Source organism: Ancylobacter sp. GW821-FHT10E12 (genome assembly GCF_058809335.1).
The window spans coordinates 113,704-155,008 of the sequence record NZ_JBXASN010000015.1; the positions used below are offsets into that span (position 1 = coordinate 113,704).

Here is a 41,305-nt window from a genome sequence, read left to right on the forward strand (position 1 = left end):
TCGTGTCCGGCGCCGACATGAAGTTCGGCGATTGGCTGGTCGGCGCAGCGTTGGGCTATTCCCAGTCCAGCGCCGATTTCGACGCGCTGGCAAGTTCAAGCGATGTCGACAGCGTGCTCCTGGCGCTCTATGCCGGCACCAGCTCCGGCCCGTGGAACCTGCGCCTCGGCGCCAGCTACGCCTTCAACCAGATCGATGCCGAGCGCATGATCGCCTATTCCGGCTATGCCGAACAGGCGAATGCGGACTATGACGGCGGCACCGCGCAGGTGTTTGCGGAAGTCGGCTATGGCTTCGCCCTTCAGGCACTCGCTCTCGAGCCTTTTGCCGGCCTCGCCTATGTCCATGTAGATGCCGACAGCTTCACCGAGACCGGTGCCTCTGCCGGCCTGACGGGCTCCGCGAGCTCAATGGGTGTCGGCTATTCCACGCTGGGCCTGCGCGTGGCGACGACCATGGAGCTTTCCGGTGGCATGGCACTGGAGCCTCACGCGTCGCTCGCCTGGCAATATGCCTTTGGCGACATCACGCCCGAGACGCAGATGTCCTTCCTCAGCGTGCCGGGTTCGAACTTCACGGTCGCCGGCGTGCCGCTCGCCGAGAACACCGCCCTGGTCGAGGTCGGCGCGGATCTGCGCATCAGCGAACAGGCGCGGTTTGGCCTGTCCTACATCGGCCAGTTCGCCGACACCGTCACCGTGAACGCCGTGCAGGCAAATATGACGTGGCGCTTCTAGTCGATTGGCTCTGGAGCTCGGGACCTTCGGTTCCGGGCCGTGAGAATATCGGCTTTCAGAATACCCGCTGCGTCGCAGACCCGGCCAAGGGACACGCCCTTGGGGCTTGGCTTCGGCCCCGACAATGCGGCCGGTATTGAACGCAGGTGCATGAAGAAGCCGCGTGATTGCTGGGATGCATCCTCCCTGCAAAGAGCGGCACGTTTTCGGCTATCGTCACGAGTTCGAAGCATGAACAGGTAACCCCGCGCGAAAGCGCCAGGAGCGGATTTCGCTGACCTAACCAGAATCGAACCTTCAGCGCGGCAATTGGATCATGTTCTCTCTGATCGCAAATGCAGTGCAATTAGGACACTACGTATTGCCTGAGAATTGACGCGCTAGAGTTCAATCGAGATACCGATGCGGCAGGGTTTTGCCGATGGCTGGAAACAGGTCGTGCGTCGAGACCCGCCATTGTTTCGCAAGCTCTTCGAGACTGATCTCGGCATCCCCCGAACGACCGAGGAGGACGACCTCGTCGCCGACCTGAGCGTCCGGCATGTCCGTCAAGTCGACCCGCAGCAGCTCCGAATGAGATGGACCAAGCAGGGGTACCCGCTTTCCCTTTATCAGTGCCACGGCATTCTCCGACATGTGGCGGGGATAGCCATCGCTCCAGCCGAAAGGGATGAGCCCCAGTCGCATATTGGGCCGTCGGCGGAGAAACGGTGCCGGAAAGACGTCGTCGGTCTCCGCGAGTGAGCGCACCATGACGAGACGGCTTTTCAATGCCACCAGCGCGGGCCGCCAGGTCGCCTGCCGCTCCGCGGCCGACTGAAACGGCATGCCAACGACAAGGCGCCCCGGATCCACCGCGTTCAAATCGGCTTCCGGATGGCCCAGCACGATCGCCGAGCTCGACGCCATACGGATCGGAATGGAGAGGCCGGCCGCCTCGATCGCCGCCATGGCCCGCCTGATCCCCTCGAGCTGGGCAAGGGTGTAGGGCTCGTCGTCGAAACCGTAGCTCGTCATCGGATGACCATAAACCCCGGCCAGATGCAGATGACGGCTTCCGGCAATGGCCCGTGCGATGGCCGCCGCCTCATGCGGAAAGGCGCCGGCCCTGAAGCCGCCGCCGTCGATCTTCAGGAAGACCGGCAGACGATGGCGAGCGGCGCGGTCCCAGAGCATGACATCCTCCAGAGTGGAGAGAGTCGGCATCAGCTCCGCCTGTTCCAGGACAGGCGCGCTGTCGGGCAGGCAGGTCGGATAGAGCAGGATCGGCCGTTCGATGCCCGCTGCGCGGCAGGCAAGCGCGCTGTCGATATTGCCAAAGGCGAAGCCGTCGACCCCCTCCGCCTCGGCTCGCCGCGCCACCTCCACGGCACCGCAGCCGCTGGCATCGCCCTTCAGGCATACATAGATCGCGACACCCGGGCCGACCAGGCGGCGCAGCTGGCGCAGATTGTGGGACACGGCGCCGAGATCGATCTCGCACCATGTCGGGCGCAGGAAAGCAGGCATGGATGTGAATTCCCGGATTGAAGAACGTGCGCTCACAGCCGGTTTCCGGCGCGGTAGCGCTGCATGAAGCTGCGCAGGCGTTCGTGATTGGGCGCCTCGAAGATGGCGTCGGGCGTGCCCTTCTCGAGGAGGGCGCCCTCCGCCATGAAGGCGACCGCTGTCGACACCTCGCGGGCGAAAGCCATTTCGTGCGTCACGATCATCATAGTGATGCCGTCGGCGGCGAGGGAGACGATGACGTCCAGCACCTCGCCGACAAGCTCCGGGTCGAGGGCGGACGTCACCTCGTCTAGCAGAAGCAGGCGCGGCTGCATCGTCAGCGCCCGGGCGATGGCCACCCGTTGCTGTTGCCCGCCGGAAAGCTCGGATGGATAGCGGTTGCGCTTGTCGGCAAGGCCAACGCGCTCCAGCAGCGCCAGGGCGCGTTCCCGGACAGGGCCTTCCGCCTCTCCGCGTACCCGGCGCGGAGCCACGGTGAGGTTTTCGAGTATGTCGAGATGCGGGAACAGATTGTAATGCTGGAACACCATGCCGACCTGCGCCCGCAAGGCCGCGACCTCCCGGTCCGCCTTGCGGCGGCGCCGGCCGTCGGGCATCAGCTCGATGCCCACGCTCTCGCCTGCAATGGTGATGAGGCCGCGCTCATAGGTCTCGAGGTAGTTGACGCAGCGCAGCAGCGTCGTCTTGCCCGATCCGCTGGGGCCGATGAGCGACAGAACATCCCCGGCGGCAACGGTAAGGTTCACCTCCTTGAGGACCTCGACCGAGCCGAACGATTTGCCGACACGGTCGATGACGACCAGCGGCGCAGGGGCTTCCCGGAGAACAGGTTCAGACATAGCGCATCTTCTTTTCGACATGGCGCCCGATCTGCGAAATCGAGAAGCAGATCACGAAATAGAACGCGGCGACCGCGAGATAGGCGGGCAGGATTTCCATGGTTCGCTCGCCGATCTCGCGGCCGGCGGCGACGAGTTCCCAGCCGCCAATGGCCGAGACCAGCGATGTGTTCTTCACCGCTACCAGTGCAACGTTCAGGAAGGGCGGGATGCTCAGGCGTCGCGCCTGCGGCAGGACCACGATGGTGAAAAGCTGGACCCGCCGCATGCCCAGAGCCCGGCCGGCATCCCACTGCGTCCTGGGAACGGCCGCCAGGGCCGCTCGGAACACCTCCGCGGCATAGGCGGCGAAATACAGGCCGCCGACCAGCACGACGACGATCCAGAGCGGCAGGTCGATTCCGAGATAAGGCAGGCTGAAATAGCTGCCGATCAGAAGAACGAGGAGCGGCACGCCCCGCACCGTCAGGCCGTAGGCCGCAACGAGCAGGCGCAGGGGCTTCCAGCCATAAAGCCGCAGCACCGCCAGTAGCATGCCCGCAACGGTGGCGACGGCGATCATCCCGAAAGACAGGCCGACCGTCACGAGCGCACCCTGCGCGAGATACGGCCCGGACGACATGAGCATGGCGGCGGTCATTGCGAGGCCCTCACCGGATAGCGCCATTCGGCGAGCTTCAGGAGACCGGCGACGGTGGCGCTGACGGCGAGGTAGATGATGGCGACGGTAGCGAAGGTCTCGTAGGGCGCCGCGCTGCGATCCAGCAGCAGCTTGCCCGCCTGGGTGAGCTCGGCGACCGCGATGGTCGAGGCGACGGAGGTGTCCTTGATGATGATGATGAACTGGTTGCCGAGCGGCGGCAGCACGCGGCGAAGCGCCTGCGGCAGGAGGATGACCCTGAGCGCCATGCCGGGCATCATGCCCAGCGCCAGCGCCGCTTCCCGCTGCCGCGGATGGATTGATTCCAGACCCGCACGGTAGATCTCGCCAATATAGGCGCTGTTCTGGAGCGACATCGCCAGCACGGCGGAGGCAAACGCCGTCATGTGCACCCCGAGCGTCGGCAGGCCGAAATACAGCACGAAGATCTGGACGAGGATGGGCGTGTTGCGCATGACCTCGACGAATGCGGTGCCGAGCCACCGCAGGAGCGCAAGGCGGCTCATTCTCAGGCCGGCGACCACGGCGCCGCCTGCCGTGGCGCCGAGCAGGGCGCCGATGGCGAGGGCGACGGTCATCGCCGCCCCGTCCATCAGCAATGGCGCGTTGTTCTTGATGAAAGCGAGGTCCATGGGCTGACGCTCTCGGGCCCGTCAGTTCTGGTTGAACGGCCGCTGAGGCGGCGGCTCCTTGCCGAACCAGGTCTTGTAGAGAGCGGCATATTCGCCGTAGCGCGAGCCGTTGACATATTCGCGCACGATGGTGTCGAGCGCGAGCCACAGCTGGAAGTCGCCGGGCTTCATGAAGATGGCGTTGTTGTTGATCGTCCCGAGGGAGCCGTCGAGCACGATGAAATCACCGCCGTTGTGGCCGACGAAGAAGTTGGCCGCCGCCGAATCCGCCTGCCAGGCGGTGGAGCGGCCACTCTTCAGCGCCAGTGCGGCTGCGCTGTCGGTGTCGAAGAAGATGGCCTTGGCCTTCGGGGCGTATTTCTTCGCGCGATCCACCATGGCCGCGCTGTTGGTGGAGCCGAGCACGACGTTCTCGCTGTCGAGATCCGCCAGCGCCTTGATCGGCGAGCCCTTGGGCACCACGACGAGCGTGCTGGAATCGATATAGGGGCGGGTGAAGGCGAGGCGCACCGCGCGGTCGGGATAGATGGTGGCGGTGGAAATGCCGAAATCCGCCTTGCCGGAGAGCACCGCCGGGAAACGGCCGTCGACGGTGGTGGTCATCAGCTCGATCTTGTCGGGATCGCCGACCAGCGCCTTGGCCATCAGCCGGGCGAACTCGACCTCGAAGCCGGTGAGCTTGCCATTCTCGTCGATGAAGCCGTTCGGACGGGCCGTCGAGGAGACGGCGACGATCACCTTATCGCGCTTGACGATGGTTTCGAGCCGCGATTCCTCAGCGGAGGCACCCGCGAAACCGAGACCCAATGCCAGGGCGAACAGGCCGCCGGCGAAAGAAGACATGCGGTGAAACATGAGTTTTCCCTCTGGTTATGCGAGAAGGAGACCATGTTGCAGCGCAAATGAAAAACGAATAATCCCGTCACTAAGCATCGCAATCTCCGATGCTCGACTGATGCGACCCACGAATGAGCGAGGGCACGATGCTGCGCGAAATCGAGACCTTCCTGGCAGCTGTCCGCTACGGCACCTTTACCGAGGCCGGCGAGCGCATCGGCCTGACGCAATCGGCCGTCAGCGAGCAAATCCGCCGGCTCGAGGACTTTGTCGGCTATCGTCTGTTCTTCCGGACAGGCCGATCCGCGACGTTGAACGCCGAAGGCCAGGATCTCGTGCCGCTGGCGGATCAGGTGGTGTCGCTCGTCGCCGAGATGCGACGTCGACATGCCGTGTCGGAAATCCGCACGACCTTGCGCGTGGGCACCATCGCCTCGCTCCACAGCGGTCTCATCGCGCGCACCATGCTGGCGTTCCATCGGATCTTTCCCAAGGTCACGCTGCGTTCCATGCGCGGCGAAGATGATCTCCTTGGCCAGGTCGAGCGCGAGGAACTGGATCTCGCCGTCATGATCCAGCCTTCGGGCGAACTGCCGGGCAATGTCGTGTGGCACCACCTTCTCGCGAAGCCGTTCGTGCTCATCGCGCCTGCGGCCGTTGATGTCGCTGACTGGCGCGAGGCGATGATCGGGCAGCCTCTGCTGCGTTATGACCGCTCGACCGTCAGCGGCCGCAAGATCGACGCCTTCCTGGAACGGACGGGCACTGTCGTCGCCGACAACATCTGGATCAACTATCTGGACACGATGATCGCGCTCGTCAGCGAGGGCATGGGCGTTGCGCTGATCCCCCATTCCGATCTGGGCGCGGCCTCGAACCGCATCCGCACCTTTCCTCTCGGCGAGGACACGTTCCATCGCCATATCGGCGCCTTCACCCGGCGCAGCGGCTTCTCGCGGGAGACCGACGCCTTCCTAGCCCTGTTGCGGGAGGAAGCGGACCGGGAGGTCGGCGCGCTGCGGTGACGTCGCTCAGGGCAGGGGTGCGGCAGGGGCGGCGAAGCAGCGCGCCAACTCGTCGGCGAGGAATTGCTGCCGCTCGTTCAGCTTGTAGCCGCGCCGCCAGAACACGACGTAATGATAGACCGCGCTCGGCTCGAACGGGCGCATGATCAGGCCGAAGCGCCCATATTCGCGGGCGATGACCTCGTTGGTGATCGAGATCCCGATGCCGGCGGCGACAAAGCCCGCATCGTGGCCCGTCGCGTCGAACTCCACCGCGATGTTCGGCTCGATGCCCATGTAGCGCAGGGCGTTGATGTTCATCTGATGCGCCGAGAACTGCGGGTCGATGTCGATGAGCGCCTCGTCGGCCAGATCCTCGGCGACCACCAGATCCTTCTGCTCGAAGCGGTGTCCGGGATAGAGCAGGCAGACATTGCGCGCGGTCGCGACCGGCCGCCACTCGAAGACGTTGCCGTCGAGCGGCAGGCGGGAGACGCCGAGATCGGCACGACCGTTGAGAACATGCTCCGCGGTCTGCTGGTAGCTGCCGGAATGCAGATGGACGGAGCAGCCGGGATGATGCGTGCGCAGGGTGCGCAGAGCGCGCGGCAGCAGGTCGAGACAGAAGATGCCGGGCGCTGCGAGCCCCACCGTGGCGGGCTCCTCACCCTTCAGCGCGGCGATCGACTTGCCGACCTTGTCGAGGCTGGCAAAGGCGACCTCGATGTCGCGTAGCAGCTCCCAGGCCTGATGTGTCGGCACCAGCCGGTTCTTCTCACGCAGGAAGAGCGGGAGGCCAAGCGCGGTTTCCAGCTGCTTGATCTGCTGGCTGACGGCCGGCTGGCTCACCTTCAGCAGCCGGGCGGCATAGCGGGCCGATCCGGTCCGCAGGACTTCCCGCAGGATCTGGAGCTGGCGCAGTTTGACGTCGGCGCTGGGCTGGTCAGGCACGGTGTCTACTTTCGCAAGGGCGGTTGGAAAGCATAATCCAGGCTTATCCAGAAAGGGCAAGAAAGCCGCGGCAACTACCCGAGGATGCAGCTCGATGCAGCATTCACGGGTAAGGCGCCGCGCCGGGCGAGGGATATAGGATAAGCCTGGCTTATCGAAATTATTCTCAGCTTATAAATTGACGCATCCCTAGGCAGGGTTGTTTTCTGACCACCGCCGGCCGCTCCCGTACCCAGGCCGGATGGAACATGTAGATGCCGATCGACACCAATTCCACTGGCGGGCATCCCGATAGGACGGGTGTCATTCCCGCATTGCGCGCCGAGAATGTGCACAAGACACTGGGCACCCATCCGGTCCTGCGTGGGGTCAGCCTCGCGGCCTACCCCCATGAAGTGGTTTCCGTGCTCGGCGCCAGCGGCTCGGGCAAGAGCACCTTGCTGCGTTGCCTCAACCTGCTCGAGGTGCCGGATCGCGGCGACATCTGGTTCCGGGACGAGAAGCTCCGCATTCATCCGCCTGCCGGGCGCAACGGTCCGCGCATCGGCGATGCACGCCAGGCGCGACGCGTACGCGCTTCGCTCGGCATGGTGTTCCAGAGCTTCAATCTCTGGCCGCACAAGACCGCCCTGGAGAACGTCATGGAAGGGCCGGTCCATGTGCGCGGCCTCACGCGACGGGCGGCTGTCGAGCGTGCGGAGCACTATCTGCGCAAGGTGGGGCTGATCGAGCGGTGCGGCCATTACCCGCGTCACCTGTCCGGCGGCCAGCAGCAAAGGGTCGCCATTGCCCGCGCGCTCGCCATGGAACCGGAGGCGCTGCTGTTCGACGAGCCGACCTCGGCACTTGATCCGGAGCTGACCGGCGAGGTGCTGCGCACGATCCGAAATCTCGCCGAGGAGGGGCGGACCATGATCCTCGTGACGCACGAACTGTCTTTCGCACGCGAGGTCTCCAGCCGCGTCGCCTTCATGCAGGGTGGGCGGATCGAAGAAGAGGGCCCGCCCGAGGAGGTGCTGTCACGTCCGGCTTCCCCGGGGCTGCGCCGCTTTCTCGATCCGGTCTGTTGACATGGCGTTCGTCATGGAAGGTTTTCAGGAACAGTTCCTGCGTGGGCTGGAAACGACGGTGTTGGTGGCAGCCGTCAGCGGCGCATTCGGCATGCTGGTGGGGCTCGCCGGAGCCGCGGCAAAACTGTCGCGCTTCCGGGCGTTGCGAGCGCTCGCGGATGCCTACACCACCATCGTGCGCGGCGTGCCGGAACTGCTGGTCATTCTTCTCGTCTATTTCGGCGGCACCGCCGCGCTAAGCGCGCTTCTTGGCTCCTATATCGAGGTCAGCGCGCTATGGGCCGGCATCTTCAGCCTGACGGTGGTGTTCGGCGCCTATGCCACAGAGGTCTTCCGCGGCGCGATCCAGGCCATTCCGCGCGGGCAGACTGAGGCTGCGCTGTCCATCGGGCTGGCGCCCTGGCAGGCGTGGCTGCTGGTGATCCTGCCCCAGATGGCGCGGATCGCGCTTCCCGCCCTCTGCAATCTCTGGATCTCGCTGCTCAAGGACACGTCGCTGGTCTCGATTGTCGGCCTCTCCGACATCATGCGCATCGCCTTTGTCGGCGCCGGGTCGATGCGCGATCCCCTGACCTTCTACCTCGCCGCCTCGGCACTCTACCTGATGCTCACCAGCGTCTCGCTACTGACGTTCCGCCTTGTCGAGCGCCGCATGCTCGCCCCGGTATATTGAGGGCTGCCCTATGGATATCGCACTCATCATAGAGAGCATCGTGACGCTGCTGGGTGGTGTCGTGCTGACGCTGGAGTTGACCGTCCTGTCGCTCGTCATCGGCTTCGCGGTGTCCGTGCCGCTGGCCTTCATGCGGGCCTCGCGCTCAAAATGGCTTTCGTTGCCGGTGCTCGCCTACACCTATGTCTTCCGTGGCACGCCGCTGCTGGTGCAGCTGTTTCTCATCTATTACGGGCTCAGCCAGCTCGCTTTCGTGCGCGAGAGCTTCCTGTGGCTGTTCTTCCGCGACCCGTTCTACTGCGCGCTGCTCGCCTTCTCGCTCAATAGTGCCGCCTACACGATCGAGGTGTTCCGGGGCGGCATCCAGGCCGTGCCGCCGGGCATGGTCGAAGCGGCCCAGGCGATCGGCCTGTCACCCACCAAGATCCGCCTGAGGATCGTGTTCCCGCTCGCCTTCCGTACGGTGCTGCCGTCCTACGCCAACGAGGTGGTCGGCATGATCAAGGCGAGCTCCCTCGCCAGTACGGTGACCCTGCTGGAGATCACCGGGCTGGCACGCAAGCTGGTATCGGAGACCTTTGCTCCCTACGAGGTCTTCATCGCGGCCGGGGCGATCTATCTCGGCCTGACCTTCCTCGCCTCACGGCTGTTTAACCTGATCGAACTTCATCTCTCCGGAGCGCCCCCCGACAAGGAACGCCGGCCGTGGCTCCTGAGGGTCCGGCAGGCGCTCTGAGAGACGAAGCCGTCACCGCGTCAATCCCCTCGACACGAACCGCTGTCACCGGCGGCCGGATTCGCATGTCCTTTCCAGAGGAGAAACTCATGAAAAATGTCATTCTTGCCCTTACCCTGGCCGCAACGATCGGGATGGCGCCGGCCCTGGCGCAGGATTCTCTCAAGGTCACCATCGCGACCGAGGGGTCCTCCCCGCCCTGGAACTCGACCGACGCGACCGGCAAGCTCATCGGCTTCGACGTCGACCTCGGCAATGAGCTGTGCCGCCGCATGGGCGCGACATGCACCTTCGTCGCGCAGGACTGGGACGGCATCATTCCCGCCCTCACGGTCGGCAAGTACGACGCCATCATGGCGGCGATGTCGATCACCGAGAGGCGCAAGAAGTCGATCGACTTCTCGTTGCCTTATGCGGTGGGCTTCAACCAGATCGTCATGCGCAAGGGCCTCGGCCTGCCGCCGACCGATGCCAAGGCGAAACTGAACCTCACCCACATCGATGTTCCAAAGCAGGCGACGCTCGACACGTTGCGCACCGCCCTCAGCGGACGGACGCTGGGCGTGCTGCGCTCGTCCAATTCCGAAGTCGTGATGAACGAGCTGTTCGGCAAGGTCGCGACCATCCGCAGCTATGACACCAACGAGAACATGACCATGGATCTGGCGGCCGGCCGGATCGACGGCACGCTGGCGGACTATTTCGTCCTCAAGACCTTCCTTGAAAGCAAGGATGGCGGCGTGGCCGAGTTCTACGGCCCCATGCTCAATGGCGGTACCTGGGGGCCGGGCGCGGGCATCGGCATTCGCAAGACGGACTCGCAGCTGAAAGCGGCCTTCGATAAGGCGATCGAGAGCGCCAATCAGGACGGCACCATCAAGGTCCTGACCGAGAAGTGGTTCGGCATGGACATGTCACCACCCAAGTGACCCTCCGGAAAGTCGCGGCGATGCGCCTTGCGCATTGTCGCGGCCCTCTCTGTCTTGATCTCTCGAAAGAACCTCAGCCATGTCCAAGCCGTTCACCCTTGCCGTGACAGGCCAGTCCCTCATCCATCACGATGTCCGTAACGTCGTCGAGCCTGGCTTCGCCCCCGTGGTCGAAACCCTCCGGCGTGCCGATGTCGCGTTCACCAATTTCGAGGGCTGCATCTCTGGCCGCCATGGTGGCTGGCCGCTCAAGGGCTTCTATTTCGGGTCGTCGGGGTCGGAGATGCTCGATGCCCTGAAAGCCATAGGCTTCAACACGCTGTCCCTGTCTAACAATCACGCCTTCGATCTTGGACCTTCCGGCATCCTGTCGACGCTGGAGGAGGTGCGCTCCCGCGATTTTCTCCACGCGGGCATCGGCATCGACCGGGCCGACGCGTTGCGCCCGGGCCTGGCGCAGCTTGGTGGTCGGCAGGTCGCGCTGGTTGCCATGGATGCCGGGCCCGGTCCAGATACAATGTATGCCGGCGATGCAGGGGAGGATCGCCCTTCGCGCCCCGGCGTCAACCGGCTCGACGTGAAGCGGATCTTCGAGGTCGAGACCTCCCGGTTCGAGGACCTGCAGGAGATTCAGCACCTCTTCGAGAGTTCGCCGCTCGAGCGGGCCAATTACGCGCAGCCCCATGATCGCCCACGCGTTGCCGCGAACGAAATCGACTTCTGGGGTACCATCTTCCGCGAGGCCGCCGCGCCATGCCGCCGCATCGTCGTGGATGAGCAGAGCGCCCAGGCCCAGCTCGACGCCATCCGCCATGCGGCGTCCGTGGGCGCCTTCGTCATCGCCTATCTGCATCAGCATCATTGGGAGCCCAACTGGCAGAACGTGCCATCCTGGGTCGCCGACTTCGCGCATCGCTGCGTCGATGCGGGGGCGGGCGCCTTCATCGGGCACGGTGCCCCCGTGCTCCAGGCCATCGAGATCTACAAGGGCGCGCCGCTGTTCTACGGTCTCGGCAACTTCCTGTTTCACCTGAAGGAGGGGCAGAGCGAGTGGAGCCCGCCCGAGGTATGGAAGAGCGTCGTTGCCACCTGCCACTTCGACGGCGAGGGGCGGCTTGGTTCCATCGATCTCCTCCCCGTCGTGCTCGGGGGCGAACGCCGTCTCGGGAGCGATGATTATCACAGCCGGTGGCTACCGATCGCGGCGCGCGGCGATCTTGGCCGCTCGATTCTCAACGATCTTCGGCTGAGGTCATCGCTTTATGGTACAATTATCGATGTCGAGAGCAGGCGGATCACAGCATCATCGTGCCCCATCCTGGCGTCTACGACATCACCCTCTACCAGTAGCGCTCGCATCGCCACATGAGGCGAATGCGTAAGAGTTATTCGCCATTGTGGCGTCGAGGCTTCCTCCGGGACATTCGCGAAAGCGGACACTGCTCCGGTGCCTGTAAGCGGACCTAACACGGCACTTGGGTTTCCCGAGATCCGCTGAAAGCGATCGTTTATTGCCGAGGGAAGGCCTGATGGTGCTCGGCGCTTTGTCTCGGCTCACGCCAGCACTCTAACGGCGCGCCTGCCCGGCATAGCCGAGGATCGCGCGCACTTCGGGTAGCATGTAGTAGGCGCCTGCGATCAGCTGCAGCAAAGCTTGCAGCGCGATCGGATCGTCCTTCTCGATCTCTCGGACAAAGTCCTCGGCATGGCGGTCGCGCGCCCGTGCGACGAGTACGCGTACCGTAGGCAGAAGGTCCGGTCGCGAGGCCAGCGCCCGATCGATGGGCGCATCGCACAAGGCGACCTCGGAGGCGGATGGCATATCTCCCGAACGCGGCACCAGGACATCGGCGAGCCGTGCCAGCACCCTTCGCTCGTCGGGCATCAGTACGTGCGACGTCGCCTTCATCGGGGCTGCCCCCGTGTGGCGATCAGGTATTCCACCGCGCGCAGGGCGAGGGCGGCGATCGTCGCCGCCGGATTGGCGCAGGATCCGGTGACAAGGATGCTGCCATCCACGATGTGCAGTCCCGGTACGTCGTGCGAGGCGCCGAAGCGGTCAACCACCGAGGTCGCCGGGTCGTCCCCCATCCGGCACGTCCCGAGCGGATGCCATCCATAGTTCGGCAGCAGCGGCACGGAGAGCGTGCGGCTTGCTCCCGACGCCTGCAGCGACTCCTCCGCCCGAGCAAGGTTGAAGGCAAGCATTGCCCGGGAATTTTCCGACAGCCTGTAGCGAAGGATCGGGATTGGATTCCCGTCGATATCGAGCTTCGCGGGATCGATATCGACCCGGTTTGCTTCCTCAGGCAGATCTTCACAGATGATGCCCCAGACACCGCTTCGGCCGAGCCAGGCGTCGACGTGCCGGTGCAGCGCTTCGCCCCACAGCGATTCGTTCGGCCAGGGGAACAGGGCGGCGCCGAGCGGTCCGCCGGAGGGACCGAGGTTCCACTTCGCTCCCCGGACGAAGCCGGCATCGGCGCGGGTCGCGGCGAATTCCAGCGAATAGACCGTCTGGCCCCAGTGCCCCTGCCAGCTTTCCAGGGGCTCGTCGAAAAGCCCTACGGCCCGGCTGAACGGGTGCAGCATCAGCCGTTTGCCAACCAGCCCGGAACTGTTGGCGAGACCGTTCGGGAACAGGGCAGAGCGGGAGGCCAGCAGCAGCCGGGCGGTTCCGATGGCGTTGCCGGCGAGTATGACCGTACGGGCGCGCGCCTTGCGCTCGACACCGTCCGCGCCCTTGAACACGGCGCCGTCCGCCCGTCCGTGCGCGTCGAGCGTCACGCGGGCGACGCGCACGCCGGTGACCAGCCGGGCGCCGCGCGCCTCGGCGACGGGCCAGTGGGTGATGTCGACGCTGGTCTTGGCCCCGACGGGGCAGCCCTGCCCGCACACGCCAAGCTGAACGCAGGGCTGGCGCCCCTGATAGGGTCGGCTGGTGATGGCATTCGAGCCGGGCCAGCAGTGCCAGCCAAGCTTCACATGTCCCTCCATGACCTTGCGGCCGATGGGAGACAGCGGCAGCGCTTCCATCGGATAGTCGGGCTGGGGTGGCATCGCCGGATCGCCGTTGCGGCCGGACACGCCGAAATCGACGTCGATCCGGTCGTAGAAGGGCGCAAGCTCCTCGTAGGAAAGCGGCCAGTCGTCGCCGACACCGTCGGTCGAATAGGTGCGAAAGTCGGATGGCATGAAGCGCATCCATTGCGCGCCGTAGAGCACGGTGCCGCCACCGACGCCATTGTACATCATCGGCTTGATGTCGGAGCGGCCGTCGTCGATGAGATAATCGCCGGGGCCGCGGCGAATATTCGGGCTCGCGCTCCACGGGCCGAAGGACGTCAATTCCCAGTCGTCCTGCTCGCCCCTGTAGGCGGCAGGATCGGGTCGTGGTCCCTGCTCAAGGCACAGGACGTCCACGCCGGCTTCCGCCAGTCGCCGGGCGACCACGCCTCCCGAGAGCCCGGCACCGACGATCAGCACCTCGGCGGTGAGAGCGTCGCGGTCGAGCGGATCAGCGTTCACGCCACTTCCTCATCGACGCCTTCATTGCCGATCATGCTCAGGAACCGGCGCGTGCGCTCCTTCCCGGGCTTGTCGAGCACGTCGGCGGGCACTCCTTCCTCGACGATGCTGCCTTCATCGAAGAATACCACGCGGTCAGCCACCTCGCGCGCGAAGCGGATCTCGTGGGTGACGATGATCATGGTCATGCCGGCCTCGGCGAGGGCGCGCATCACGTTCAACACCTCGCCGACCAGTTCGGGATCGAGCGCGGATGTCGGCTCGTCGAACAGCATGAGGCGTGGCTTGACCGCGAGCGCGCGAGCAATGGCGACACGTTGCTGCTGGCCGCCTGACAGATGCTGCGGCAGATGGTCGGCGTGACTGGACAGTCCGACCGCCGCAAGGAGCCGGCGCGCCAGCGCCTCCGCCTCGGCGCGCGGCACGCCATGGACCCGGACCGGCGCTTCCATGATGTTTTCGAGCGCCGTCAGATTGGCGAACAGGTTGAACGACTGGAACACCATGCTGACGCCGACCTCCGCGCGCGCCCTGGCGCGGCCGGAAGTTGGCCTGAGCCGGCCGTTCTCCTTCACATAGCCGACATAGCGGCCGCCGACGCGGATCTCGCCCTGGTCCATGGATTCGAGATGGTTGACGAGGCGCAAGAGCGTCGACTTGCCCGATCCGCTAGGCCCGATCACCGCGACGACCTCACCGGGCTTCACGTTGAAGCTGATGCCCTTGAGCACATCGCGCTCGCCATAGGCCTTCCAGACATTGGCGCATTGCAGGAACGGCTCGTCCGACGCCGCGGGGGACGCCACCGGAATGAGCTCGCGCACCGCCTCGACGCGCGAGGCTTTCGTCGCGCGGGCCGGCGTGGCGGCAGGGGCGGGACTGGCCGTTCTGCGCCCCAAGCCCAGCAATCCGCGCCCGCCGGCCTGCTGGCGCCGTTCCGGGTCGAGCGAGCGCTCGAGCAGCATCTGGGCGATGGAGATGATGCTGGTGAGCAGCAGATAGATGAGCCCGGCGCCGGCGAAGACGGTGAAGAACTTGAAATTCTCGCCGACGATCTGCTGGGCGCGGAAGGTCAGTTCGTTGACGAAGATGACGGAGGCCACCGACGTCATCTTCAGCATGCCGATCGTGTCGTTGGCGAGCGCCGGAAGGATGGCGCGCATGGCCTGCGGCAGCACGATGCGTCGCAAGGTCAGCATGGGACCCATGCCGAGCGAGGAAGCCGCCACCGCCTGCTGCGGGTTGACCGACAGGATGCCGCCGCGAATGATTTCCGCCGAGAAGGCGGCCTGATTGAGCGAGAAGCCGATGACGGCCGTGGTGAAGCTGTCGAATTTGAGCCCGATCAGTGGCAGCGCATCGAAGATGAACACCAGTTGCAGGAGCAGCGGCGTTCCGCGCATGACCCAGATATAGACCCAGGCAATACCGCTGATCAGACGGTATTCGCTTATGCGCATCAGGGCGAGAACGAGACCGAAGGCAAGCCCGATCACCATCGACACGACGGTGATCTGGAGGGCGAGAACAGCGCCAGCCCAAAGGAAATCGGATGTGAAATAGCTGAGGACTTCGGTCGCCCACTCCATCGGATCACTCCCAGGAGAAACATGAAAGCGCACCGCGAACCGGCGACCTCGGGGAGGCCGCCGGGCGATCGCGCGTAGGGATCCGCTCTGGCCGATCAGTTGGTCTTGAGTTCGGCCGGAAGTTCAAGGGCGGGATCGACGCCGTACTTCTTGAACACTTCCTGCTGGCCGCCGGAGGCCTGCACCGCCTTCAGTCCGTCAAGCAGCGCCTGCGCGAGCGCGGCGTTTCCCTTCTTCACCGCGGTGCCGATCTGGAAACCGCTGATGATGCCGTAGGCGCGCTCATAGACCGTCGGGTTGTCGGCAACCGTGCGGTCGACGAGCGCGAGGTCGGTCAACATGATGTCGGCCCGGTTGTTGGCGACGAGGCGGAAGCCCGCGGCGTGATCGGGATAGGTCATCACCGTCACGGTTTCCTTGCCACCGGCGACGCACTTGCCGCCGAGTTCCTTCATCTGCGCCTCTTCCACCGTGCCGAGGCCGACCGCGACGGTCTTGCCGCACAGATCGTCGTTCGACTTGATGTTCTTCGGGTTGCCCTTCTGGGTGATCGCGCCGGTGCCGGCCTTCATGTAGACGACGAAATCAGCCTGCTGTACCCGCTTGGCGTTGTAGTAGATGTAGAACATCAGATCCATCTGCCCGGCCACGACCGCGGGGAAGATGCCCGACCAGGCGGCCGGCCGGATCTCGTATTTCACGCCGATGCAGTCGAAGACCTTCTTGGCGAGATCGATGTCGGAACCGACGAGAGTGTTGGTCTTCGGATCGAGGAAGGCATAGGGCGGGGTCTGGCCGTCGGCACCCATCAGCAGGGTCTTGCCGGCGAGTTCCGGATATTTCTGGGCGACCTTTTCAGGTTCGCATTTCGGCGCGTCGGCAAGAACCGGCGCGCTGACCAGCGCGATCGATGCGGCGATGGCAAGGCTTAGCACAGACGAACGCATAGCTGTTCTCCATGAGAAATATCAACTGAAAGTTGTAATTATTGGGACGTTGTCTCGCCGTGACGCCGGTTCTCCGCCGGCCTGTAAGGCGATTCTCTCGCCTATTTCTCCGATCGGCCGGGCCGGGCCGAAGGGTGCATAAACCGCTCGACCGGGGCCGAAGCGCCGTTCGGATTGTAGGATACGGACAGTATGTGTGCGTCGTCCCTGCTCGTACAGACGTACACATGCTTCATACTGCTGTCGAAATAGGCGCTTTCACCCGGTCCGACGCGAAAAGGTGCGTATTGGTCCGTGTGAATTTCAATTTCACCCGCGATCACATAGACGAATTCTTCACCTTCATGCTGGTTCCAGTCCGCGAATTCGTCCGAGGAGCGCGCCGTTATCCACATCTCCAGCGGGATCATGTTCTTGCGGGAGATTTCGGTCGAATGGGCGAGATAGGCGTACTGCTCCGTCGAAAACGGCACGCCCTGGCCGCGGGCGGTCTGGGTCTTGCGGCCGCTGACCGTGGGCTTCAGCCCCGGTGTGACGAACTGCTCTATGGCGATGCCGAGCCCGTCGCAGAGCCGGATCACCACGTCGAAGGAGGGCGACACCTCGCCCCGCTCGATCTTCGAGAGGTTGGAGACAGAGACGCCGGTGCGCTGTGCAACCTCGGCCAGCGTCAGCTCGCCATCCTGCCGCACCAGTTTCAGCCGCTCGCCCACAGCGTTCGTGCCGACAGAGGTCCTCTGCAATTGCGGCTTTGTCATCGATCTGCTCACGCCTCTCGCCCGGTCACGTCATGCACGATGAGAAGATAATTTCACCAACAGGAAAAAATCAACTTGATTTCTCGCATGGGAAATAATTTTCATATCAGAGAGAAATCGCAGTTGCCCCAGCGAGGAGAGTTCGCGTGAAGATCAAGGCCGTGGAAGCCGTCCCGTTCGCATTGCCCATCCGGCGGCGCTTTCGTTGGAATGGCCTCGATCAGGAGCTCGGTGAATTCGTGCTCGTCCGCGTTGTTTCCGATACGGGAATCGTTGGCTATGGCGAGGCGACCCCGCTTGCCAGCTGGGGGGGCGAGCATGGCCGGCACGGCGGCGAGACCCTGTTCACCGTCCGCCACATGGTTGAAGCGGTGATTGGTCCTCATCTCATCGGCCGGGACCCGACGGCGATCGGCACCCTCATCCCGCTCATGGACGAGCTGGCGATCGGCCATACCTACGCGAAATGCGCGATTGAAATGGCGCTGCACGATCTGTGGGGCAAGGCGGTCGGCCTTCCCGTCCATCGCCTGCTCGGCGGCGTCGTGCGGCCGGGCGTCGTCGTCGCCCATATGGTCGGGCTCATGGACGTGGGAGAGGCGATCACCGAGGCGGAAGCCGCCAGCGCCGATGGCATCAAGGCTCTGCAGATCAAGGGCGGGCAGGATGCCGAGCGCGACATCGAACTCATGCACGAGTTGCGCCGCCGGCTGCCCGGCATGCGCCTGCGCCTTGATGCCAACCAGGGCTACAAGCCGCTCAAGGTAGCCTTCGACGTGTCGCGGCGCCTTGAGGGCGCGGGAATCGACTACATCGAGCAGCCTGTCGCCGGCCTGTCCGATATCGCTCGCGTGACGGCGGAGAGCCGCGTGAAGATCATTGCCGACGAGAGCTGCTGGTCGCCGCGCGATGCGCTCGATCTCGTCGCCGCGCGAGGCGCCGATGCGATCTCCATCTATCTCGCCAAGGCCGGTGGCCTGCGCCGCGCGGGTGATGTCGCCGCCATTGCGGAGGCGGCCGGTCTCCCCTGCGACGTCAACGGCTCCATCGAATCCGCCATCGGCAATGCCGCCAACCTGGCCTTTGCGCTGTCGGCGCGCGCGGTCTGCCTTCCCGCCGTCATCCCCATCTCGGCGCCGGCCGGTACCCACCCGTGCAAGATCGGCGGGCACTATTTCGAGGACGATGTCATATCCACGCCCTTCCCCTTTGCCGACGGCATGCTGCTGCCGCTGGAGGCCCCCGGCCTCGGCATCGAGGTGGACGAGGCCAAGGTTCGGAAGTACGCGCTGTGAACACGCCGATCGCATCGAGCGCCAATGGCACTTTCCGGCTCGCTGTCGACATTGGCGGCACCTTTACCGATGTGGTGCTGCTGGCGCCTGACGGCCGCCTCTCCACGACCAAGGTCCCCTCGACGCCGGCCGACTATGCGAGGGGTGTCATCGAGGGCTGTCGGCAGATTCTCATGCGGGAGAATGTGGCCGCCTCGGACGTCGCCGAGATGCTGCACGCCTCCACGGTCGCCACCAACGCCATACTGGAGGGCAAGGGCGCGCGTACCGCGCTCGTCACCACGGAAGGCTTTCGCGACGTGCTGGAGCTGCGGCGCATCCGCGTGCCACGGCTGTACGAGCCGCTCTACCGCAAGCCGCCACCCCTCGTGCCGCGCCGCCATCGCTTCGAGGTGGCCGAGCGCGTCGGCCCGCGCGGCGAGGTGCTGCGTGCGCTGGACGAGGCTGCCTTCCAGGGGATCGCCGGCCAGATCGAGGCGGCCGGGATCGAGGCGGTCGCCGTCTGCTTCCTGCATTCATACGCCAACCCGGACCATGAACGCCGCGCCGGCGAACTGTTGCGCGCGCTGCTGCCGGGTTGCTTCGTGACGCTCTCGGTCGATGTGCTGCCGGAGATCCGCGAGTACGAGCGCACCAGCACCACCGTCATCAACGCCTATGTCGCGCCGCCGGTCAGCCGCTATCTGACCTCGCTGCGCGCCGGACTGGACAAGGAAGGCATCACCGCGCCCCTCTTCATGATGCAGTCCTCCGGCGGCATTCTCGATCTCGAAACCGTGCTGCAACGCCCTGCACTCGTCGTGGAGAGCGGTCCGGCGGCCGGCGTCATCGGCGCCGGCTATGTCGGACGGCGCGCCGGCTTCGACAACATCATCGCCCTCGATGTCGGCGGCACGACCGCGAAGGCTTCGGTGGTCGAGCGAGGGCGCTACCTCACCACGGACGAATATGAAGTGGGCGGCGGCATCTCGCTGTCGAGCCGCCTCGTGAAGGGCGGTGGCTACGCGCTACGCCTGCCGGTCATCGACGTGTCGGAGGTTGGCACGGGCGGCGGCAGCATCGTCCGCCTCAACGCCGCCGGCAACATCAGCGTCGGCCCACAGAGTGCTGGAGCAAGACCGGGGCCCGTCGCCTATGGACAAGGCGGCGTCGAGCCAACGGTCACCGATGCCAATGTGGCACTTGGATATCTCAACCCGGTGGCCATTGCCGACGGCACGGTGGCGATCGACCTCGCCGCCGCGCGCGCCTCGATCGAGCGCGAGGTGGCCAGCCCGCTCGGCCGATCCGTCGAGGAGGCCTCCTACGGCGTTCTCGCCATCGCCAATGCGCTCATGGCCCGCTCGGTGCGTTCGGTCACCACGTCGCGGGGGCGCGACCCGCGCGACTTCGCCCTGCTTGCCTTTGGCGGCGGCGGTGGCCTGCATGCGGTGGGTCTCGCCGCTTCGCTCGGCATGCGCCGCGTGATCATTCCGCCCGCTGCCGGCGTGTTCAGTGCTTTCGGTCTTCTCTATTCGGAGGTCGAATTCGCGCAGTCCCAGGGGTTTCTCACCCAGCTCGATGCCGCCGATCCCGCAGCGCTGGAGAGCGCCTTCTCCGTGCTGGAGGCCAGTGTGCTGCGGCATCTCGGACGGCCGGCCGACACGGTCCGGCTGCGCCGGCGGCTCGACCTGCGCTATGCCGGCCAGGCGTTCGAACTCGCCGTCGATATGCCGGAGGGCGCTTTCGACGCCGCCATGCGCGACACCCTCGCCGCCGCGTTCGATGAGGAGCACGCGCGCACCTACGGCCATAGCCTGCCGCGCGCCTATCCGCGCGAGGTCGTGACGCTGCGCGTGATCGGAACGGTCATCACCGAGCGGCCGGAGAGCCATCTCGCGGCGCGTGCGGCGCAGGGTCCCGCCGCGACGCGCCCGGCCTATTTCGGCGACGGGGGCTGGCTGGACGCGCGCATCGTCGAGCGCCATGGCCTTGCAACGCCGCTTGACGGCCCGCTCATCGTCGAGGAGCCGGACGCGACCATCATTGTTCCGCCCGGTTGGACCGCGAGCCTCGACGACCGGCTCAACATACTGATCGACCAGACCGTGGAGTTGCCGGCATGAGTGACGCGACCGCGAAAATGGGGAGCGAGACCACCGATCCGCTCCTGCTGGAAGTCATCCGCAACGGCCTCGACACCGTCGCCGACGAGATGGCGCTGATCCTGATGCGCACCGCCTATTCGGCGATCATCCGCGATTCCATGGACTATTCGACGGCGGTCTGCGACGCCGAAGGCGAAATCGTCGGCCAGGGCCTGACCACGCCGATGCATCTGGGCAGCTTCCACGATGCGATGCGCCACCTGATTCGCGAATATGACGGCGATATCCGCGAGGGCGACATCTTCATCGGCAACGACCCCTATCTCGCCAGCGGCCAGCACCTGCCGGACATCTACATCATCAAGCCGTTCTTCCATAAGCAGCGGCTGGAGGGCTGGGCCACCACCATCGCCCACCATGTCGATGTCGGCGGGCTCGTGCCCGGGTCCAACTCCATAGGCGCGACCGAGATCTACCAGGAGGGCCTGCGCCTGCCCTTCCTCAAGCTGCGCGAGGACGGTGTCGACGATCCGAAGATCTGGCGCATCGTCGAGGCCAATGTGCGTGTTCCGCACCTCGTGCTCGGCGACCTGCGCGCGCAGGTCGCGGCAGCGGAAGCCGGCGTGCGTGGCCTCGAGGAACTGTACACGCGCTTCGGCGCCGACGGCACGCGGCAGGCGCTCGTCGATCTGCACGACCTCGCCGAGCGCATGGCGCGCCACCACATCGCCGCCATTCCCGATGGCGTTTATCGGTTCACCGATCACATAGACGGCCTCGGCGACCACCCCGAGCCCATCGTGCTCAACGTCGCCCTGACGGTGAGCGGCGACACCATCGTGGCCGACTGGGAGGGCACGGCGGCGCAGGTGAAGGGCGGCATCAACGCGCCGCTGTCGTTCACCAAGTCGAACGTCTATGCCGCGCTGCGTTCGGTGATGCCGCAGGAAATGCCGAACTGTCATGGCTACACCCGGCCGATCACCGTCCGCGCGCCGGAGGGGACGCTGGTGAACTGCACGTTGCCGGCGCCCTGCGGCGCGCGCGGCATCACGGGCTACCGTATCATCGACTGCATCTTCGGCGCCCTGGCGCCGGCCTTGCCCGACCGGGTGACCGCGGACGGTGCTGGCGGCTCGACCCTGCCGACCTTCGCCGGGCGGCATGAGGGGAGGCCGTTCGTGTTCTCCGAGTGCATCATGGGAACGTGGGGCGCCAGTCGCGACGAGGACGGGCAGGACGGCGTGCCGCATATGGGTTCCAATCAGTCCAACGTCCCCGTCGAGATGATCGAGGCCGACTACCCGCTCCGCATCGAATATTACGGGTTGGTGCCCGACACCGGCGGCATTGGCCGGCGGCGCGGCGGCCTTGCGCTACGCCGCGACTACCGCGTGCTCACCGACGACTGCTTTCTCGGCGTGCGCTCGGACAAGCGAACCTTCGCGCCGCATGGGCTGTTTGGCGGCGGGGAGGGAACGCCCTCGATGAACCTCGTCACCGATGGAAACGCGCGCACGGTGCTGCCGGTCCTGCCGACCGCGCCGCTGACGCTCCGCAAGGGCGCGCTGTTCAGCCACGTCATGGCGGGTGGCGGCGGATTTGGCGATCCGCTGGAGCGCGAACCGGAACGCGTGCGCGACGACGTCCTGGACGGCCGTCTTTCGCGCGAGGCGGCACTGCGCGACTATGCGGTTGTGCTCACGCCCGCGCACGCCATCGACTGGGACGCGACCCGCGCGGCCAGAGCGGAACGGGAGTGCGTGTCATAGCCACCATCCTCATAGCGGGCGGCGCGACCGGCATCGGACGCGCGAGCATGCGCGCCTTCCGAGCCCGGGGCGACGATGTGTTCCTGGTCGATATCAACCAGGCGGAGGCGGAGGCGGCCTGCCGCGAACCCGGCGCGGGCAGAGCGCGGGCGCTCGTGGGCGATCTCACGGACCCCGCTCTGCCCAAGGCTGCCGTCGCGGCCGCGCTGGAGGCTTTTGGCGCCCTCGACACGGTTTTCGTGAACGCCGGGCTGCTGCGTGCGGCCGCGCTCGCGGACTGGACGCTCGCCGACTGGCAGGCCAGCCTGGCGGTGAACCTTACCGCGCCGTTCCTGTTCGCGCAGGCGGCGGCGCCGGCGCTGAGGGGCTCGCCCAATCCGAGCCTTCTCTTCACGTCGTCGACCGGCGCGCTGCGCGGGCACGCCGGCATGCCCGCCTATCATGCGACCAAGGCCGGGCTCGTCGGGCTGTGCCGCAGCCTCGCCGACGAGCTCTCGCCCGAGGGCATCCGCGTGAACTGCCTGCTGCCGGGATGGGTGGATACGCCTTTCAACAGCCCGTTCTGGTCGCACCAGTCGGACCAGCGAGCGGCTGAGCGCCACCTCGTCGCGGGAATTCCGCTGCGCCGGCAGGGAACGGCGGAGGAGCTCGCCGCCACCGTGCTGTTTCTCGCCTCGCCCGCCGCCGCCTACATCACCGGTGCCTCGCTGGTGGTCGACGGTGGCTATACCGCCGTCTGAACCGCCGAGAGTTTTCCATGCGCATCGCCGACCCGTTCTCCTCGCAGCAGCGTCCGGTCCTGTTCGGCAATCGCGGGGCCGTCGCCGCGGCGCATCCGTTGGCGGTCACGGCTGCCACCGAGATGCTGACGGCCGGCGGTTCGGCCGTGGATGCCGCGATTGCGGCGCAGGCCGTGCTGTGCGTGCTGTCGCCCGACAATTGCGGCCTTGGCGGTGATCAGCTCTGCCTGGTGCGCACCGGCGTCGGCACGGTGACGGCGGTCAACGGCACGGGAGCCGCTCCTGCCGCGATGAACCGCGCCGATACGGATGGTGGAAACAGCGTCACCGTTCCCGGCATCGTTGGTGCTTGGGTGGAGATGAGCCGCCTGTGGGGACGGCTGCCGCTTGGCCGCATCCTGCTGCCGGCCATCCGGCTGGCACAGGACGGCCTGCTGGTAAGCGAGGATCTCGCGCGCACCTTCCGTCAGTATGAGGCACGGCTGTTACGAGGCGGTGCGCAGGACTGGGCCCTGCGTACGGCGCCGGCCGGGACGCGCCAGCCCCAGCCGGAACTGGCGCGCCTGCTCGTGGACATCGGCCAAAGCGGGCACGACGCATTCTACTCCGGTGCGATGGCCGAGGCGGTCTGCGGCGCCATCGCGCGGAATGCCGGCGCGATGAGCCTCGCGGATCTCGCCAGACATGCGAGCGCGGTCACCCCACCGATGACCACGGACTGGCGCGGCAGTCGGCTGCATGTCCAACCTCCCATCTCGCAAGGGGTCCTGCTTTCCATGGTGCTGGCCGCCGAGGAGAAACTCGACGCTCTGACGCCGGAGCTTCGCGACCATGCCGGCATCGAGCTGACCGCGAGCAGCTTCGCCTTCCGTGATCGCGCAGGCGAAGGCGCCGCATTGCTGCAGGAGCGCCTTGCCTTTGATGCCGAGAGGGCAAGCGGCCGGACCGGGCCGCGTGCCTATCTCCACACGGCGGGCGTGGCGGTTGCCGACCGCGACGGCCTCGTCGTGTCCTCGCTCATCAGCGTGTTCGACAGCTTCGGTTCGGCCGTGTTCGTGCCCGAGGGCGGCTTCACGCTGAACAACCGGGCGGCGGGCTTCACCGTCGCGCCGAATGACAGCGCCGGCGGCAAGCGTCCGATCCACACATTGGCCCCGGCGCTGCTGGAGACGGCCGACGGATGCCTCGCGCTCGCGACCCCCGGTGCCGATGGACAGGTGCAGACGCTGACCCAGGTCCTCACCCACGTCATTGTCGAGGATGACGACGTGGCGACCGCCATCGCCCGTCCCCGCTGGCGCAGCCAGGACGGCAAGCTTCTGGTGGAATGCGCGCATCCTCATCTTGAGCACCTTGCCAGCAAAGGCCACGACGTCGCCCTGACGCAGGACGGCGACCTCCGTTTCGGCGCGGTGGTCTGCGCCGGCATGCGGGATGGCCAGCCGTTCTGTTGCGCCGACTGGCGACGCGAGACCTGGGCCGGAGCAGCCTGAAGGATCGCGGCATGCTCGGCTCCCTCGATTTGTCGTAGCTGCGCCGATAGGAGAAGTTGGCTGGGCGTCAAGTCGCGGACGTTCGGCTTCGACCAATCGGGCGGGGCCGCCTATCATGCGGCCAAGCATGGCGTCACCGGTCTCACCAAAAAGTGCGGGTTCTGAATAGGCGCACCCCGCGCATGGGGGTGCGCTTCTCATCAGGCCGGTACGCCGTTGCCTCAGGAAAGCTTGAAGGGGAGCTGCCGCAACGGCTTGCCCGTCAATCGAGAGATGGCATTGGCGAAGGCCGGCGCCAAAGGCGGCAGGCCAGGCTCGCCCATGCCCGTGGGCGGCTCGGCGCTCGGCACGATATGAATGTCGAAGGCCGGAGCGCTCGATATCCGTGCCACGGTGAAGTCGCCGAAATTGCTTTGCTCGACCTCGCCGTCCTTCAGCGTGATCGCAGACCCGTCCAGACACATGGACAGACCCATGACCGCCGCGCCCTGGACCTGCGCCTCGATGGTGCGCGGATTGACCGGAAGGTTGCAATGGACGCCTGCGGTGACCTTGTGCAGGACCGGCTGACCATCCGTGACCGATGCCTCCACGACATAAGCCACTACGGAATCGAATGATTCATGGACGGCGACACCCCAGGCTCGCCCTTCGGGCAGGGAGGTCTTTCCGTAGCCACTCTTGTCAACGGCGAGCTGCAGGGCGTCGCGATGCCGGGGATGATCGTTGCCGAACATCTGCATGCGATAAGTGACGGGATCTTGCTGGGTGGCGCGCGCAATCTCGTCCAACAGGGTCTCCATCACATAGGCGGTGTGCGTGGAGCCGACGCTGCGCCACCAAAGAACTGGCACGTTGAGCTTCGGATGGTGAACCGTCAGGCGCATGGGAAGCGGATAGGGATCACGCATGCCTTCCGTGGCAGTGCCGTCGACGCCGTCCTTCACCTGGAATGGGCCGAACACGGTGCCCGTGGTGATCGATTGACCGACGATAACGTGGTCCCAGGCCAGCACCTTGCCCTTCTCGTCGAAACCGATCTGCGCGCGATGCAGGTGCATGGGCCGGTAATAGCCGCCGCGGATATCATCCTCGCGGCTCCACAATGTGCGAACCGGCGCATTGAGGCCGATTGCTCGCGCGGCTTTGGCTATCGTGCACGCCTCGACGACGGTGTCGCTGGTGCTTGAAAAGCGTCGGCCGAACCCGCCGCCAGCCATTTGGACGTTGAGAACGACTTGTTCCGGCTTAAGGCCAAGGGCGGTAGCTGCAGCATTGGCATCAAGGCCCGCGCATTGGCTACCGACCCAGATCTCGGCCCGATCGTCAGCCAGCTGCACCGTGCAGTTCAGCGGTTCCATCGCGGCATGGGCGAGATAAGGAAACACGAACTCGGCCTCGAGCTTCCTCGGTGCCGATGCGAGCGGCGCCATATCCGCGTCGAGCTTGCGCGGCCCCGGCTGCGTGGCCAGTTCGCGATACTGGGCAAGCTGGCGCTCGCTATCGACCTTCTCGATCGTGGCCGTGTCCCACTCGAGCGTCAGCGCGTCGCGTCCTTGCGTGGCCTGCCAATACCCATCCGCCACCACAGCGACGCCCTCGGCGCCACCATCGAGCGGAACCCGCAGGACCGCCCGCACGCCCTTGACGGCGCGAGCGGCATTGTCATCGATGGATGCCAGTCGGCCGCCGAACACGGGCGGCCGAGCCACGACGGCGGTCAGTTGACCCGGCAGGCGCATATCAATGCCAAAACTCTGCCGTCCGCTGCTCTTGGCAGGCGCATCCAGCCGCGGCGTGGCGCGCCCAATGATGCGGAAATCCTTGGGGTTCTTGATCTGCACGGTTTCGGGCACGGGCAGCGCCATGGCGGCATCGGCAAGCTCGCCATATCCTGCCTGCCGGCCATCAGGACCGATTACCTGTCCAGCCTCGGTCCGCAGGGTGGCGACGTCGACCTTCCAACGTTCCGCCGCCGCCCTCAGCAGCATCGCCCGGGCGCGGGCACCGAGCTCGCGATACTGGGTGAAGCTGTTCTTGATGGTGTGGGAGCCCCCGGTCAGGTGGATGCCGAATAGCGGGTCGGCGTACGCCATGTCGTTCGTGCCGTTGCGAGCCCGCACCAGGCTCCAGTCGGCATCAAGCTCCTCTGCCAGGATCATCGGCAGCGCCGTATTCACCCCCTGGCCAAACTCAAGCCGGTTAATGGTGACGGTGACCTCTCCATTGCTGGCAATCTGTACGAAAGCCGAGGGCTGCTGCGTCGGCTTCAGTCCGGCGGCGGCAGTGCCAGCCGTCTCGCTCAAAGCCGCATAGGGATAGGCGCCAAGCGCCAGGCCTGTGGCCCCCATCAGCTTCAGGAAGCTGCGACGGGGCAGGGACCGAGAGGTCGCGAGGCTGCGCTCCAGCATGCGCTGAGCCACACGCGGCAGGTCGCTATAATCGATATTGGGCAGCATAGCGGTGTCTCCTCAAGCCAGCGTGCGGGCAGCGTCGGCGATCGCCGCACGGATGCGGGCATAGGTGCCGCAGCGACAGATATTGCCGTCCATGGCCGCATCGATATCTGCGGCTTCCGGCTGGGTGCCCTTAGGCAGCGATTTCAGGAACGCGGTCGCGCTCATGATCTGGCCGCTCTGGCAGTATCCGCATTGCGCAACGTCGTGCTTGATCCAGGCGGCATGGACAGCAGCGCCGATGCGGTCGCTTCCGTCGGTAACCGCTTCGATCGTGCTGATGGATTTGCCTTCAGCATCCGCAATGGAAGTGATGCAGGACCGGATGGCTTCCCCGTCGAGATGTACAGTGCACGCTCCACAAAGCGCAGCCCCGCAACCGAACTTGGTACCGGTCATGCCCAACGTGTCGCGCAGTGCCCACAGGATCGGCGTCGCGGGATCCGCGTCCACCGTCACTTCCTGGCCATTGATAGTGAGCTGCATTCTCGTGGCTCCTCTCGCAGAGACGTCGAAGCCAGGTTGAATTGACCCTGGCGGCTTTGGGGCTGGGCGCCCCAGATCTCAAAAACAGAGCGGAACATTAGAGCCGGCGTAATCTGCTGATTAGCCGCGCAGAAGCGATAGAGCTTATGCACCACATGCATCTATCGAGGGGTGCCCCACTTTAGGATGGGCGCGCCATATATGCACCGGATCGCTAGGGTCATTCGCATTCAGCCGTCTAATCGCGGGAAATGCCCACGCTTACGTTAGGCAAGCCGGGCAGCAGAGGGGTTGGCCGGCCCTCTGAACCTTAGGACTTCGCATGAAATTCAAGTCTCTTGCGCTGGCTTCTGCCATCGCCGGCGCTATCGCCCTGTTCAGCTGGGATGTATCTGCTCAGGTCAACCGCACGACCTTCCCGACAAATTTCGACGAGTACATCCTCTACGCGGTCTATGACCGTGGATCCGCTAAGGAGGGAGCTTTCGCGACGCGGGAGACGATCGAACTGGCAAAGGCCGGCAAGCGGCTTCCCCCGGCGACCCATTTCCTTTCTGGCCATCATGTTGGCGCTGCTGACAACGAGCGTGATCATCTCACGGGCGGTATTCAGCTTTCTGCCGCTGACCAGTACCTTCTCGCTACGCCAGATCCACGCCTCGGTGGGTTATATGGCGTTGCTCGTGGTGGGCCTGCATTTGGGCCTGCAATGGACCGTGATCATGGGCCTGGCGCGCTCGCGATTGGGCATTATCTCCACGAGTCGGGCCCGGGTATTCGTCTTGCACGCCATTTCGGCCGCGATAGCCATATATGGTGCTTATAGCCTTACCGTGATCAATCTCAGCACCAAGCTCGTCATGCAGATGAGTTTCGAGTTCTGGGATTTTGAAAGCGATGCTCTCGCCTTTTTTGGCCATACCATTGCGATCGTTGGGCTATTCACGACGCTATCGCACTATTCATTGATGGCTCTGGCTAAGCTTTATAGCGCAAGGCCGCGATCAGCGCGGATAAGGCAGGCGGCGTCTGGCGACGGCTAGGGTGATACAGGTAATAGCCAGGGAAAGTCGGACACCACGGTTCCAGAATGCGCTGGAGGCGCCCAGTCTCTATCTCCGCTGCCACCTCGTCTTCGTAGACGAAAGCGATGCCGTGACCGGCTAGGGCCGCATCGCAGATCAGGTCGGAATTGTTGAACACAAGCGGTCCATCCACCCGCACTTGGAACGGCCGACCGTTATCCTCAAAGTCCCAGGCGTAAAGCCCTCCGGTCCTCACGTGGCGATAGTTGATGCAACGGTGATCGGACAGTTCGCGGGGACTCTTCGGCACCGGATGGTCCGCGAAGTAAGACGGCGCGCCGACGACGGCCATCCGGATGTCAGGCCCTATGCGGACGGCGATCATGTCCTTTTCGACGATATCGCCAAAGCGAATGCCGGCATCCAGACGGTTGGCGACGATATCGGTGAGATTGTCATCGATCACGACATCGAGCTGGATGTCGGGGTGGGTCGCGAGCAGTCGCGGCAAAGCCGGCATGATAACCGAAGACACGGCGTGCTTCGTGGCGGTCAACCGAACGGTTCCCGATGGTTTGCCACGCAATGCGCCAATTGCGTCGACCCCGGTACGGATATCGTCCAGTGCGGGACGCAAGGAGCGCAACAACGTTTCCCCGGCCTCGGTCGTGGACACAGAGCGGGTCGTGCGTGACAGCAGCCTGACGCCGAGACGTTCTTCGAGGGACTTCATGGCGTGGCTTAAAGCTGACTGCGACATGCCTAGCTGAGCAGCGGCACGGGTGAAGCTTCCCAAATCGGCAACGACTGCAAAAGCGGCCAAATCATAAAGGTCGTCTCGCTTCATTCATGTGTACCATGCATAAGGTCGAGCGAATTATAGCGGATTATCGAACTCTGTGTCGCGCGCTAGTTTCCGGAGCACAGAGGTGGTGCAAGGCAACCTTCCATGAGGAGGCAATCGCCACCGACATCCATCCCGAGAAAGGTTGCGCTATGAGTGCCGCTCACCATCGTCTTTTCGAGCCTCTGGTCTGGGAGAACGGACTCGTTTCACGCAATCGCGTTGCCATGGCCCCTATGACGACATGGGCCGGGAACCCCGACGGAACGGTGTCGGATGACGAAATCTTTTATTACCGTCATCGCGTCTCCGGCGTGGGATTGGTCATCACCGGATGCACGCATGTGCTGCCCAATGGCATCGGCTTCACCGATGAGTTCGCAGCATGGGACGACCGGTTCATGCCAAGTCTTAGGCGGCTGGCAGAGGCTGCCAAACATGGTGGGGCGCCGGCGATCCTGCAGATCTTCCATGCCGGCAACAAAGCCGTTCCAGCACTGATACCTGGCGCTGATGTGGTCAGCGCGAGTACCGTCACCACGGAAGCCGGCCCCTTCAGTCAATCGGTAACGCCGCGTGCCCTCGAAGCCCATGAGATCCAGGACGTCATCCGGGCCTTCGGCGAAGCGACCCGCCGCGCTATCGAGGCGGGGTTCGACGGCATCGAACTCCACGGCGCCCACGGTTTCCTGATCCAGAACTTCCTGTCGCCAAAGTTCAATCAGCGCGACGATGAATGGGGCGGCACGCTGGAGAACCGCATGCGGTTCCCATTGGCCGTAGTGCGGGAAGTGACGCAGGTGAGGGCGGCCTATGCTCAGCGGCCGTTCCTTATCGGCTATCGCATCTCACCTGAAGAGCCAGACGCAGACGGCCTGCGGATCAACGACGCGCTGGCGCTCGTCGACCGGCTTGTCGAGATTGGGATCGACTATCTCCATGCCTCATTGGCCAATGTGTTGGAGGCAACTCCCATGGGGTACGAGAATGGCACAACAACGGTGGAATATATCCTTGACCAAGTGAGCGGGCGCGTGCCGGTCATTGCCGCAGGACAGATACGAAAGCCGGAACAGGCGGAGCGCGCTCTCGCGATGGGACTGGATATGGTGGCTGTCGGCCAGGGCCTGGTGATGAATCCGGACTGGGTCGAGTTGGCGCGTTCTGGTCGCGACACGCAAATCAACATGGGGCTGGCCTCCTCACGCGTCCCGCAGATCGCGCTTCCCAACAAATTGTGGCGGACGATCGAAGCCACGCCCGGATGGTTCAATCTCGGGGAGACTCTCTAAACCTCTTCGGATGAATTAGGCAGCGGATCGCGCGTACGATCACAGCGGTTGATAGGCGCGATCATTCCAGCAGGAGCTACACCCGCGCTCGCTTCCCGATCTGGCTCTGGCCGGAACCGGGTAGGTCGTGTTGGCGTGCATCGTTGTGGCCATCTGCTGGTTTTGTGGAGACCGAGATTGGGAGTTTCATGAAGTCGGAGGAGGGACATGGAGCGCAGGACATTCGGGCGTGAGTTCACGATCGAGGCGGTTCGCCTGATCAAGGACCGAGGGGCGAGCGTTGCGCCGGCGGCTCGGGATCTGGACGTACACGCGAACGTGCTGCGCAGGTGGGTCCGGGAGTTGGGAGCCGATCCGGCCCAGGCCTTTCCCGGACGCGTCGCCCGAGCCCGCGTTCCCTGAACGATGAGAGGATCGGCGCGAAGGTGCGAGCGAGCTTCATCGCGAGCGACCGGACCCATGGCGCCCGTCGTGTGTGGCGCGATGTTCGGGCCGATGGTGTCTCCTGCGGCCTGCACAAGGTTGAGCGCCTGATGCGCGCAGAGGCTTTGCAAGCCCGACCTCGGCGACGCGGTCTGGCTAAGGATGCGGGCGAACGCCTTGCCTCGGTCATCGCACCCGACGTGCTCGATCGGCAGTTCTCTGCGAGCCGGCCGAACCGGCGATGGATCGCCGACTTCACTTATGCCTGGACGGCCGAGGGCTGGCTCTACGTGGCGGCGGTCATCGACCTGTTCTCCCGGCGTGTCGTTGGCAGGTCGATGAAGGCCGAGATGACAGCCCGACTCGTCACCGCCGCACGCGTCATGGCGATCTGGCGGCGTGGCAAGCCGCAAGCCCTGCTGCATCACCAAGCCCTGCTGCATCACTTGGATCAGGCAAGCCCATACACCAGCCAGCCCTTCCAGCAACTGCTGGCCGATACTGGTGTCACCTGCTCGATGAGCCGACCCGGCAATGTCTGGGGCAACGCCGCTATGGAGAGCTTCTTCTCGTCGCTCAAGACCGAGCGGATCAGGAGCGAGGTCTACCGGACGCGTGACGCCGCCAGGGCCGATATGTTCGACGACATCGAGCGGTTCTACAACACGGTCCGCCGGCACTCGACCATCGGCTATCTCAGCCCGGTCGAGTTCCAAAAGAAGGGCGGATTAGCTTAACCCGGTCTCCACAGAACCCGCGGCAGGCCAATGAGCCGGCTTTGGCGCAAGGCGAGCAGCGCCCAACGAAAGCTGAACTTGCCAGTCGAACCGTGTGCCGGCATACACCCGGTCAGTGAGACGCCCAGCAGGGTGTTTATCTTGTAGGGCAGTAGGACACGGGAAGTCCAAAATCATGATCGTGGACAGTCGGAATGCCGATGCCGAAAAAATGGACGAGATCGCTCCGCTCGATCGTCGGGTGGGGTTGCTCAGCCGCCGGGCGTTTCTCGCCGGCTCGGCCGTCGGTCTCGGCGCGCTCGGGCTGGCCGGCTGTGCGACACCCGACGGCATGAGCCTCGCCGAGGCGGAGAAGGTCTACGGGCCGGTGCCCGAGGAGAAATTCCCGATACCGGCGGTCGATGTCACCAAGGTCGACCGGAAATACTTCCGCCGGACCGTGCGCTACGAGACCGAGGAAGCGCCCGGCACGATTATCGTTGATCCGAGCCACTACTACGTCTACCGAGTCGAGGAAGACGGAAACGCCACCCGCTATGGTGCCAATGTCGGTCGCGACGGGTTCCTGTGGAGCGGTGACGCTTATGTCGGGCGTAAAAGCGAATGGGCGACCTGGACACCGCCCAAGGAGATGATCCAGCGCCAGCCCGAGGCGGCTAAATACGCCCGCGGCATGCCCGGCGGCCTCGACAATCCACTCGGCGCCCGCACGCTTCATCTCTACCAGAACGGCGTTTACACGCTGTACACGATCTACGCGACCAGCGATCCTGAATCGATCGGCTCAGGCGTGACCAGCGGCTGTGTCGGCCTCCTGAGTCAGGACATGATCGACCTGTACGACCGCACGCCGGTCAAAACCAAGGTGATTGTCCTGCCGGCGTAGCAATGGTCAGTTCCGCGACAGCGGTGGTGTCGGTGTGGGCAGAGCAGCGCCGCGCTCGCCTTGTCGGCGATCAGTCGCGGGATCGGCCCAGCTGCCGCGAGGAGGGGCGGCGCCATGGTGACGTCGTTGATATTGCCGGGCGTCAGGAGAAGCACGCGCGGCCGGCCGATCTCATCGGTCACCGCACGGATCTTGGTCGTGCGGCCGCCGCGGGATCGTCCTATGGCCTGGACGAAGTCCCCCTTTTGCGCCGGCCGCCGAACGGCGCGCCTTGACATGGGTCGCGTCGATGGCGGCTGTCCCGTACACGCCGCTCGAACCGATCAGGGCCTCGAAGATCGCAAACCAGACGCCCTGCTGGCTCCAGCGGTGCTCCAGCGGTGATAGCGGTTATAGATCGTCGTGTACGGTCCATGGGCCGCCGGGAAGTCCCGCCAGCGTGCCCCGATCCGAAGCATGTGGATGATCCCGCTGATCACGCGACGATCATCCACCCGATGCGCACCGCGACGCCCATGCGGTAGTAGCGGCTCGATCTTCGACCAGGCGGCATCGTCCAGCCAGTAAAGGTGCTTCATCAGGCTTCCTCCTCGGAAACCTTGAATCAGAAACTCACAAGGCCCGATACCCGCTATGGGATTCACACCCTAGCGCGCGATACCCAGCCTGACGGCAAGATGCCAGATCGGCTCGATGAGCAGGTTCGACAGCATCACTCGCACCAGATGAAAGCCGAGCACCAGCGCGACGGGCGCGTCGAGGGCGCGGGCCGTCAATGACATTTCCGGCATGCCGCCCGGAGCCATGCCCAGGATGACCGCAGCTGTCGGCAGGTCCGCAAACCAAGCCACGCCCATGGCCAGCGCCGCCAGCGCCACGGCGAGCGCGAGAGTGGACACGACCGAGGCGACGAGCAGGTGCCAGGAGCGCAGCAGGAAGCCGCGCGTCAGCTTGATGCCGAGCGAGGCGCCGAGAACCACCTGCGAGGCGTCGATCATGCCGACCGGCACGCCCGAGGGCAGAAAATCATAGGCTGAGAACGCCACCGCCATGAAGCAGGGCATAATCATCCAGGGATTGGTCAGGCGCAGTTTCCTGCCGACCCGTGCGCAGAGGAAGCCGGCGGCGATCATGCCGGCGAGGGCCAGGGGATGGATGGCCGGATTCGCCGCGTTCATCGGGAATTCGCCGTGCTGGGAGATGCCCGACAGGGCGAGCAGCGGCGGGATGGTGAGCACGACGATGACGAGGCGGATCGATTGGGTGAAGGTGACGGTGGCGACGTCGGCCCCGACGCGCTCGGCCTGGATCGCCATGACGATCACCCCGCCGGGCACGGCGCAGTAATAGCCGGTCTTCAGGTCGGTGCCGGCGAGCTTCGCGAACAGCCGGCTGAACACGACCCCGATAAGGATCGTCAGGATGCCGGCCATGACGACGACCGGCAGCGCGGAGGCCACCGCGGCGAGAATGGTCGAGGTGAAGCTCTGGCCGAGGCCGAGGCCGAGGACGATGAGGGCGAGCGGGCGAGTGCCGGGCCAGATGAGGCCGGGCGTCAGCCACACCTGCAGGGCGCAGGCGATCATTGCGCCGATCATCCACGGCAAGGGAAGATGCAGGCGGCTGGCAACGAAGCCGCCCAAGGCGCCGACGGCCAGCGTCAGGGCGCCGCGCACGGCCTTCGTGAGCAGTTCCTTGCGCCGTTCGCGGCTCGAGGACAGGGCGAATTCCTCGCCGAGGAAATCGGTCACGCGAATCTCCTGCGGGCGAACGCGGGTGCGTTCGCCCGTTCTGCAAGCGGTGCGAAAGGGTTCGAGGTGGAAAGCGGCGCGTCAGCCGAGCTCGGCGAGGGTGTCGTCGAGCAGGGCCTTCACCCGGCCGACGAGATCGCCGATCTCGGCTTCGGTGATGACCAGCGCCGGGCAGAAGGCGAGGCGGTTGCCGACATGGCGCAGGATGAGGCCGTGCTTGAGCGCGTTGGCTTCGAGCTTTGCCGGCAGTCCGACGCTTGCCGGGAACATCTCGCGTGTCGTCTTGTCGGCGACGACCTCGATGCCGGCGATGAGGCCGCAGCCGCGCACGTCGCCCACCAGCGGATGGTCGGCGAGTGCGCCGAGACCGCCGAGGAAGAGCGGCTCCATCGCCTTCACATGGCCGATCATGTCCATCTCATCGTAGATCTTGAGCGTCTCCAGCGCCACCGCCGTTGCGACCGGATGGCCGGCATAGGTGTAGCCGTGGACGAAGCGGCCGTTGCGGTCGCTCTGGATCAGCATGCCTTCGAAGATCCGCTCGTTGATCAGCACCGCCGAGATCGGCTGCATCGCCGCCGAGAGCGCCTTGGCGCAGGTGAGGATATCCGGCTGGAGGCCGAAGGTCTGCGAGCCCCACATGTTGCCGGTGCGCCCGAAGCCGCAGATGACCTCGTCGGCGACGAACAGGATGTCGTATTTGCGCAGCAGCGCCTGGACCTTCTCGAAATAGCCCTTCGGCGGCAGGACGGCGCCGGTGCCGCCGACGACCGGGTCGGCCCAGAAGGCGGCGATGGTCTCGGGGCCTTCCTCGAGAATGAGCTTTTCGAGATTGTCGGCGAGGCGCTGGGAGAATTGCTCCTCGCTCTCGCCCTCGACATGGTTGCGGTAGTAATTGGGCATGTCGGTGTGGAGGAAGCCTGGGAAGGGCAGGCCGAAGCCGGCGTGGAACTCCGGCTTGCCGGTCAGGCACACGTCGATGATGGTGGAGCCGTGATAGGAACCCTTGCGCGAGATGATCTTGCGCTTCTCCGGCTTGTCGACCGCGTTCCAGTAGTACCAGACCAGCTTGACGGCGGTGTCGTTGGCCTCCGAGCCCGAGCATTGCAGGAGCACCTTCGACATCGGGCAGGGCGCGAGCGCGAGGAGCCTGTCCGAGAGTTCGATCGCCGTCTCGTTCGAGGCGCCGCGGAAAATCTGGTAGTAGCCGAGATTCTTCATCGCCTCATAGGCGACGCGGGCAAGCCGCTCGACGCCGAAGCCCAGCGAGGCGCACCACAGGCCGGCGGCGGCGTCGAAGAACTCCCGCCCTTCCTCGTCATAGACGAACAGGCCGCGCCCGCGAGCGACGATCCCCGGCCCGCTCTCGAGGTGCTTGCGCAGGTTGGTATGGGGATGGATGACCGCCGCGATATCGCGGGCATAGGGACTGTTGGCTTCGAAATGCTTCATCGCGGTGCGCGCCTCTCGAATTGGTCCATGCCAGCGCAAGCGGCCGCCCGCGCTGTACATGTTTGTTCTATTAGATAGAACGTAAAATCATTGAATAGAATGTCGTGCTCGGATAACGTCGTCAAGCGGTGAAGCGGTGACCGAGGCGTCTCAGAGGAGAAAAGCGCGATGGACGTGTGGAACAATTATATCGACGGGCGCTATGTGCCGCCGCAATCCGGCGCCTATCTCGACTGCGACAATCCCTTCACGGGCGAGGCATGGGGCCGGGTGCCGCGTTCCAACGCCGCGGATGTCGACGCCGCGGTGGCGGCCGCTTCGCGCGCCTTCCGCGCGGGCCCCTGGAGCGCCATGACGGCACCGGCCCGCGCCGCCCTGATGCGTCGTCTCGGTGATGTCATCGCCAGGAACGTTGACGAACTCGCGGCCATCGAGGTTCGCGACAACGGCAAGACGTATCGGGAGATGAAGGCCCAGGTCGGCCGCATTCCCGAATGGTATTATTTCTACGCCGGGCTGGCCGACAAGATTGCCGGCGAAGTGCTGCCGACCGACCGGCCGGACCACCTGAGCTACACGCGCCGCGAGCCGCTGGGTGTGATCGGAATGATCACGCCGTGGAATTCGCCGCTCAACCTTCTGGCCTGGAAGCTCGCGCCGGCGCTCGCCACCGGCAACACCGCCGTCATCAAGCCGTCGGAATTCACCACCGCCTCGGCGCTGCGCTTCGCGGCGCTGGTCGGTGAGGCGGGCTTTCCGGACGGCGTCGTCAATGTCGTCTCCGGCCTCGGCGGCGAGGCCGGCAGGGCGATGGTCGAGCATGCCGACGTCGTCAAGCTCGCCTTCACCGGCGGTGTCGACGGCGGCCTCGCCGTCTATGCCGCAGCGGCCAAGCAGCTGAAGCCCGTCATCCTCGAACTCGGCGGCAAGTCGCCCAACATCGTCTTCGACGATGCCGATCTCGACAATGCGGCCAGGGGAGCGGTCGCCGGCATCTTCGCCTCCGGCGGCCAGAGCTGCATCGCCGGCTCGCGGCTGCTCGTCCAGCGTTCGATCTATGACCGATTCGTGCCGCGCGTCGTCGAACTGGCCGGCAAGATCCGGCTGGGTGATCCGATGGATCCGGCGACCCATATCGGCCCCGTCGCCAATCGCCCGCAGTTCGACCGCATCCTCCAGCGCATCGAGATGGGCAAGAGCGAGGGCGCGATCGTTGCCTGCGGTGGCGGACCCGCCACGCGGCCCGGCCTCGGCAACGGACTGTTCATCGAGCCGACCATCTTCACCGGGGTGGACAGCCGCATGCGGATCGCCCAGGAGGAAGTGTTCGGGCCGGTGCTGTGCGTGCTGCCCTTCGAGGACGAGGCGGACGCGCTGCGCATCGCCAATGACAGCCGCTTCGGCCTCGGCTCCGGATTGTGGACGCAGGACGTGAGCCGCGTGCATCGCATGGCGGCGAAGTTGCAGGCGGGCACGGTGTGGGTCAATACCTACCGGGCGAGCTCCAACATCACGCCCTTCGGCGGCTACAAGATGTCGGGCCTCGGCCGTGAAGGCGGCGCCGACATGATCCACGAATATCTCCAGACGAAAAGCGTGCTGATAAATCTCACCGGCCAATACGTCTCGCCGTTCGACATCTAGAAGCAGGGAGGCGCGGATGCCGCCGGTGATCGTCAACCAGCTCGGACCCGAGATCGGCGCCAGCCTTGGCGGCCATGCCTCGCGGCCGATCGTCATCGCCGACGAGGCGCCGGCAAGGCCCTGGGAGGTCGATCCACGCGCCGATATCCTGCTGACGCGGGTCTTGCCGGCCTGGCGGAGCGCCCCGGCCGAACCACCGCCCGGCTGGCCGCATGCGCTGCGCTGGGTGCAGACCATGTCCGCCGGCATGGATGCCTATCCGCGCTGGATGTGGGCCGGGCCGGTGGTGAGCTCGGGGCGTGGCGTCGCGGCGGTGCCGATCGCGGAATATGTGCTGGCGGCGATGCTGGCGCGCGAGAAGCGCATCGAATCGATCGCGGTGCACGCGCCCGAGGCATGGAGCGACATCCCGCTGGGACGGCTGGAGGGTCGCACGCTCGGCCTCATCGGCTACGGTGCCATAGGGCGGGCGGTGGCGCGGCGAGCCACCGCCTTCGATATGCGCGTTCTCGCCGTTCGCCGCGGCTCCTGGACGCCGGATGATGCCGGGGTCGAGCCCTGCGCCTCGCTCGACGCGCTCGTCGCGCAGGCGGATCATCTCGTCGTCGCCGTGCCGTCGACCGCCGAGACCCGGCACATCGTCGGGCGGGCGCTGCTGGCCGCCGCGCGGCCCGGCCTGCATCTCATCAATGTCGGGCGCGGCGATCTTGTCGATCAGGAAGCCCTGCTGGACGCGCTCGATACCGGGCGGGTGGGCTTCGCCACGCTCGACGTCACCGATCCCGAGCCGCTGCCGGCCGGGCATCGGCTTTATTCGCATCCAAATGTGCGCATCACGCCGCATATATCATGGTCGGACCCGGCTTTTCTCCCGCGCCTCGCGGCAAAGATCATCGCCAATCTCGACCGCTATCTCGACGGGGAGCCGTTAGTCGACGTGATCGAGCCCGGCCGTGCCTACTGACATGCGGTCATAGAAGGATCCCGCCAGGGCGCGGGTGAGATCCCCGGCCGCTCCGATCACCAGAGGCTTCATCTCCTCGATCGATTGCGGGGTGAAGCGGGTGCGCGGTCCCGACAGCGTGACCGCGCCGACCAGGCCCTGGCCCGCTCCGAACACCGGGGCGGCGATGCCGGCAATGTCGGGGCCTCTTTCGCCGAGCGAGACGACCGGCAGCAGCGAGATCTGCTCGGCCGTCGCCGGGCGTGTGCCGTCAATGCCGGCGAACGCGGTGAGCACATGGCCCGGCGCGCCCTTGTCGAGGCCCACCGCCTCGCCCTCGGGCACATGCTCGCGCAGCACCTGCGAGGAATCCTCCCGGAACAGGCAGACCCGCATATTGCCCTCGCGTCGAAAGAAGGACCCGCTCTCGCCGGTGCGCAGGACCAGCGCGCGCAGCACCGGGCGCACGACCTGCTCGAGCCGGAGGCTGCGCTGATAGAGATGTCCCAGCCGGAAGGCCTGCGGACCGATCGCATAGGCCTTGTCCGGCGTCGCCACCACGAGGCCGGCATTCTGCAGCGATATCAGCAACCGCAGGGCCGTGCTCTTCACCTGGCCGCTGCGGTGGCTGATCTCGCCGAGCGACAGCTTCGGCGATTCCGTCGTGAACAAGGAGAGGATGTGAAGCGCCTTGTCGACCGCTTCGACCCCCTTGGTCTTCAAGCCCGTAGCCGCCATTCGCCCCCTCCTGCCTAAGTGCTAGGCGTCGATGCTGCCGGCCCTGGTGTCCGGTAAGCAGATTTCCCCATCGGCAGTCAATTTTGCGCAAATGTTATGCAAGCACAATATGAAGGCATGAACATGCTTGACACCTGCCGGTGCGATTTTCATTCTATACAACGATAAATCGTTCTATTCAATAGAATGATCTGCAAAAGGTTCTGCTGCTGCCTTCGAAGGTTGGGTTCCTGCTGCCATGTCGGCAAGGAGGCTCTTCCGGCCAAGGCATCGTCGCCGCGTGTCCCGTGTCCATCTCCTGTCCGCTCACTCATAGGACTGCTGCCATGCCCCGTCCGAAGAATACGACCTCTTCCGCGATGAAGACCCTGATGGCCGCCCAGGCGTTCAACCGTCGAACCTTTCTCAAGGGCGCGCTCGGTGCCGGCGCCGCGACCGTGGGCGGCCCCTTCGTGGTGCGCAACGCGCTCGCCTCCTCCGGCGAGATCAGCCTGCTCATCTGGAGCGACGAACTGCCCGATCCGGTAGTGCCGGAATTCACCAAGAAGACCGGCATCAAGGTCCGCACCACCCCGTTCTCGCAGAACGAGGAACAGATCAACAAGCTGCAGGCTACCGATGGCGAGGGCTTCGACCTGTGCATGCCATCCTTCAGCCGGGCGCCGGAATTCCGCGAGCTCGAAGTCTTCGCGCCGCTCGACACCAACAAGCTGAAGCTCGATTCGCTCATTCCGTCCATGCTCGAAGGCTCCACCAGCCTGTGGACCTGGGACGGCAAGCTCTACCATGTGCCGCATTGCTGGGGCTCGGAGGCGATCTCCTGGCGCACCGACCTCGCGCCCGGCCTGACCTATGACAAGCTCAGCTACGGCACGCTGTGGGCGCCGGAATTCAAGGGCAAGATGCAGGGCCGCCCGCATTCGCTGCTGCTCGGCATCGGCCTGTGGATGGACGCCACCGGCAAGCTTCCTTCGAACCGTATGCGCGACAGCTACAAGGACGAAGAGAACGCCCGGCGGATCTATGACCAGATCATCACCTTCGCCGTTGCCAACAAGGTGCAGGTCAAGCAGTTCTGGGACGGTGCCGACAAGACCAAGTCCGGTTTCATGGAGAATGGCTGCGTCATCGGCCAGACCTGGGACGGCCCGCCGCTGTCGCTGAAGAAGCAGGGCAAGCCTGTCACCTTCATGGCACCGCAGGAAGGCGCCATCACCTGGATCGATGGCTGGTCGATGACGAAGGGCGCCAAGAATATCGATCAGGTCTACGAGTTCATAAACTTCATCCACACGCCGGAAATCTCCGCCATGGTGGCCAATAATTCCGGCTACAATCCGGTGGTGAAGGGCGCCGACGCCTATCTGTCGGAGATCGCCAAGAAGAACTTCGCCGAGGCCTATCCGGGCGACGCACTCTCCAAGCTGTGGCGCCGCCCGCCGGATACCTCCTGGTACACGCAGCTGCGCAACGAATACGCCGAGAAGTTCAAGGCGGCGTGACCGCAGGCGGCGCCGGGTCATTTCCGGCATCGCCTGTCGGCAAAATCGGAGCGGGCGTCCTGCCGCTCGGGCGAGATCCGGCGCCACCATTCGCCGGTCCTCGCCGCCCCCTCGATCGGCGGGACGCCATCTTGTCCGGGCGAAGCCGCCCGCGGCCGAAAACACGAGCCGGCGGCTCGTGCCACGATGTGCAAATTTCAGGGAACCCCCCATGGCTGCCGCCGTCGAGCTTGAAGGCGTCAACGTCACGTTTGGCGATTTTGTTGCGGTCCGTGACGCCAATCTCGTCATCGAAGCCGGGGAGTTCTTCTCCTTCCTCGGTCCGTCCGGGTGCGGCAA

At 65.2% G+C, this 41,305-nt stretch carries 35 protein-coding genes and 3 pseudogenes (1 of these 38 cut by a window edge); 19 read left to right on the top strand and 19 right to left on the bottom strand.

The window, feature by feature from the left end; translation table 11 throughout:
- Positions 1–737, top strand: partial view of an autotransporter family protein gene (locus AC1RU4_RS19575; RefSeq protein ID WP_492892804.1) — the end only. 2,185 nt of this gene lie to the left of the window's left edge; 737 of the gene's 2,922 nt are visible here — the last part of the coding sequence; the start codon falls outside the window, past its left edge; its stop codon occupies positions 735–737.
- Between the two features lie 387 nt (positions 738–1,124).
- Here the strand turns inward: AC1RU4_RS19575 and alr are convergent, their stop codons facing one another.
- Genes alr through AC1RU4_RS19600 form a run of 5 tightly spaced genes read right to left on the bottom strand, consistent with a single transcriptional unit; the run spans position 1,125 to position 5,221 of the window.
- Positions 1,125–2,246, bottom strand: coding sequence for an alanine racemase (gene alr / locus AC1RU4_RS19580; protein ID WP_492892805.1), 1,122 nt, complete (start codon positions 2,244–2,246; stop codon positions 1,125–1,127).
- Positions 2,247–2,278: 32 nt separating this feature from the next.
- Positions 2,279–3,085 (bottom strand): amino acid ABC transporter ATP-binding protein, encoded by an 807-nt coding sequence (locus tag AC1RU4_RS19585; RefSeq protein WP_492892806.1) that lies wholly within the window; start codon positions 3,083–3,085, stop codon positions 2,279–2,281.
- Complete coding sequence (locus AC1RU4_RS19590; protein ID WP_492892807.1) at positions 3,078–3,725, bottom strand: amino acid ABC transporter permease; 648 nt, start codon at positions 3,723–3,725, stop codon at positions 3,078–3,080. The genes AC1RU4_RS19585 and AC1RU4_RS19590 overlap by 8 nt, the downstream gene beginning before the upstream one ends.
- Positions 3,722–4,378, bottom strand: coding sequence for an amino acid ABC transporter permease (locus tag AC1RU4_RS19595; protein WP_492892808.1), 657 nt, complete (start codon positions 4,376–4,378; stop codon positions 3,722–3,724). Before AC1RU4_RS19595 ends, AC1RU4_RS19590 begins: the two co-directional genes overlap by 4 nt.
- A gap of 21 nt (positions 4,379–4,399) precedes the next feature.
- On the bottom strand, positions 4,400–5,221 hold the full coding sequence (locus tag AC1RU4_RS19600; RefSeq protein ID WP_492892809.1) for an ABC transporter substrate-binding protein: 822 nt from the start codon (positions 5,219–5,221) through the stop codon (positions 4,400–4,402).
- A gap of 125 nt (positions 5,222–5,346) precedes the next feature.
- On the opposite strand from AC1RU4_RS19600, the gene AC1RU4_RS19605 reads away from it, so the two are divergent.
- Positions 5,347–6,240, top strand: a complete 894-nt coding sequence (locus AC1RU4_RS19605) for a LysR family transcriptional regulator (protein ID WP_492892810.1) — start codon at positions 5,347–5,349, stop codon at positions 6,238–6,240.
- Between the two features lie 6 nt (positions 6,241–6,246).
- Here the strand turns inward: AC1RU4_RS19605 and AC1RU4_RS19610 are convergent, their stop codons facing one another.
- Positions 6,247–7,170, bottom strand: coding sequence for a LysR family transcriptional regulator (locus tag AC1RU4_RS19610; protein ID WP_492892811.1), 924 nt, complete (start codon positions 7,168–7,170; stop codon positions 6,247–6,249).
- Positions 7,171–7,424: 254 nt separating this feature from the next.
- On the opposite strand from AC1RU4_RS19610, the gene AC1RU4_RS19615 reads away from it, so the two are divergent.
- The 5 genes from AC1RU4_RS19615 to AC1RU4_RS19635 all read left to right on the top strand — a co-directional run bounded on the left by AC1RU4_RS19615 (position 7,425) and on the right by AC1RU4_RS19635 (position 11,947).
- Positions 7,425–8,240 (top strand): ABC transporter ATP-binding protein, encoded by an 816-nt coding sequence (locus tag AC1RU4_RS19615; protein ID WP_492892812.1) that lies wholly within the window; start codon positions 7,425–7,427, stop codon positions 8,238–8,240.
- Between the two features lie 13 nt (positions 8,241–8,253).
- Positions 8,254–8,913, top strand: coding sequence for an ABC transporter permease (locus AC1RU4_RS19620; RefSeq protein WP_492892841.1), 660 nt, complete (start codon positions 8,254–8,256; stop codon positions 8,911–8,913).
- A 10-nt stretch (positions 8,914–8,923) separates the two neighbouring features.
- Positions 8,924–9,649 carry an ABC transporter permease gene (locus AC1RU4_RS19625; RefSeq protein WP_492892813.1) on the top strand — a complete coding sequence of 242 codons (726 nt, stop codon included), beginning with the start codon at positions 8,924–8,926 and terminating at the stop codon, positions 9,647–9,649.
- 89 nt (positions 9,650–9,738) lie between these two features.
- Positions 9,739–10,578 (top strand): transporter substrate-binding domain-containing protein, encoded by an 840-nt coding sequence (locus AC1RU4_RS19630; protein ID WP_492892842.1) that lies wholly within the window; start codon positions 9,739–9,741, stop codon positions 10,576–10,578.
- Positions 10,579–10,657: 79 nt separating this feature from the next.
- Positions 10,658–11,947 carry a CapA family protein gene (locus AC1RU4_RS19635; RefSeq protein ID WP_492892814.1) on the top strand — a complete coding sequence of 430 codons (1,290 nt, stop codon included), beginning with the start codon at positions 10,658–10,660 and terminating at the stop codon, positions 11,945–11,947.
- Positions 11,948–12,145: 198 nt separating this feature from the next.
- Here the strand turns inward: AC1RU4_RS19635 and AC1RU4_RS19640 are convergent, their stop codons facing one another.
- The 5 genes from AC1RU4_RS19640 to AC1RU4_RS19660 all read right to left on the bottom strand — a co-directional run bounded on the left by AC1RU4_RS19640 (position 12,146) and on the right by AC1RU4_RS19660 (position 17,400).
- A complete protein-coding gene (locus AC1RU4_RS19640) occupies positions 12,146–12,487 on the bottom strand; it encodes a gluconate 2-dehydrogenase subunit 3 family protein (protein ID WP_492892815.1) in 342 nt (113 codons plus the stop codon).
- Complete coding sequence (locus AC1RU4_RS19645) at positions 12,484–14,106, bottom strand: GMC family oxidoreductase (protein ID WP_492892816.1); 1,623 nt, start codon at positions 14,104–14,106, stop codon at positions 12,484–12,486. Before AC1RU4_RS19645 ends, AC1RU4_RS19640 begins: the two co-directional genes overlap by 4 nt.
- Positions 14,103–15,695 carry an amino acid ABC transporter permease/ATP-binding protein gene (locus AC1RU4_RS19650; protein ID WP_492892817.1) on the bottom strand — a complete coding sequence of 531 codons (1,593 nt, stop codon included), beginning with the start codon at positions 15,693–15,695 and terminating at the stop codon, positions 14,103–14,105. Before AC1RU4_RS19650 ends, AC1RU4_RS19645 begins: the two co-directional genes overlap by 4 nt.
- A 95-nt stretch (positions 15,696–15,790) precedes the next feature.
- Entirely contained in the window at positions 15,791–16,642 is an 852-nt protein-coding gene (locus tag AC1RU4_RS19655; protein ID WP_492892819.1) for an ABC transporter substrate-binding protein, read from the bottom strand.
- 101 nt (positions 16,643–16,743) lie between these two features.
- Complete coding sequence (locus AC1RU4_RS19660) at positions 16,744–17,400, bottom strand: helix-turn-helix domain-containing protein (RefSeq protein ID WP_492892820.1); 657 nt, start codon at positions 17,398–17,400, stop codon at positions 16,744–16,746.
- Between the two features lie 146 nt (positions 17,401–17,546).
- Between AC1RU4_RS19660 and AC1RU4_RS19665 the strand changes: the two genes are divergently transcribed.
- From AC1RU4_RS19665 to AC1RU4_RS19685, 5 genes are read left to right on the top strand one after another with little or no spacing between them, the layout of a single operon-like run.
- Positions 17,547–18,695: a mandelate racemase/muconate lactonizing enzyme family protein gene (locus tag AC1RU4_RS19665; RefSeq protein ID WP_492892821.1), complete on the top strand. Its 1,149-nt coding sequence runs from the start codon at positions 17,547–17,549 to the stop codon at positions 18,693–18,695.
- Positions 18,692–20,800 carry a hydantoinase/oxoprolinase family protein gene (locus AC1RU4_RS19670; RefSeq protein WP_492892822.1) on the top strand — a complete coding sequence of 703 codons (2,109 nt, stop codon included), beginning with the start codon at positions 18,692–18,694 and terminating at the stop codon, positions 20,798–20,800. The genes AC1RU4_RS19665 and AC1RU4_RS19670 overlap by 4 nt, the downstream gene beginning before the upstream one ends.
- Positions 20,797–22,554: a hydantoinase B/oxoprolinase family protein gene (locus AC1RU4_RS19675; protein ID WP_492892823.1), complete on the top strand. Its 1,758-nt coding sequence runs from the start codon at positions 20,797–20,799 to the stop codon at positions 22,552–22,554. Before AC1RU4_RS19670 ends, AC1RU4_RS19675 begins: the two co-directional genes overlap by 4 nt.
- Entirely contained in the window at positions 22,542–23,294 is a 753-nt protein-coding gene (locus AC1RU4_RS19680; RefSeq protein ID WP_492892824.1) for an SDR family NAD(P)-dependent oxidoreductase, read from the top strand. The genes AC1RU4_RS19675 and AC1RU4_RS19680 overlap by 13 nt, the downstream gene beginning before the upstream one ends.
- A 17-nt stretch (positions 23,295–23,311) precedes the next feature.
- Positions 23,312–24,787: a gamma-glutamyltransferase gene (locus tag AC1RU4_RS19685; RefSeq protein WP_492892826.1), complete on the top strand. Its 1,476-nt coding sequence runs from the start codon at positions 23,312–23,314 to the stop codon at positions 24,785–24,787.
- A 221-nt stretch (positions 24,788–25,008) separates the two neighbouring features.
- Here AC1RU4_RS19685 and AC1RU4_RS19690 read toward each other — a convergent pair whose 3' ends face one another.
- Both AC1RU4_RS19690 and AC1RU4_RS19695 read right to left on the bottom strand, forming a co-directional pair.
- Positions 25,009–27,246: a xanthine dehydrogenase family protein molybdopterin-binding subunit gene (locus AC1RU4_RS19690; protein ID WP_492892827.1), complete on the bottom strand. Its 2,238-nt coding sequence runs from the start codon at positions 27,244–27,246 to the stop codon at positions 25,009–25,011.
- Between the two features lie 12 nt (positions 27,247–27,258).
- Positions 27,259–27,729 (bottom strand): (2Fe-2S)-binding protein, encoded by a 471-nt coding sequence (locus AC1RU4_RS19695; protein WP_492892828.1) that lies wholly within the window; start codon positions 27,727–27,729, stop codon positions 27,259–27,261.
- 322 nt (positions 27,730–28,051) lie between these two features.
- Here AC1RU4_RS19695 and AC1RU4_RS19700 point away from each other — a divergent pair, with 322 nt between their 5' ends.
- Positions 28,052–28,555, top strand: a complete 504-nt coding sequence (locus AC1RU4_RS19700) for a hypothetical protein (RefSeq protein WP_492892829.1) — start codon at positions 28,052–28,054, stop codon at positions 28,553–28,555.
- A 152-nt stretch (positions 28,556–28,707) separates the two neighbouring features.
- Here AC1RU4_RS19700 and AC1RU4_RS19705 read toward each other — a convergent pair whose 3' ends face one another.
- Positions 28,708–29,601 (bottom strand): LysR family transcriptional regulator, encoded by an 894-nt coding sequence (locus AC1RU4_RS19705; RefSeq protein WP_492892830.1) that lies wholly within the window; start codon positions 29,599–29,601, stop codon positions 28,708–28,710.
- Positions 29,602–29,750: 149 nt separating this feature from the next.
- On the opposite strand from AC1RU4_RS19705, the gene AC1RU4_RS19710 reads away from it, so the two are divergent.
- The 3 genes and pseudogenes from AC1RU4_RS19710 to AC1RU4_RS19720 all read left to right on the top strand — a co-directional run bounded on the left by AC1RU4_RS19710 (position 29,751) and on the right by AC1RU4_RS19720 (position 32,936).
- Positions 29,751–30,890 carry an NADH-dependent flavin oxidoreductase gene (locus AC1RU4_RS19710; protein WP_492892831.1) on the top strand — a complete coding sequence of 380 codons (1,140 nt, stop codon included), beginning with the start codon at positions 29,751–29,753 and terminating at the stop codon, positions 30,888–30,890.
- Positions 30,891–31,097: 207 nt separating this feature from the next.
- Positions 31,098–32,050: pseudogene (locus AC1RU4_RS19715) on the top strand (IS3 family transposase).
- 175 nt (positions 32,051–32,225) lie between these two features.
- A complete protein-coding gene (locus AC1RU4_RS19720; RefSeq protein ID WP_492892832.1) occupies positions 32,226–32,936 on the top strand; it encodes a L,D-transpeptidase family protein in 711 nt (236 codons plus the stop codon).
- 56 nt (positions 32,937–32,992) lie between these two features.
- On the opposite strand, the pseudogene AC1RU4_RS19725 reads toward AC1RU4_RS19720, so the two are convergent.
- The 4 genes and pseudogenes from AC1RU4_RS19725 to AC1RU4_RS19740 all read right to left on the bottom strand — a co-directional run.
- Positions 32,993–33,227, bottom strand: a pseudogene (locus AC1RU4_RS19725) (transposase); the annotation flags it as partial.
- Positions 33,228–33,307: 80 nt separating this feature from the next.
- Positions 33,308–33,514: pseudogene (locus AC1RU4_RS19730) on the bottom strand (transposase); the annotation flags it as partial.
- 69 nt (positions 33,515–33,583) lie between these two features.
- Positions 33,584–34,687, bottom strand: coding sequence for an AbrB family transcriptional regulator (locus AC1RU4_RS19735; RefSeq protein WP_492892833.1), 1,104 nt, complete (start codon positions 34,685–34,687; stop codon positions 33,584–33,586).
- An 81-nt stretch (positions 34,688–34,768) separates the two neighbouring features.
- Complete coding sequence (locus AC1RU4_RS19740) at positions 34,769–36,139, bottom strand: aminotransferase (RefSeq protein WP_492892834.1); 1,371 nt, start codon at positions 36,137–36,139, stop codon at positions 34,769–34,771.
- Between the two features lie 168 nt (positions 36,140–36,307).
- Here AC1RU4_RS19740 and AC1RU4_RS19745 point away from each other — a divergent pair, with 168 nt between their 5' ends.
- Positions 36,308–37,783 carry an aldehyde dehydrogenase gene (locus tag AC1RU4_RS19745; protein ID WP_492892835.1) on the top strand — a complete coding sequence of 492 codons (1,476 nt, stop codon included), beginning with the start codon at positions 36,308–36,310 and terminating at the stop codon, positions 37,781–37,783.
- A 16-nt stretch (positions 37,784–37,799) separates the two neighbouring features.
- Positions 37,800–38,747, top strand: a complete 948-nt coding sequence (locus tag AC1RU4_RS19750; protein ID WP_492892836.1) for an NAD(P)-dependent oxidoreductase — start codon at positions 37,800–37,802, stop codon at positions 38,745–38,747.
- Here the strand turns inward: AC1RU4_RS19750 and AC1RU4_RS19755 are convergent.
- Positions 38,712–39,464, bottom strand: a complete 753-nt coding sequence (locus AC1RU4_RS19755) for an IclR family transcriptional regulator (protein WP_492892837.1) — start codon at positions 39,462–39,464, stop codon at positions 38,712–38,714. The genes AC1RU4_RS19750 and AC1RU4_RS19755 overlap by 36 nt on opposite strands.
- A gap of 326 nt (positions 39,465–39,790) precedes the next feature.
- Between AC1RU4_RS19755 and AC1RU4_RS19760 the strand changes: the two genes are divergently transcribed.
- Positions 39,791–40,966 (top strand): substrate-binding domain-containing protein, encoded by a 1,176-nt coding sequence (locus tag AC1RU4_RS19760; protein WP_492892838.1) that lies wholly within the window; start codon positions 39,791–39,793, stop codon positions 40,964–40,966.
- Positions 40,967–41,305 lie beyond the last annotated feature (339 nt).

Bases quoted from the DNA above. Each gene is read 5' to 3' on its own strand.
- AC1RU4_RS19630 (WP_492892842.1), top strand. From the start codon at position 9,739: ATGAAAAATGTCATTCTTGCCCTTACCCTGGCCGCAACGATCGGGATG.
- AC1RU4_RS19685 (WP_492892826.1), top strand. From the start codon at position 23,312: ATGCGCATCGCCGACCCGTTCTCCTCGCAGCAGCGTCCGGTCCTGTTC.
- AC1RU4_RS19700 (WP_492892829.1), top strand. From the start codon at position 28,052: ATGAAATTCAAGTCTCTTGCGCTGGCTTCTGCCATCGCCGGCGCTATC.
- AC1RU4_RS19590 (WP_492892807.1), bottom strand. From the start codon at position 3,725: ATGACCGCCGCCATGCTCATGTCGTCCGGGCCGTATCTCGCGCAGGGT.
- AC1RU4_RS19655 (WP_492892819.1), bottom strand. From the start codon at position 16,642: ATGCGTTCGTCTGTGCTAAGCCTTGCCATCGCCGCATCGATCGCGCTG.
- AC1RU4_RS19635 (WP_492892814.1), top strand. From the start codon at position 10,658: ATGTCCAAGCCGTTCACCCTTGCCGTGACAGGCCAGTCCCTCATCCAT.
- AC1RU4_RS19740 (WP_492892834.1), bottom strand. From the start codon at position 36,139: ATGAAGCATTTCGAAGCCAACAGTCCCTATGCCCGCGATATCGCGGCG.
- AC1RU4_RS19760 (WP_492892838.1), top strand. From the start codon at position 39,791: ATGCCCCGTCCGAAGAATACGACCTCTTCCGCGATGAAGACCCTGATG.
- alr (WP_492892805.1), bottom strand. From the start codon at position 2,246: ATGCCTGCTTTCCTGCGCCCGACATGGTGCGAGATCGATCTCGGCGCC.
- AC1RU4_RS19720 (WP_492892832.1), top strand. From the start codon at position 32,226: ATGATCGTGGACAGTCGGAATGCCGATGCCGAAAAAATGGACGAGATC.
- AC1RU4_RS19710 (WP_492892831.1), top strand. From the start codon at position 29,751: ATGAGTGCCGCTCACCATCGTCTTTTCGAGCCTCTGGTCTGGGAGAAC.
- AC1RU4_RS19615 (WP_492892812.1), top strand. From the start codon at position 7,425: ATGCCGATCGACACCAATTCCACTGGCGGGCATCCCGATAGGACGGGT.
- AC1RU4_RS19750 (WP_492892836.1), top strand. From the start codon at position 37,800: ATGCCGCCGGTGATCGTCAACCAGCTCGGACCCGAGATCGGCGCCAGC.
- AC1RU4_RS19660 (WP_492892820.1), bottom strand. From the start codon at position 17,400: ATGACAAAGCCGCAATTGCAGAGGACCTCTGTCGGCACGAACGCTGTG.
- AC1RU4_RS19595 (WP_492892808.1), bottom strand. From the start codon at position 4,378: ATGGACCTCGCTTTCATCAAGAACAACGCGCCATTGCTGATGGACGGG.
- AC1RU4_RS19695 (WP_492892828.1), bottom strand. From the start codon at position 27,729: ATGCAGCTCACTATCAATGGCCAGGAAGTGACGGTGGACGCGGATCCC.
- AC1RU4_RS19605 (WP_492892810.1), top strand. From the start codon at position 5,347: ATGAGCGAGGGCACGATGCTGCGCGAAATCGAGACCTTCCTGGCAGCT.
- AC1RU4_RS19620 (WP_492892841.1), top strand. From the start codon at position 8,254: ATGGAAGGTTTTCAGGAACAGTTCCTGCGTGGGCTGGAAACGACGGTG.
- AC1RU4_RS19600 (WP_492892809.1), bottom strand. From the start codon at position 5,221: ATGTCTTCTTTCGCCGGCGGCCTGTTCGCCCTGGCATTGGGTCTCGGT.
- AC1RU4_RS19585 (WP_492892806.1), bottom strand. From the start codon at position 3,085: ATGTCTGAACCTGTTCTCCGGGAAGCCCCTGCGCCGCTGGTCGTCATC.
- AC1RU4_RS19640 (WP_492892815.1), bottom strand. From the start codon at position 12,487: ATGAAGGCGACGTCGCACGTACTGATGCCCGACGAGCGAAGGGTGCTG.
- AC1RU4_RS19675 (WP_492892823.1), top strand. From the start codon at position 20,797: ATGAGTGACGCGACCGCGAAAATGGGGAGCGAGACCACCGATCCGCTC.
- AC1RU4_RS19745 (WP_492892835.1), top strand. From the start codon at position 36,308: ATGGACGTGTGGAACAATTATATCGACGGGCGCTATGTGCCGCCGCAA.
- AC1RU4_RS19650 (WP_492892817.1), bottom strand. From the start codon at position 15,695: ATGGAGTGGGCGACCGAAGTCCTCAGCTATTTCACATCCGATTTCCTT.
- AC1RU4_RS19705 (WP_492892830.1), bottom strand. From the start codon at position 29,601: ATGAAGCGAGACGACCTTTATGATTTGGCCGCTTTTGCAGTCGTTGCC.
- AC1RU4_RS19755 (WP_492892837.1), bottom strand. From the start codon at position 39,464: ATGGCGGCTACGGGCTTGAAGACCAAGGGGGTCGAAGCGGTCGACAAG.
- AC1RU4_RS19625 (WP_492892813.1), top strand. From the start codon at position 8,924: ATGGATATCGCACTCATCATAGAGAGCATCGTGACGCTGCTGGGTGGT.
- AC1RU4_RS19690 (WP_492892827.1), bottom strand. From the start codon at position 27,246: ATGCTGCCCAATATCGATTATAGCGACCTGCCGCGTGTGGCTCAGCGC.